Source organism: Streptosporangium nondiastaticum (assembly GCF_003011965.1).
Lineage (GTDB): Bacteria > Actinomycetota > Actinomycetes > Streptomycetales > Streptomycetaceae > Streptomyces > Streptomyces nondiastaticus.
In genome coordinates this window covers 1-56485 of record NZ_PXWG01000019.1, presented here as the reverse complement: position 1 = coordinate 56485, position 56485 = coordinate 1, and the positions used below count along the sequence as shown (strand labels likewise).

The 56485-nt window shown below is 71.8% G+C and carries 53 protein-coding genes and 3 tRNA genes (1 of these 56 cut by a window edge); 34 read left to right on the top strand and 22 right to left on the bottom strand.

All coding sequences use genetic code 11. The features are described 5' to 3' along the window. Both rnpA and rpmH read right to left on the bottom strand, forming a co-directional pair. Window positions 1–15 carry the start of a ribonuclease P protein component gene (gene rnpA / locus B7P34_RS11140; RefSeq protein ID WP_106675690.1) on the bottom strand. The gene continues 420 nt to the left of window position 1, outside the view, so the window shows 15 of its 435 coding nt (coding positions 1–15); its start codon is at window positions 13–15; its stop codon lies beyond the left edge, outside the window. Between the two features lie 28 nt (window positions 16–43). Continuing rightward, on the bottom strand, window positions 44–181 hold the full coding sequence (gene rpmH / locus B7P34_RS11135; protein ID WP_003949374.1) for a 50S ribosomal protein L34: 138 nt from the start codon (window positions 179–181) through the stop codon (window positions 44–46). 400 nt (window positions 182–581) lie between these two features. Here rpmH and dnaA point away from each other — a divergent pair, with 400 nt between their 5' ends. The 10 genes from dnaA (at window position 582) to B7P34_RS11080 (ending at window position 14115) form a co-directional block, all read left to right on the top strand. Further along, window positions 582–2564, top strand: coding sequence for a chromosomal replication initiator protein DnaA (dnaA, locus tag B7P34_RS11130; protein ID WP_435693957.1), 1983 nt, complete (start codon window positions 582–584; stop codon window positions 2562–2564). Window positions 2565–3520: 956 nt separating this feature from the next. Then, entirely contained in the window at window positions 3521–4651 is a 1131-nt protein-coding gene (gene dnaN / locus B7P34_RS11120; RefSeq protein WP_106675688.1) for a DNA polymerase III subunit beta, read from the top strand. A gap of 253 nt (window positions 4652–4904) precedes the next feature. Further along, a complete protein-coding gene (gene gnd / locus B7P34_RS11115) occupies window positions 4905–5780 on the top strand; it encodes a phosphogluconate dehydrogenase (NAD(+)-dependent, decarboxylating) (protein ID WP_106675687.1) in 876 nt (291 codons plus the stop codon). A gap of 98 nt (window positions 5781–5878) precedes the next feature. After that, entirely contained in the window at window positions 5879–7003 is a 1125-nt protein-coding gene (gene recF / locus B7P34_RS11110) for a DNA replication/repair protein RecF (RefSeq protein WP_106675686.1), read from the top strand. Then, window positions 7000–7533 (top strand): DUF721 domain-containing protein, encoded by a 534-nt coding sequence (locus B7P34_RS11105; protein WP_106675685.1) that lies wholly within the window; start codon window positions 7000–7002, stop codon window positions 7531–7533. The genes recF and B7P34_RS11105 overlap by 4 nt, the downstream gene beginning before the upstream one ends. 365 nt (window positions 7534–7898) lie before the next feature. Next, window positions 7899–9926 carry a DNA topoisomerase (ATP-hydrolyzing) subunit B gene (gene gyrB / locus B7P34_RS11100; RefSeq protein ID WP_286157468.1) on the top strand — a complete coding sequence of 676 codons (2028 nt, stop codon included), beginning with the start codon at window positions 7899–7901 and terminating at the stop codon, window positions 9924–9926. Window positions 9927–9978: 52 nt separating this feature from the next. Beyond that, on the top strand, window positions 9979–12609 hold the full coding sequence (gyrA, locus tag B7P34_RS11095) for a DNA gyrase subunit A (protein ID WP_106675683.1): 2631 nt from the start codon (window positions 9979–9981) through the stop codon (window positions 12607–12609). Between the two features lie 129 nt (window positions 12610–12738). Beyond that, window positions 12739–13653 (top strand): DUF3566 domain-containing protein, encoded by a 915-nt coding sequence (locus tag B7P34_RS11090; protein ID WP_223267733.1) that lies wholly within the window; start codon window positions 12739–12741, stop codon window positions 13651–13653. Window positions 13654–13725: 72 nt separating this feature from the next. Beyond that, window positions 13726–13799, top strand: a tRNA-Ile gene (locus B7P34_RS11085). A gap of 181 nt (window positions 13800–13980) precedes the next feature. Beyond that, window positions 13981–14115: a DLW-39 family protein gene (locus tag B7P34_RS11080; RefSeq protein ID WP_003958712.1), complete on the top strand. Its 135-nt coding sequence runs from the start codon at window positions 13981–13983 to the stop codon at window positions 14113–14115. A gap of 86 nt (window positions 14116–14201) precedes the next feature. Here B7P34_RS11080 and B7P34_RS11075 read toward each other — a convergent pair whose 3' ends face one another. Further along, the gene (locus tag B7P34_RS11075; RefSeq protein ID WP_106675682.1) at window positions 14202–15317 is read right to left on the bottom strand and encodes a serine/threonine-protein kinase; all 1116 of its coding nucleotides are present in this window, start codon (window positions 15315–15317) and stop codon (window positions 14202–14204) included. 13 nt (window positions 15318–15330) lie between these two features. After that, entirely contained in the window at window positions 15331–15876 is a 546-nt protein-coding gene (locus tag B7P34_RS11070; RefSeq protein ID WP_030366854.1) for a helix-turn-helix domain-containing protein, read from the bottom strand. A 118-nt stretch (window positions 15877–15994) separates the two neighbouring features. Here B7P34_RS11070 and B7P34_RS11065 point away from each other — a divergent pair. Next, window positions 15995–16067 (top strand) — tRNA-Ala (locus B7P34_RS11065). Window positions 16068–16159: 92 nt separating this feature from the next. Here B7P34_RS11065 and B7P34_RS11060 read toward each other — a convergent pair. Together B7P34_RS11060 and B7P34_RS11055 are read right to left on the bottom strand one after the other, a co-directional pair. Further along, the gene (locus B7P34_RS11060) at window positions 16160–17221 is read right to left on the bottom strand and encodes a helix-turn-helix transcriptional regulator (protein WP_146166797.1); all 1062 of its coding nucleotides are present in this window, start codon (window positions 17219–17221) and stop codon (window positions 16160–16162) included. Between the two features lie 397 nt (window positions 17222–17618). Next, window positions 17619–18293 (bottom strand): DUF5324 family protein, encoded by a 675-nt coding sequence (locus B7P34_RS11055; protein ID WP_106675680.1) that lies wholly within the window; start codon window positions 18291–18293, stop codon window positions 17619–17621. A 254-nt stretch (window positions 18294–18547) separates the two neighbouring features. On the opposite strand from B7P34_RS11055, the gene B7P34_RS11050 reads away from it, so the two are divergent. Together B7P34_RS11050 and B7P34_RS11045 are read left to right on the top strand one after the other, a co-directional pair. Continuing rightward, entirely contained in the window at window positions 18548–19075 is a 528-nt protein-coding gene (locus B7P34_RS11050; RefSeq protein WP_106675679.1) for a peptidylprolyl isomerase, read from the top strand. A 148-nt stretch (window positions 19076–19223) separates the two neighbouring features. Continuing rightward, window positions 19224–20099 carry a rhomboid family intramembrane serine protease gene (locus B7P34_RS11045; RefSeq protein ID WP_106675678.1) on the top strand — a complete coding sequence of 292 codons (876 nt, stop codon included), beginning with the start codon at window positions 19224–19226 and terminating at the stop codon, window positions 20097–20099. 257 nt (window positions 20100–20356) lie between these two features. Here the strand turns inward: B7P34_RS11045 and crgA are convergent, their stop codons facing one another. Continuing rightward, on the bottom strand, window positions 20357–20611 hold the full coding sequence (crgA, locus tag B7P34_RS11040) for a cell division protein CrgA (protein ID WP_106675677.1): 255 nt from the start codon (window positions 20609–20611) through the stop codon (window positions 20357–20359). Window positions 20612–20767: 156 nt separating this feature from the next. Between crgA and B7P34_RS11035 the strand changes: the two genes are divergently transcribed. From B7P34_RS11035 to B7P34_RS11015, 6 genes are all read left to right on the top strand, one after another. Beyond that, window positions 20768–21532: a DUF881 domain-containing protein gene (locus B7P34_RS11035; protein WP_189382677.1), complete on the top strand. Its 765-nt coding sequence runs from the start codon at window positions 20768–20770 to the stop codon at window positions 21530–21532. Window positions 21533–21570: 38 nt separating this feature from the next. After that, a complete protein-coding gene (locus B7P34_RS11030) occupies window positions 21571–22410 on the top strand; it encodes a class E sortase (protein WP_106675676.1) in 840 nt (279 codons plus the stop codon). Between the two features lie 72 nt (window positions 22411–22482). After that, the gene (locus B7P34_RS37440; protein WP_189382675.1) at window positions 22483–22659 is read left to right on the top strand and encodes a hypothetical protein; all 177 of its coding nucleotides are present in this window, start codon (window positions 22483–22485) and stop codon (window positions 22657–22659) included. Continuing rightward, complete coding sequence (locus B7P34_RS11025; RefSeq protein WP_106675675.1) at window positions 22656–23294, top strand: aminodeoxychorismate/anthranilate synthase component II; 639 nt, start codon at window positions 22656–22658, stop codon at window positions 23292–23294. Before B7P34_RS37440 ends, B7P34_RS11025 begins: the two co-directional genes overlap by 4 nt. Window positions 23295–23347: 53 nt before the next feature. Continuing rightward, window positions 23348–24142, top strand: coding sequence for a class E sortase (locus B7P34_RS11020; protein ID WP_106675674.1), 795 nt, complete (start codon window positions 23348–23350; stop codon window positions 24140–24142). 36 nt (window positions 24143–24178) lie between these two features. Next, window positions 24179–24871, top strand: coding sequence for a class E sortase (locus tag B7P34_RS11015; protein ID WP_223267732.1), 693 nt, complete (start codon window positions 24179–24181; stop codon window positions 24869–24871). 124 nt (window positions 24872–24995) lie between these two features. Here B7P34_RS11015 and pknB read toward each other — a convergent pair whose 3' ends face one another. The 6 genes from pknB to B7P34_RS10985 all read right to left on the bottom strand — a co-directional run bounded on the left by pknB (window position 24996) and on the right by B7P34_RS10985 (window position 33150). Next, window positions 24996–27026, bottom strand: a complete 2031-nt coding sequence (gene pknB / locus B7P34_RS11010) for a Stk1 family PASTA domain-containing Ser/Thr kinase (protein ID WP_106675672.1) — start codon at window positions 27024–27026, stop codon at window positions 24996–24998. A 162-nt stretch (window positions 27027–27188) separates the two neighbouring features. Next, window positions 27189–28643, bottom strand: a complete 1455-nt coding sequence (locus tag B7P34_RS11005; RefSeq protein ID WP_106675671.1) for a peptidoglycan D,D-transpeptidase FtsI family protein — start codon at window positions 28641–28643, stop codon at window positions 27189–27191. Beyond that, complete coding sequence (locus tag B7P34_RS11000) at window positions 28640–30082, bottom strand: FtsW/RodA/SpoVE family cell cycle protein (RefSeq protein WP_106675670.1); 1443 nt, start codon at window positions 30080–30082, stop codon at window positions 28640–28642. Before B7P34_RS11000 ends, B7P34_RS11005 begins: the two co-directional genes overlap by 4 nt. A gap of 40 nt (window positions 30083–30122) precedes the next feature. Then, complete coding sequence (locus B7P34_RS39350) at window positions 30123–31709, bottom strand: Stp1/IreP family PP2C-type Ser/Thr phosphatase (RefSeq protein ID WP_106675706.1); 1587 nt, start codon at window positions 31707–31709, stop codon at window positions 30123–30125. Window positions 31710–31739: 30 nt separating this feature from the next. Continuing rightward, window positions 31740–32282, bottom strand: coding sequence for an FHA domain-containing protein FhaB/FipA (locus B7P34_RS10990; protein WP_106675669.1), 543 nt, complete (start codon window positions 32280–32282; stop codon window positions 31740–31742). A gap of 10 nt (window positions 32283–32292) precedes the next feature. Then, window positions 32293–33150 carry an FhaA domain-containing protein gene (locus B7P34_RS10985; RefSeq protein ID WP_106675668.1) on the bottom strand — a complete coding sequence of 286 codons (858 nt, stop codon included), beginning with the start codon at window positions 33148–33150 and terminating at the stop codon, window positions 32293–32295. Window positions 33151–33570: 420 nt separating this feature from the next. On the opposite strand from B7P34_RS10985, the gene B7P34_RS10980 reads away from it, so the two are divergent. Both B7P34_RS10980 and B7P34_RS10975 read left to right on the top strand, forming a co-directional pair. Continuing rightward, window positions 33571–33654, top strand: a tRNA-Leu gene (locus tag B7P34_RS10980). A gap of 199 nt (window positions 33655–33853) precedes the next feature. Then, a complete protein-coding gene (locus B7P34_RS10975) occupies window positions 33854–34630 on the top strand; it encodes a hypothetical protein (RefSeq protein ID WP_146166796.1) in 777 nt (258 codons plus the stop codon). Window positions 34631–34636: 6 nt separating this feature from the next. On the opposite strand, the gene B7P34_RS10970 is transcribed toward B7P34_RS10975, so the two are convergent. Continuing rightward, a complete protein-coding gene (locus B7P34_RS10970; protein ID WP_106675705.1) occupies window positions 34637–34954 on the bottom strand; it encodes a helix-turn-helix domain-containing protein in 318 nt (105 codons plus the stop codon). A 326-nt stretch (window positions 34955–35280) separates the two neighbouring features. Between B7P34_RS10970 and B7P34_RS10965 the strand changes: the two genes are divergently transcribed. From B7P34_RS10965 to B7P34_RS10950, 4 genes are all read left to right on the top strand, one after another. After that, window positions 35281–36522 carry an IS701 family transposase gene (locus B7P34_RS10965; protein WP_106675666.1) on the top strand — a complete coding sequence of 414 codons (1242 nt, stop codon included), beginning with the start codon at window positions 35281–35283 and terminating at the stop codon, window positions 36520–36522. Between the two features lie 155 nt (window positions 36523–36677). Further along, window positions 36678–38072 carry a DUF2252 domain-containing protein gene (locus B7P34_RS10960; protein WP_223267731.1) on the top strand — a complete coding sequence of 465 codons (1395 nt, stop codon included), beginning with the start codon at window positions 36678–36680 and terminating at the stop codon, window positions 38070–38072. A gap of 149 nt (window positions 38073–38221) precedes the next feature. Beyond that, the gene (locus tag B7P34_RS39345; protein ID WP_106675664.1) at window positions 38222–39004 is read left to right on the top strand and encodes a hypothetical protein; all 783 of its coding nucleotides are present in this window, start codon (window positions 38222–38224) and stop codon (window positions 39002–39004) included. Window positions 39005–39014: 10 nt separating this feature from the next. Beyond that, window positions 39015–39362, top strand: coding sequence for a rhodanese-like domain-containing protein (locus B7P34_RS10950; protein WP_030366876.1), 348 nt, complete (start codon window positions 39015–39017; stop codon window positions 39360–39362). 92 nt (window positions 39363–39454) lie between these two features. On the opposite strand, the gene B7P34_RS10945 is transcribed toward B7P34_RS10950, so the two are convergent. The 6 genes from B7P34_RS10945 to paaA form a co-directional block, all read right to left on the bottom strand. Next, window positions 39455–40591, bottom strand: a complete 1137-nt coding sequence (locus B7P34_RS10945; protein ID WP_106675663.1) for an acyl-CoA dehydrogenase family protein — start codon at window positions 40589–40591, stop codon at window positions 39455–39457. Between the two features lie 95 nt (window positions 40592–40686). After that, window positions 40687–41778: a 2Fe-2S iron-sulfur cluster-binding protein gene (locus B7P34_RS10940; RefSeq protein WP_106675662.1), complete on the bottom strand. Its 1092-nt coding sequence runs from the start codon at window positions 41776–41778 to the stop codon at window positions 40687–40689. Continuing rightward, a complete protein-coding gene (paaD, locus tag B7P34_RS10935) occupies window positions 41779–42336 on the bottom strand; it encodes a 1,2-phenylacetyl-CoA epoxidase subunit PaaD (protein ID WP_106675661.1) in 558 nt (185 codons plus the stop codon). Continuing rightward, window positions 42330–43070 carry a 1,2-phenylacetyl-CoA epoxidase subunit PaaC gene (gene paaC, locus B7P34_RS10930; protein ID WP_223267730.1) on the bottom strand — a complete coding sequence of 247 codons (741 nt, stop codon included), beginning with the start codon at window positions 43068–43070 and terminating at the stop codon, window positions 42330–42332. Before paaC ends, paaD begins: the two co-directional genes overlap by 7 nt. Window positions 43071–43081: 11 nt before the next feature. Next, window positions 43082–43369 carry a 1,2-phenylacetyl-CoA epoxidase subunit PaaB gene (paaB, locus tag B7P34_RS10925; protein WP_106675660.1) on the bottom strand — a complete coding sequence of 96 codons (288 nt, stop codon included), beginning with the start codon at window positions 43367–43369 and terminating at the stop codon, window positions 43082–43084. Beyond that, the gene (paaA, locus tag B7P34_RS10920; RefSeq protein WP_106675659.1) at window positions 43366–44331 is read right to left on the bottom strand and encodes a 1,2-phenylacetyl-CoA epoxidase subunit PaaA; all 966 of its coding nucleotides are present in this window, start codon (window positions 44329–44331) and stop codon (window positions 43366–43368) included. Before paaA ends, paaB begins: the two co-directional genes overlap by 4 nt. A 185-nt stretch (window positions 44332–44516) precedes the next feature. Here paaA and B7P34_RS10915 point away from each other — a divergent pair, with 185 nt between their 5' ends. The 3 genes from B7P34_RS10915 to B7P34_RS10905 are packed head-to-tail and all read left to right on the top strand — an operon-like array spanning window position 44517 to window position 47174. Continuing rightward, entirely contained in the window at window positions 44517–45185 is a 669-nt protein-coding gene (locus tag B7P34_RS10915) for a DUF5819 family protein (RefSeq protein ID WP_106675658.1), read from the top strand. Beyond that, window positions 45182–46405 (top strand): HTTM domain-containing protein, encoded by a 1224-nt coding sequence (locus B7P34_RS10910; protein WP_106675657.1) that lies wholly within the window; start codon window positions 45182–45184, stop codon window positions 46403–46405. Before B7P34_RS10915 ends, B7P34_RS10910 begins: the two co-directional genes overlap by 4 nt. A 4-nt stretch (window positions 46406–46409) precedes the next feature. Continuing rightward, window positions 46410–47174 (top strand): TrmH family RNA methyltransferase, encoded by a 765-nt coding sequence (locus B7P34_RS10905; RefSeq protein ID WP_106675656.1) that lies wholly within the window; start codon window positions 46410–46412, stop codon window positions 47172–47174. Between the two features lie 12 nt (window positions 47175–47186). Here the strand turns inward: B7P34_RS10905 and paaN are convergent, their stop codons facing one another. Beyond that, on the bottom strand, window positions 47187–48890 hold the full coding sequence (paaN, locus tag B7P34_RS10900; protein ID WP_106675655.1) for a phenylacetic acid degradation protein PaaN: 1704 nt from the start codon (window positions 48888–48890) through the stop codon (window positions 47187–47189). 138 nt (window positions 48891–49028) lie between these two features. Between paaN and B7P34_RS10895 the strand changes: the two genes are divergently transcribed. Both B7P34_RS10895 and B7P34_RS10890 read left to right on the top strand, forming a co-directional pair. Then, on the top strand, window positions 49029–50549 hold the full coding sequence (locus B7P34_RS10895) for a 3-hydroxyacyl-CoA dehydrogenase (RefSeq protein ID WP_106675654.1): 1521 nt from the start codon (window positions 49029–49031) through the stop codon (window positions 50547–50549). A gap of 8 nt (window positions 50550–50557) precedes the next feature. Further along, complete coding sequence (locus tag B7P34_RS10890; protein ID WP_223267729.1) at window positions 50558–51145, top strand: TetR/AcrR family transcriptional regulator; 588 nt, start codon at window positions 50558–50560, stop codon at window positions 51143–51145. Window positions 51146–51159: 14 nt separating this feature from the next. Here B7P34_RS10890 and B7P34_RS10885 read toward each other — a convergent pair whose 3' ends face one another. Continuing rightward, window positions 51160–51651, bottom strand: a complete 492-nt coding sequence (locus B7P34_RS10885; RefSeq protein ID WP_106675652.1) for an Lrp/AsnC family transcriptional regulator — start codon at window positions 51649–51651, stop codon at window positions 51160–51162. Window positions 51652–51834: 183 nt separating this feature from the next. Between B7P34_RS10885 and pdhA the strand changes: the two genes are divergently transcribed. Genes pdhA through B7P34_RS39695 form a run of 4 tightly spaced genes read left to right on the top strand, consistent with a single transcriptional unit; the run spans window position 51835 to window position 56358 of the window. Next, window positions 51835–52992: a pyruvate dehydrogenase (acetyl-transferring) E1 component subunit alpha gene (pdhA, locus tag B7P34_RS10880; RefSeq protein ID WP_106675651.1), complete on the top strand. Its 1158-nt coding sequence runs from the start codon at window positions 51835–51837 to the stop codon at window positions 52990–52992. After that, entirely contained in the window at window positions 52989–54005 is a 1017-nt protein-coding gene (locus B7P34_RS10875) for an alpha-ketoacid dehydrogenase subunit beta (protein ID WP_106675650.1), read from the top strand. The genes pdhA and B7P34_RS10875 overlap by 4 nt, the downstream gene beginning before the upstream one ends. Next, on the top strand, window positions 54005–55417 hold the full coding sequence (locus B7P34_RS10870; protein ID WP_106675649.1) for a dihydrolipoamide acetyltransferase family protein: 1413 nt from the start codon (window positions 54005–54007) through the stop codon (window positions 55415–55417). The genes B7P34_RS10875 and B7P34_RS10870 overlap by 1 nt, the downstream gene beginning before the upstream one ends. Window positions 55418–55452: 35 nt before the next feature. Continuing rightward, entirely contained in the window at window positions 55453–56358 is a 906-nt protein-coding gene (locus B7P34_RS39695; RefSeq protein ID WP_106675648.1) for an NTP transferase domain-containing protein, read from the top strand. Window positions 56359–56485 lie beyond the last annotated feature (127 nt).

Below are 56485 nucleotides of genomic sequence, written 5' to 3'. Positions count from 1 at the left end.
GTCGTTGGGCAGCACGGCATGGACCTATTGGTCGTCAGGCTGCTCAGGCCGACAGGCGGGCGCGACCCTTGCCACGGCGGGACGCGAGAATCGCGCGGCCGGCACGGGTGCGCATGCGCAGGCGGAAGCCGTGGGTCTTCGCGCGACGGCGGTTGTTCGGCTGGAAGGTGCGCTTGCTCACTCGGGGGCTCCAGAAATGAATCGGTGGTGGCGGGACATCGCCTGGCTGTCACCGTGCGCCCACGAGAAGCTCGCAACGCCCGAGTGCACCGCTTCTTGACCGTGTACTGATTCGACGCGATCTTTGCCCATCGGAGGCAGGCGGCAGCAGCCATCGACAACTCGACCTGGTCACGGTACGCGCGGCTACGCCATTCGGTCAAACCGGCAGCGCACCAGGGATACACCGTAGCCCGCCGCGGGCCGGTGGGACGACACGGCTCGCCCCATGGCACATTTGTACACACCCTGTGGACAACGACTTGAACCGCGCACCGCGGGCGGCCTACCGTGGCTGAACTCCGAATCCTTCCCGCCCGTCCCGAGAACCACACATTCGTGGGACTCACGGGGCGCCCCCAGTGACTGAGAGAGCGTGCCCTGTGGCTGACCTGCCCGCCGATCTTGCCGCAGTGTGGCCGCGCGTGCTCGACCAGCTCCTGGGCGAGGGCCGCGACAAGCGCGGCCAGGGCGTCGAGACCAAGGACGAGCACTGGATCAAGCGGTGCCAGCCGCTGGCCCTCGTCGCCGACACCGCCCTGCTGGCCGTGCCCAACGAATTCGCCAAGGGCGTACTCGAGGGCCGGCTCGCGCCGCTGGTCAGCGACGCGCTGAGCCGTGAGTGCGGCCGCCCGATCCGGATCGCGATCACCGTCGACGACTCCGCGGGCGAGCCCCCGGCCGAGCGCCCCCAGGCCGCGCAGCAGTCCCGCTACGAGGAGCCCGCGGGCCGGGGCGGCGGCCAGGGCCGCGACGCCTACGAGTCCCGGGACGGCTACGAGAGCTTCGACAACGGCGCCTACGAGGGCCGCGAGAGCTACGGCCGCCAGGCCCCGGCCGACGACCTGCCGTCCGTGCGCCCCGCCTATCCGGACTACCAGCAGCAGCGCCCCGAGCCCGGTGCGTGGCCGCGCCACTCGGCCCCCTCGGGGCCCCCGGTGCCGCCGCCCGGTGACAGGGGTGACAGGAGTGACTACGGCTGGCAGCAGCCGCGCCTCGGCGGCTTCGCTGAGAGCGAACGCGATCCGTACGCCTCGCAGCAGCACTCCGGCGGCTACGAGCCGCAAGGTTCCGATTACCGGACGCAGCCGTCCGAGCGCATGCCGTACGAGCAGCAGCGCCACGACATGCCGGGCCGCGACATGCCCGGTCGTGACATGGGCGGCCGTGACATGGCCGGCCGGGACGTCACGGGCCGGGAGCTGCCGGAGAGCGGCCCGCGCGGCGGCGACCGCTCCGACCGGGCCCCGTCCGGCGGCGCCCCCGGCCCGCTCGCGGCGAAGCCGTCCCCGGCCCCCGGCCCCGGCGAGCCGACCGCCCGCCTGAACCCGAAGTACCTCTTCGACACGTTCGTGATCGGTGCGTCCAACCGCTTCGCGCACGCCGCCGCGGTCGCGGTGGCCGAGGCGCCGGCGAAGGCGTACAACCCCCTCTTCATCTACGGCGAGTCGGGCCTGGGGAAGACCCACCTCCTGCACGCCATCGGGCACTACGCGCGCAGCCTCTACCCGGGCACGCGCGTGCGCTACGTGAGCTCCGAGGAGTTCACCAACGAGTTCATCAACTCCATCCGCGACGGCAAGGCGGACGCGTTCCGCAAGCGCTACCGCGACATGGACATCCTCCTGGTCGACGACATCCAGTTCCTCGCGAGCAAGGAGTCGACGCAGGAGGAGTTCTTCCACACCTTCAACACCCTCCACAACGCGAACAAGCAGATCGTGCTGTCCTCGGACCGGCCGCCCAAGCAGCTGGTGACGCTGGAGGACCGGCTGCGCAACCGCTTCGAGTGGGGCCTCATCACGGACGTCCAGCCGCCCGAGCTGGAGACCCGCATCGCGATCCTGCGCAAGAAGGCCGTGCAGGAGCAGCTGAACGCCCCGCCGGAGGTCCTGGAGTTCATCGCCTCCCGCATCTCGCGCAACATCCGCGAGCTGGAGGGCGCGCTGATCCGGGTGACGGCCTTCGCGAGCCTGAACCGGCAGCCGGTCGACCTGGGCCTGACCGAGATCGTCCTCAAGGACCTGATCCCGGGCGGCGAGGACGCCTCTCCGGAGATCACGGCGCCGGCCATCATGGCCGCGACCGCGGACTACTTCGGGCACACCGTCGAGGACCTGTGCGGGGCCTCGCGCAGCCGCGTGCTGGTGACGGCCCGGCAGATCGCCATGTACCTCTGCCGCGAGCTCACGGACCTGTCGCTGCCGAAGATCGGTGCGCAGTTCGGCGGGCGGGACCACACGACCGTCATGCACGCGGACCGGAAGATCCGTGCGCTGATGGCCGAACGGCGCTCCATCTACAACCAGGTGACCGAACTGACCAACCGCATCAAGAACGGCTGAGGACACCGCGCAGGACGCCCATGGGGCGCTCCGGGAGGCTTCCCGGGGCGCCCTTTCGCGGTCCTGAGGTCGTCCTGAGGTCGTCCTGAGGACGTCCTGAGGACGTCCGAGTGCGTTCTGAGTGCGCCCTGAGGGGAGTCACGGGGGAGGCTCGGAGCGTTCCGGGGCCGGCTCGGAGGCGTTCCGGGGCCGCCGGGCATCCACAGCAGTGGACGGCTCTGTTCGATTTCGTGCGCCGTACCCGGGGTTCTCCACAGTTTCCTTGCCGACCGGCTGTCCACACCCTGTGGGCTGCGAAGTTGTCCATACGCCGTCCACAGCGCAGGCTGTTGATAGCCCATCAGGCGAGGTCACGGGCGTGTGGATTTGTGGCCGACGCTCTTCCACAGCCTGTGGACAGACTAATCACCCACAAGGCCCCCTCGGCGTTGTCCACCGGCCGCCCACAGGGGAGTGGATGTTGTACACAGTCTTTCCACACCCCTGTCCACTGTTCGGCAACGAAACGCCCGGTCTCACCGCACCGAGTGAAAGGCGTCACACCAAGGTGCCGGATTGGGCTGTGGGGAACCTGGGTAAAACTGGGGACAGGCCTGGGGAGAAGTGCGCCCCGCCTGTGCACCGGCTGTGCAGAACTTTCCGCGGTCCACAGCACACCCCGCTTATCCACTGCCCCCGCCCACAGGCCCGGTGGACAAAAAAGCGGCACTGACCTGCGCAAAGAGGGTTGTCCACCGTTTCCACAGGCCCTACTACTACGACCACAGAGATCAAGCGGGGAACTCGTTTCGAAGTGGGTCCTGTGCACAACTCGGCCGCGGGCCGCGCCACGCCCTCCGACCCGACTTGACCCCGAGTCGCACCAGCTGTCAGCGGCGTACGTCAGACTGGTCTCCGGCAAGCAGCCGACGAAGAAGCCAGCAGGGCGAGCCAGCAACAAGCAGGAGGCGGTTCCGGTGAAGATCCGGGTGGAGCGCGATGTACTCGCGGAGGCAGTGGCCTGGGCGGCCCGCAGCCTCCCGGCCCGTCCGCCGGTGCCCGTCCTCGCGGGCCTGCTGCTGAAGGCCGAGGACGGCTCCCTGAGCCTCTCCGGCTTCGACTACGAGGTCTCCGCCCGCGTCTCGGTCGACGCCGATGTGGAGGAGGACGGCACCGTCCTCGTCTCCGGCCGCCTCCTCGCCGACATCTGCCGCGCACTTCCCAACAGGCCTGTGGAAATCTCCACCGACGGTGTGCGCGTCACCGTGGTCTGCGGCTCCTCGCGATTCACACTCCACACCCTGCCTGTGGAGGAGTACCCGGCCCTGCCGCAGATGCCCACCGCCACCGGCACCGTCCCGGCCGAGGTCTTCGCCGCCGCCGCCGCCCAGGTCGCCATCGCCGCCGGCCGTGACGACACGCTGCCCGTGCTCACCGGTGTGCGCATCGAGATCGAGGGCGACACCGTCACCCTGGCCTCCACCGACCGCTACCGCTTCGCGGTCCGCGAGTTCATGTGGAAGCCCGAGACCCCGGACATCTCCGCGGTCGCCCTGGTCCCCGCCAAGACCCTGCTGGACACCGCCAAGTCCCTCAGCGGCGGCGACTCGGTCTCGATCGCCCTGGCCGGCTCCGGCGCGGGCGAGGGCCTGATCGGCTTCGAGGGCGCCGGCCGCCGCACCACCACGCGGCTGCTCGAGGGCGACCTGCCGAAGTACCGCACGCTCTTCCCCACCGAGTTCAACTCGGTCGCCGTCATCGAGACCGCGCCGTTCGTCGAGGCCGTCAAGCGCGTGGCCCTCGTCGCCGAGCGGAACACCCCGGTGCGGCTGAGCTTCGAGCAGGGCGTGCTGATCCTGGAGGCCGGCTCCAGCGACGACGCACAGGCTGTGGAGCGGGTCGACGCGCAGCTGGACGGCGACGACATCTCGATCGCCTTCAACCCCGGCTTCCTGCTGGAGGGCCTGTCGGCGATCGACTCGCCGGTCGCCCAGCTGTCCTTCACGACGTCGACGAAGCCGGCGCTGCTGAGCGGCAAGCCGGCGGTCGACGCCGAGGCGGACGACGCGTACAAGTACCTGATCATGCCGGTTCGCCTGTCCGGCTGAGCGAGGCTGTGAGGGCCCGCGGCGGCTTTTCGGCTGCGGGCCGTCCGTGGCTGGTCGCGCGGTTCCCCGCGCCCCTTACAGGGCGCGCCCGGTCGGCCGCGTCCGCTCGGCGGAGCCGCAGAGTGATGCCGCCCCGCGCCCCCTGGGGGCGCCGGCCCTCCTTTTGAGCGCCGTCACCCCACAGGTGTGCAGCGCCTGCCCGGCGTAGGCTCGGAGCCAGGTACGCACCCAATCAAGGCATAGAGGATCACCCATGGAGCTCGGTCTCGTCGGTCTCGGCAAGATGGGCGGCAACATGCGCGAGCGCATCCGCCGCGCAGGCCACACCGTCATCGGATACGACCGCAACCCTGACCTCGCGGATGTCAGCAGCCTCAAGGAGCTGGTCGACTCCCTCCAGGGCCCGCGCGTCGTGTGGGTCATGGTCCCGGCCGGTGCCGCCACCCAGTCCACGATCGACGAGCTCGGAGAGCTGCTCTCCCCGGGCGACATCGTCGTCGACGGCGGCAACTCCCGCTGGACCGACGACGAGAAGCACGCCGAGGAGCTGGGCGCCAAGGGCATCGGCTTCGTCGACTGCGGCGTCTCCGGCGGTGTCTGGGGCCTGGAGAACGGCTACGCGCTGATGTACGGCGGCGACGCGGCGAACGTCGCGCGCGTGCAGCCGGTCTTCGACGCGCTCAAGCCCGAGGGTGACTTCGGTGCGGTGCACGCGGGCAAGGTCGGTGCCGGCCACTTCGCCAAGATGGTCCACAACGGCATCGAGTACGCCATGATGCAGGCCTACGCCGAGGGCTGGGAGCTGCTGGAGAAGGTCGACTCCGTCACCGACGTGCGCGAGGTCTTCCGCTCCTGGCAGGAGGGCACGGTCATCCGCTCCTGGCTGCTCGACCTGGCCGTCAACGCGCTCGACGAGGACGAGCACCTCGACAAGCTGCGCGGTTACGCGGCCGACTCCGGCGAGGGCCGCTGGACGGTCGAGGCCGCGATCGACAACGCCGTGCCGCTGCCCGCGATCACCGCGTCGCTCTTCGCGCGCTTCGCCTCCCGTCAGGAGGACTCGCCGCAGATGAAGATGATCGCCGCGCTGCGCAACCAGTTCGGCGGCCACGCCGTCGAGAGCAAGTAGTACGTAGTACTCGGACAACAGTTCAACAGCAGCACCTGCCGCAGCACACAGCGGTATCAGCAGTAACAGCAGTACACAGCGGAAGAGGTCGGCGCACCATGCATGTCACGCATCTGTCGCTGGCCGACTTCCGCTCGTACGCCCGGGCCGAGGTCTCCCTCGACCCGGGCGTCACGGCGTTCGTGGGCCCGAACGGCCAGGGGAAGACCAACCTCGTCGAGGCGATCGGCTATCTGGCCACCCTCGGCAGCCACCGGGTCTCCTCCGACGCCCCGCTGGTCCGGATGGGCGCCGAGCGCGCCGTGATACGGGCCGCCGTGGTCCAGGGCGAGCGGCAGCAGCTGATCGAGCTGGAGCTCAACCCCGGCCGCGCAAACCGCGCCCGGATCAATAGATCGTCCCAGGTCAGACCGCGTGACGTGCTCGGCATCGTGCGCACCGTGCTGTTCGCCCCCGAGGACCTGGCCCTCGTCAAGGGCGACCCCGGAGAGCGCCGCCGCTTCCTGGACGAGCTGATCACCGCGCGCACCCCGCGCATGGCGGGCGTCCGCTCCGACTACGAGCGGGTCCTCAAGCAGCGCAACACCCTCCTCAAGAGCGCGGCGATGGCCCGCCGCCACGGCGGTCGCGGCCTGGACCTCTCCACGCTCGACATCTGGGACCAGCACCTGGCCCGCGCCGGCGCCGAGCTGCTGGCACAGCGGCTGGACCTGATCTCGGCGCTGCGCCCGCTGGCCGACAAGGCCTACGAGCAGCTGGCGCCCGGCGGCGGCCCGGTCGCCTTCGACTACCGCGGGCCCGCCGGCATCGAGGGCGCCCACACCCGCGAGGAGCTGTACGAGGCGCTGCTCGCGGCGCTCGCCGAGGCCCGCAAGCAGGAGATCGAGCGGGGCGTGACGCTGGTCGGCCCGCACCGCGACGACCTCCTGCTCCGGCTCGGGCAGCTGCCGGCCAAGGGGTACGCGAGCCACGGCGAGTCCTGGTCGTACGCGCTGGCGCTGCGCCTGGCCTCGTACGAGCTGTTGCGCTCCGAGGGCAACGAGCCGGTGCTCGTCCTGGACGACGTCTTCGCGGAGCTGGACGCCCGGCGCCGGGAGCGGCTGGCGGAGCTGGTGGCCCACGGCGAGCAGGTGCTGGTCACCGCGGCCGTGGACGACGACGTGCCGGAGGTCCTCACCGGGGCCCGGTACGCGGTCTCGGGCGGGCAGGTCGAGCGCGTATGAGCACGCCGTCCGAGCACCCGAAGCCGCCCGAGTCCTCCGGCGTGGACCTGGCGCGGGTCGCGCTGCGCGCGGCCAAGGAGCAGGCGCGGGCGCGGGGCGCCGCGGCCCAGCAGAAGAAGCAGGTGCGCCGCGGCGGCGGACTGCGCTCGGGCGCGCGCGCCGACGGCCGCGACCCGCTGCCGCTGGGCGCCGCCATCAACCGGCTGATCACCGAGCGGGGCTGGGAGAAGCCCGCGGCGGTGGGCGGGGTGATGGGCCGCTGGCCGCAGATCGTGGGCGACGCGCTGGCCCTGCACTGCACCCCGCAGAACTTCGACGAGGACTCCCACGTCCTGACGGTGCAGTGCGACTCGACGGCGTGGGCGACGCAGCTGCGCCTGCTGGCGCCCCAGCTCGTGGCCCGGCTCAACGACGACCTCGGGCACGGCACGGTACGGACGATCAAGGTGCTGGGCCCGGGCGGGCCGGGCCGCCGCTACGGCTCGCTGCGCGCCCCCGGCAGCACGGGCCCGGGTGACACGTACGGCTGATCGCGGAGCCGTCCGCGGAGGGGTGCGGGACACGGGTCGATCCGCGGGGCGGGTGGGCCGGCGCTGAGACCCCGCTCACGGTAGCGGGCGGTTGACAGCCCGAAGCGCTGAGTGCCGCTGTGAGCCTCTCGGAGCCCGGGGGCGCATATAGGGAGTCGGCTGATGCCGGTTCAGGGCGGCACGTGCAGGCTCAGGCACCGCCAAACCCCCATTCATGTCAGCGCTACCGGTAGACTGGTGGCAATCCCGCCGGCTCGCGGGACTCGTCGACCAACGCAGAACGACGCAGCCGCTCCTGCCTGCCTCGGGTGGGGTCTCCCCGCCGCAGTCGGGGATGGCCTGTGCTGTGCCAGAAAGGGCGCTTCGTGGCCGATTCCGGCAACCCCAACGAGAACACCACCCCTTCTACGGACGGAGCGGCGGAGACCGCACCCGCGGGCGCACCCGGCGCCGCGTCCTACGACGCCAGCGCGATCACCGTCCTGGAGGGTCTGGACGCCGTCCGCAAGCGGCCCGGCATGTACATCGGCTCGACCGGTGAGCGCGGCCTGCACCACCTCGTCTACGAGGTCGTGGACAACTCCGTCGACGAGGCCCTCGCGGGCCACGCGGACACCATCGACGTCACGATCCTCTCCGACGGCGGCGTCCGCGTCGTCGACAACGGCCGTGGCATCCCGGTCGGCATCGTGCCCTCCGAGGGCAAGCCCGCCGTCGAGGTCGTCCTGACCGTCCTGCACGCGGGCGGCAAGTTCGGCGGCGGCGGCTACGCCGTCTCCGGCGGTCTGCACGGCGTCGGCGTCTCCGTCGTCAACGCCCTGTCCACGCGCGTCGCGGTCGAGGTGAAGACCGACGGCTACCGCTGGACGCAGGACTACAAGCTCGGCGTCCCGACCGCCCCGCTGCAGCAGAACGAGGCGACCGACGAGCACGGCACCTCGGTCACCTTCTGGGCCGACGGCGACATCTTCGAGACCACCGAGTACTCCTTCGAGACGCTCTCGCGGCGCTTCCAGGAGATGGCCTTCCTCAACAAGGGCCTGACCATCTCGCTGACGGACGAGCGCCCGGCGCACGTGGACGAGGAGGGCAAGCCCCTCACCGTCCGCTACCACTACGAGGGCGGCATCTCCGACTTCGTCCGCTACCTCAACTCGCGCAAGGGCGAGGTCATCCACCCCACGGTGATCGACTTCGACGCCGAGGACAAGGAGCGGATGCTCTCGGTCGAGATCGCGATGCAGTGGAACACCCAGTACACCGAGGGCGTCTACAGCTTCGCGAACACGATCCACACCCACGAGGGCGGTACGCACGAGGAGGGCTTCCGCGCGGCGCTGACCGGTCTGATCAACCGCTACGCGCGCGACAAGAAGCTGCTCCGCGAGAAGGACGACAACCTCACGGGCGACGACATCCGCGAGGGTCTGACGGCGATCATCTCCGTCAAGCTGGGCGAGCCGCAGTTCGAGGGCCAGACCAAGACCAAGCTGGGCAACACCGAGGCCAAGACCTTCGTGCAGAAGGTCGTCCACGAGCAGCTGACGGACTGGCTGGACCGCAATCCGAACGAGGCCGCGGACATCATCCGCAAGTCCATCCAGGCCGCCACCGCGCGCGTCGCGGCCCGCAAGGCGCGTGACCTCACCCGCCGCAAGGGCCTGCTGGAGACGGCGTCGCTGCCGGGCAAGCTCTCCGACTGCCAGTCGAACGAGCCGGCCAAGTGCGAGATCTTCATCGTCGAGGGTGACTCCGCCGGCGGCTCGGCCAAGTCCGGCCGGAACCCGCAGTACCAGGCGATCCTCCCGATCCGCGGCAAGATCCTCAACGTGGAGAAGGCCCGGATCGACAAGATCCTGCAGAACCAGGAGATCCAGGCGCTGATCTCCGCCTTCGGCACCGGTGTGCACGAGGACTTCGACATCGCGAAGCTCCGCTATCACAAGATCATCCTGATGGCGGACGCCGACGTCGACGGTCAGCACATCAACACCCTGCTGCTCACCTTCCTCTTCCGCTTTATGCGCCCCCTGGTCGAGGCCGGTCACGTCTACCTCTCCCGTCCCCCGCTCTACAAGATCAAGTGGGGCCGGGACGACTTCGAGTACGCCTACTCCGACCGCGAGCGCGACGCCCTGATCCAGCTCGGCCGGGAGAACGGCAAGCGGATCAAGGACGACTCGGTCCAGCGCTTCAAGGGTCTCGGCGAGATGAACGCCGAGGAGCTGCGCGTGACCACCATGGACGTCGACCACCGCGTCCTCGGCCAGGTCACCCTGGACGACGCCGCGCAGGCGGACGACCTGTTCTCGGTGCTCATGGGCGAGGACGTCGAGGCCCGGCGCTCCTTCATCCAGCGCAACGCCAAGGACGTCCGCTTCCTCGACATCTGAGCCTGTCGGCCCACCCCGAGACAGCCGCAGCGCGAAAGGACTTTGAACACCCATGGCCGACGAGACCCCTGAGACCCCCACCGCCCCCGTGCCCGAGGTGACCCCCGAGGGCGCGCCCGCCCCGCTGGAGGGCGTGGGCATGCGCGTCGAGCCCGTCGGGCTCGAGACGGAGATGCAGCGCTCCTACCTCGACTACGCGATGAGCGTGATCGTCTCGCGTGCGCTGCCCGACGTGCGCGACGGCCTCAAGCCGGTGCACCGCCGCGTGCTCTACGCGATGTACGACGGCGGCTACCGCCCCGAGAAGGGCTTCTACAAGTGCGCCCGTGTCGTCGGTGACGTCATGGGTACGTACCACCCGCACGGCGACGCCTCCATCTACGACGCGCTCGTCCGCCTCGCCCAGCCCTGGGCCATGCGGATGCCGCTGGTGGACTCCAACGGCAACTTCGGCTCCCCGGGCAACGACCCGGCCGCCGCCATGCGCTACACCGAGTGCAAGATGGCGCCGCTGTCGATGGAGATGGTCCGGGACATCGACGAGGAGACCGTCGACTTCCAGGACAACTACGACGGCCGCAACCAGGAGCCGACGGTCCTGCCGTCGCGCATCCCCAACCTGCTGGTGAACGGCTCCGCGGGCATCGCGGTCGGCATGGCCACCAACATCCCGCCGCACAACCTGCGCGAGGTGGCCGAGGGCGCCCAGTGGTTCCTGGCCAACCCGGAGGCGAGCTCCGAGGAGCTCCTCGACGCGCTCATCGAGCGCATCAAGGGCCCCGACTTCCCGACCGGCGCCCTCGTGGTGGGCCGCAAGGGCATCGAGGAGGCCTACCGCACCGGCCGCGGCTCGATCACCATGCGCGCCGTCGTCGAGGTCGAGGAGATCCAGAACCGCCAGTGCCTGGTGGTCACCGAGCTGCCCTACCAGGTCAACCCGGACAACCTCGCGCAGAAGATCGCCGACCTGGTGAAGGACGGCAAGATCGGCGGCATCGCCGACGTCCGCGACGAGACCTCCTCCCGCACCGGCCAGCGCCTGGTGATCGTCCTCAAGCGGGACGCGGTCGCCAAGGTCGTGCTGAACAACCTCTACAAGCACACCGACCTGCAGACCAACTTCGGCGCCAACATGCTGGCCCTGGTCGACGGCGTGCCGCGCACCCTCTCCCTGGACGCGTTCATCCGCAACTGGGTGACGCACCAGATCGAGGTCATCGTCCGGCGCACCCGCTTCCGGCTGCGCAAGGCCGAGGAGCGCGCCCACATCCTGCGCGGCCTGCTCAAGGCCCTGGACGCCATCGACGAGGTCATCGCGCTGATCCGGCGCAGCGACACCGTCGACGTCGCCCGCGAGGGCCTGATGGGCCTGCTGCAGATCGACGAGATCCAGGCCAACGCGATCCTGGAGATGCAGCTGCGCCGGCTGGCCGCCCTGGAGCGGCAGAAGATCGTGGCGGAGCACGACGAGCTCCAGGCGAAGATCAACGAGTACAACGCGATCCTCGCCTCGCCCGAGCGCCAGCGCCAGATCATCAGCGAGGAACTCACGGCGATCGTCGAGAAGTTCGGCGAGGACCGGCGCTCGGCGCTGGTGCCCTTCGACGGCGACATGTCCATCGAGGACCTGATCGCCGAGGAGGACATCGTCGTCACGATCACCCGTGGCGGCTACGTCAAGCGCACCAAGACCGACGACTACCGCTCGCAGAAGCGCGGCGGCAAGGGCGTGCGGGGCACGAAGCTCAAGGAAGACGACATCGTCGACCACTTCTTCGTCTCCACCACCCACCACTGGCTGCTGTTCTTCACCAACAAGGGCCGGGTCTACCGCGCCAAGGCCTACGAGCTGCCGGACGCCGGGCGCGACGCCCGCGGCCAGCACGTGGCCAACCTGCTGGCCTTCCAGCCGGACGAGAAGATCGCCCAGATCCTCGCCGTCCGCGACTACGAGGCCGCGCCGTACCTGGTGCTCGCCACCAAGTCCGGCCTGGTGAAGAAGACCCCGCTGAAGGACTACGACTCCCCGCGCTCCGGCGGCGTCATCGCCATCAACCTGCGCGAGACCGAGAGCGGTGCCGAGGACGAGCTGATCGGTGCCGAGCTGGTCTCCGCCGCGGACGACCTGCTGCTGATCAGCAAGAAGGCGCAGTCCATCCGGTTCACCGCTACGGATGAAGCCCTCCGCCCGATGGGCCGGGCCACGTCCGGTGTGAAGGGCATGAGCTTCCGCGAGGGCGACGAGCTGCTCTCCATGAGCGTCGTGCGCCCGGGGACGTACGTCTTCACCGCGACCGACGGCGGCTACGCGAAGCGGTCGAACGTGGACGAGTACCGCGTTCAGGGCCGCGGCGGCCTCGGTATCAAGGCGGCCAAGATCGTGGAGGATCGGGGCTCGCTGGTCGGTGCGCTGGTGGTCGAGGAGACCGACGAGATCCTTGCCATTACGCTCAGCGGCGGCGTGATCCGCACACGGGTCAACGAGGTCAGGGAGACCGGCCGTGACACCATGGGCGTCCAGCTGATCAACTTGGGCAAGCGCGATGCCGTTGTGGGCATCGCACGGAACGCCGAAGCGGGTCGCGAGGCTGAAGAGGTCGATGAGCCGGCCGATGCAGTCGAGGGCGACGGAGCTGAGGGTGCCGAGGGCGCATCCGCCCCGGCAGGGAACATCGAGGAGTAAGTCGTGAGTCGAGCCACGGGCGCCGCGGCAAGCGGTGCAGGTGCCGAGCGCAGCACTACCGCCGCACCTGCTACCGATGAGGCCGGCGCCCGTGGCTCCGCCGCGGACGCCGGCTCCCAGGGGGGGACGTTGACGGACACGCGCAAGCCGGAGCCGTACCACCCGCCGCAGGCGTACGAGCCTCCGGCCGGTTCGGCCGGCGCCAAGTCGGCCGGGTCGGGTGACCCGGCCCCGGCCGGATCGGCTGCCGGGTCCGGCGGTGCCGGCAAGCCGGCCAAGGCTGCCAAGACGGCCAAGGCCGAGAAGGCCGCGGATTCCAAGACGGCGCAGTCCGAAGACGTGAAGGCCGCCGGGGCCGGGAAGGCTGCATCCGTGGCAGACGAGGCTGAGAGCGGGAACGCCGGGAGCAACGGCGGCAAGCCCGCCGCGAAGAGCGCGGCGAAGGCCCCTGCGGCCGACCCGCGGAACGCCGTCAAGGCTCCGCCGCGCATCCCCGGCCAGGGCGGTTCCAAGCCCGCTGCAGGCGCTCTCAAGAAGGGTGCCCCCAAGGGCCCCCAGGCGGCCCAGGCGGCCCCGCAGGAGGCCGGGAAGCCCGCGGGGGCGGCCGGCCCCGTGCCGGGCCCCGTGGCCCCGCAGGGCGCCGCGCCCCGCCCGGCAGGGCGCCCCGCGCCCCGTACGCGCACCGCGCGCCTGCGGGTGTCCAAGGCCGACCCGTGGTCGGTGATGAAGGTCAGCTTCCTGCTGTCGATCGCGCTGGGCATCTGCACGATCGTCGCGGCGGGCGTGCTGTGGGGCGTCATGGACGCCATGGGCGTCTTCTCGACCGTCGGCGGGACGATCAGCGACGCCACGACCTCCAGCGACGGCGGCGGCTTCGACCTGGAGTCGTTCCTGTCGCTGCCCCGGGTGCTCCTCTTCACCTCGGTCATCGCGGTGATCAACGTGGTCCTGGCGACCGCGCTGGCCACCCTGGGGGCCTTCGTCTACAACCTCTCGGCGGGCTTCGTGGGCGGCGTGGAGCTGACCCTCGCCGAGGACGAATAGCCGTGCGCGGGGGCCCGGCCGGACAGGATTTTGGGACTGGGCCCCAAGTGCGCTAATCTTTCGGTGTCGCGCGGGGCTATAGCTCAGACGGTTAGAGCGCTTCCCTGATAAGGAAGAGGCCACAGGTTCAAGTCCTGTTAGCCCCACCGCACGATCGGCCCGGACGGAGATTTCTCCGCCCGGGCCGATCTGTTTTCCCCAGGTGGGGAGTTGGGCCCGCGACCGGACGGCGGACCGGGTGCCGCACAGGTCACCGATCGGTATCGGCCGGTGTGTATCATCGGCCACCAGAGGTCCCCTTACGTCAAGGAAAGACGAGGTCGCGCGGTGAAGAAGCTCCTCCTGGTCGCACTGGCCGCCATCGGCGGGCTCCTCGTGTACCGCCAGATCCAGGCGGATCGCGCCGAGCAGGACCTGTGGACGGAGGCGACCGACTCCGTGCCCGCAGGTTCGGGTGTGTGAGACAAACGAGTCCTGAGCAGGGCCCCGGCCGACATGGCCGGGGCCCTGCTGTTTTCATATGCAAATGATTTATTTGCGGGCGCAATCTAGCTGATGCTGAGCGCCCAGAAGCCGATGCCCAGGCAGAGCAGCGCGACGATCAGCACGGGCACGGCCACCTTCGTGGGCGGGCCGGGCTGCCGCGCGGGCTGTGGTGCCGGCGGCTCCGCGGGCCGTGGCGGGACGGGCTGCGGCGGTACGGGCTGCGGCGCCGTGTACGCGCGCGTGGGCGGCGGATAGGCCGGCAGGGGCGGCGCCACCGGTCCCGCCGGTGCGGCCGGCCGCTGCGGTCCGTCCGGGCCGAACCCCGCGGGCAACGGCCCGAGCTGGTCGAAGACCTCGATGGGCTCCTCGCCCGCGCCGGGTGCCCCCAGCATCTCCACGGCCTCGGCGAGGGCCTTGCGCGCGCCCGTGGCGGTACGGAAGCGCAGCCCCGGATCCGGCTGCAGGAGGCCCGCGATCACGTGCCAGAGGGGCTCGGGGACCTCTTCCGGGGCGCCGGGCGTCCCGTGCTCGGTGAAGCGCTCCACGAGCGCCTCGGCGTCGGGCTTGCGGCCGGTGAGGAGGTACAGCGCGGTGAGGCCGACGGCGTAGAGGTCGGCGGGGAAATCGGGCTCGTCGCCCAGCATTTGCTCCGGCGCGAAATAACCGGGGGTGCCCATCACGTAGTTGGCGTCCGTCAGCCGGGGCTCCCCCTTCCGCATGGCGATGCCGAAGTCGGAGAGCCGGACGTGGGGCCGGCCGGTGCCGGTCGCCTCCAGGAGGACGTTCGCGGGCTTGATGTCCCGGTGCACCACGCCTTCGGCGTGCACCGCCGCGAGGCCGGACAGCAGCTGGTCCAGCAGGACGCACACGTAGTGCGGCGGCAAGGGCCCGTAGTCGCCGATGAGATGGGCGAGGGAGCCGCCGCTCACCACGTCCATGGTGAACAGCACCTTGTCGTCGTCGGCGGCCCAGCTCATCGGCGCGACCACGTGCGGGTGGTCGATCCGTAAGCCCTGCTCGCGGACGAACCTCAGCAGGGTGTGGGCGTCGCTCTGCTGGAGGACCTTGGCCGCCACGTAGCGGCGCCGGCGCCGGTCCCAGGCGCGCCAGACCGCCCCCACCCCGCCCCGGCCGATCGGGTCCACCAGCTCGTAGCGCCCGGCGAAGAGCTCACCCATCGCGTGCGCGCGGTCAGCTCTGGTGGGCCTCGTAGTGCGCGACCGCCTCGGCGGTCCGCCCGGCGCCGTACACCCGCAGGAACTCGGCGAGTTCGGGGTGGGTGGGGGCGAGGCTCTGCGCGGCCTCGATGATGTCGCCCGCGCCGGCGACGGAGCGCAGCAGGGACTGGATCTCGCGGACCACCCGGCGCACGGTCGGCGCGCCGCTGCTGGCCGTCGTCTGCGTGGAGTTGAGGACGGAGCCGCCCGAGCTCTTCTTGACCTCCTCCATCCGGTCGGCGGCCTCGGCGGCGCTCACGGTGCCGTCGGCGACCTGGCGGGAGAGCTCCTGGAGCGCCTGGACCCGCTGGACCACGGCCGGATTGCCGATCTTCGCGCGCTGGCCGCTCATCAGCTGGGAGAGCATGGGGGCCGACAGACCGAGCACGGAGGCGAGCCGGGCCTGGTTGAGACCGAGGTCGTCGATGAGACGGCGGAAGAGCGCTCCCAGCGGCTCTCCGTACCAGCTCCGCTGCAGCTCCCGTGCGCGGGCGGTGGCTTCCTGCTGTGCTGCGTCCATCTCGCTCTCCCCTTCGCTTCGCTGCAGCGAATCTTGCGGTGCATCCTACGGAGAGTGCTGGGCCCCGGCGATACCCGGTCGGAAAACACCGCGGGCACCGGGTAGTCTGGTCGGCGACGGGGCCTTAGCTCAGTTGGTAGAGCGCTGTCTTTGCATGGCAGATGTCAGGGGTTCGACTCCCCTAGGCTCCACAAGAAATCCCCTCCGACCTGCGGAAACGTAGACCGGAGGGGATTTTTGCGTTGTGCTGTGCCCAGGCCGTGCGGCCGGGACGCGCCGCGCCTCAGCCGTCCAGCAGGCCCGCGCGACGGGCGTAGCTTCCCGCCTGGAAACGGCTCTGGGCGCCGAGCTCGGCGAGCAGTTCGGTGACGTGGCGCCGGTAGGTGGTGACGGACATCGCGAGCCGGCGGGCCGCCATGCCGTCCTTCATGCCGGACTCCAGGAGTTCGAGGACGGACCGGCGCAGTTCGTCCTTGGCGCCGCCGTCGCCGGGCGCTCCGGTGAAGGGCCGCGCGGACTCCCAGGCGCTCTCCCAGGACCGGTAGAGGAAGCGCACGAGCGAGGGGTCACGGACGGAGAGGGCGCCCTTGCCGTCGCCGGAGGAGCTGCCGTGGTCGGCGAGGACGGCGGTGCCGGCGTCGAAGAAGAGGACCCGGTCGGGCACGTGGGCGGTGGTGCGGACCTGGGCGCCGAGCGCCACCACCCGGCCCAGGTGCCGCTGCACGTGGGCGTGGGTGAGGACGGAGTGGGGATAGAGGGTCCGGACGAGCACGCCACGGCCGATCACTTCGGTGGTGCGCTGCAGCCCTTCTTCCAGGGTCGCGGGGTCCGGCACGTCGGGGTGGGCGCCGGCGACCTCCGTGCGGGCGGCGGCGTAGAGGCGTTCGAGGGCGGAGCGGACGGCGTCGGGGAGGGTCAGGTACTCGATGGGGGTCCGGGTGAAGTGGCCGTGCCAGGACTCCTCGAAGACCGGCTTCATGGCCAGCACATGACTGCTCATCCGCTCGGACTCGCGGTGCAGCTGCTGGATCCGCGCCTCGATGGGGCCGGTCACGTGGGTGACGGCGACGTCGGGGCTGCGGGCCGCGTACTCGGTGCCGCGGCGGGCGCCGGCGGCGGGCTCCCCGGGCGGGCGGGCGGTGCCGGGCCCCTCTTCGGCGGGGTGCAGCAGGTGCAGCCGGTGGAGGTCGTCCACGGCGGCGCTGACGTCGGCGCCCGGCACGTCCAGGCGGCGCGCGGCCGCCTCCGGCCGGAGTCTGCCCTGTTCGAGCGCCATGCGGTAGAGCAGCACATGGAGGTCACCGAGAGGCGAGAGCGTCGGCGCCTCCGTAGCGATTTTATCCATTTTCTTCTCATTCGTCGGCCTGGTCGGGGTGCCTGGCTCGTCGCCGCGATAACCGGGGAGGATTTCACATGAATTTCAAGTCGCTATTTCTTTCCTCGTCGTCCCGCGCGGCATTGCGCGGGCAGGCGGTCCTGGTGCTCGGGCCGGGCGGCCGCCCATGGAAACGAAGGCGAGGCCGCGCCGTGACCCCGTCAATCAGCCTTCGCCGACTCTACCGGCGGTTTTTCCGAAAAGGAATGGGAATGTCCTGCGGGTAACCGCCGCCGCTCGTTGAGTAACAGGCTCCGCTTTTCGGCGTGAATTGCTATGGCCGAAAAAAATACGTCCGTGCCGGGGCCGGAAGGCCTCGGCACGGACGCGGGGGACGGGGCGCGCGGCCCCGCCCGGGGGCCGCTGGTTACGGACGGTCGCGGGGGCCGTCGTTGTTGTCGGGAGAGGACTCCGCCTCGGCCTGCTTGGCCTGGACCTCCGGGTCGAGCGGCGAGGACGCGCTCTCGGGGCCCGTGCCGTCGACCGACGTCAGCGGAGGCCGGTCCTGGACCTCCGTGGCCTCCGGCGGCTCGACCAGCCAGTCCGGATTCGCCTGCTTGTCCCACCACTTCCAGGCGGCGTACGCCCCGCCGGCGATCAGGCCGGCCACCGCCAGACGGCGGAACAGCCGGCCCGCGCGGCACCGCCGGTCGCGCCGGCTGATCAGCTTCTCGATCTCCTTCGGGCTCACCTGCCCGCGCAGCGCGGCGAGGGCGGCGGCGCTCCGGGCGACGGCCTCGTCCCGGACCGGCTCGACGGCCGTGCGGGCCCGCACGGCGGCCTGGTCGATCTTCGGGGGCAGGGCGTCGCGGGCGTGCTCGAGCCGGGGATGGAGATGTGCGTCGTACTGGGAGCGGGCCTGGTGCGCGGCCAGGTGCGCGGCTTCCGCGACCTTGGGAGCCAGCCGCGTCCGGGCCTCATGCGCGTAGTGCACGGCGGCGTCCTTCGCCGTGCCTGCGTACGGCGCCACCACTTCCGCGGCGTGCCGGACACTGTCCTTCGCCGAGCTGGTCGCGGCGCGCACGCTGTCCTTGCGGGTCACGAGATCCTCCTCCTCGGTGGCGTATGTTTTGTCGCCTTTCCACCCAGTGAAAAATCATGCCTGCGCACGGGCGGTCCGGCATGTGCGAGCGTGCATCCGGGTCATCGGGGAAGTGAGCGTGGGGTGAAGGGACGGTGAGCCCCGCTCGACCATGCCACGGTTTCGCGCGGCGCGCGGGCGTTTGTCCGCTACTCGCCGCCAACCCGTACGTGCGAGGATCGTTAGCCGTCAGAGCAGACTAGGGAAGGTAGACCGTGGCCGAGCAGCTTTACGCCACCCTGAAGACCAACCAGGGCGACATCGAGATCCGGCTCCTTCCGGACCACGCCCCGAAGACGGTGAAGAACTTCGTGGAGCTCGCGACGGGCGAGCGCGAGTGGATCAACCCGGAGACGGGCGAGAGGACCACGGACAAGCTGTACGACGGCACGGTCTTCCACCGCGTCATCGAGGGCTTCATGATCCAGGGCGGTGACCCGCTGGGCAACGGCACCGGCGGCCCCGGCTACAAGTTCGCCGACGAGTTCCACCCCGACCTGGCCTTCAACAAGCCCTACCTGCTGGCCATGGCCAACGCCGGCCCGGGCACCAACGGCTCGCAGTTCTTCATCACCGTCTCGCCGACCACGTGGCTGACCCGCAAGCACACGATCTTCGGCGAGGTCGCCGACGAGGCCTCGAAGAAGGTCGTGGACGCCATCGCCGCCACCGAGACCAACCCGCGCACCGACCGCCCGGTGAACGACGTGGTCATCAACTCGGTCGTCATCGAGACCCGCTGACGCCGGGACGCGACGCCGGGACGCGCTCTCTCCGCCTCCTTCACCCGCCCTCGTCCGCCCGAGGGAACCCGGCGCCCCGCTCGTCCGTATGACGGGCGGGGCCGCGCGTCCCGGACAGGCCCGCCCACCACCGGCGCAAGGGGAACGCATGAACGACCAGGCCGTCGGCTGCTACCGGCATCCCGACCGGGAGACCGGCATCCGCTGCACCCGCTGCGAGCGGCCGATCTGCCCGGAGTGCATGGTGAGCGCATCCGTCGGGTTCCAGTGCCCGGCCTGCGTCGCCGGCGACTCCGGCACGGGACACCGGCCGCAGGCCACCGCGCCGCGCACCATCGCGGGCGGCGTGCGGGCCGCCGACCCCCGGCTGGTGACCAAGGTCCTGCTCGCGGTCAACGTCGCCCTGTGGATCGCGGTCATGGCCACCGGCGACGGCCTGATCGACGAGATGGAGCTGTTCGGGCGCGCCGTGCTCGCCGGCGAGCCGCAGGGCGTCGCGGAGGGGCAGTGGTACCGCCTGGTGACCGCGGTGTTCCTGCACCAGGCGCCGATGCACATCGCCTTCAACATGCTGTCGCTGTGGTGGATCGGCCCGCCGCTGGAGGCGGCCCTGGGCCGGGCCCGCTACCTCGCGCTGTACCTGCTGTCCGGCCTCGGCGGCTCCGCGCTCACCTTCGTCGTCGCGGACCCGCGCCAGCCCTCGCTCGGCGCGTCCGGCGCGATCTTCGGGCTGCTGGGCGCCACGGCGGTGATCATGCGCCGTCTGAACTACGACATGCGCCCGGTCGCGGCCCTGCTCGTGCTCAACCTGATCTTCACGTTCACGTGGCACAACATCGCCTGGGAGGCCCACATCGGCGGGCTGGTCGTGGGCGCCGCCGTCGCGTACGGGATGGTGCACGCCCCGCGGGAGAAGCGGGCGCTCGTCCAGGGGCTCACCTGCGGCGTGGCGCTGGCGGTGATCGTCGCGGCCGTGGTCGTGCGGGCGGCGACGCTGCCGGAGCTCGTCGCGTTCTCCGGCTGACCCGGGCCGGACCCCCGACCGACCCGCAGGTTTGTCCACAGCGCGTACAGAATCTTGTGCACGCTGTGGGGAACGCGTGTCCGCACTCGCACAGAGCTGCGTTTTCGCTGGTGGGCGGGGCCGCCAAGCGGCCCACCGCGCTTGTGATCAGTCACACCGGCGTCAACGCCGGGGAAGTTATCCACAGATCTTCTGAGTTTTTCCCCACTGTGGACGAGGGTGTGGATAACTCCCCGGAAGGCTGTCCGGAAGACTTGCTACTTCCACTGTGTGGAGACTACGAACCCCGCCGCGATGAAGCCGAAACCGACCACGATGTTCCAGTTGTGGAGGGACTCGATGGGCATGTCGCCGCTGGTCACATAGAAGATGACGATCCAGGCCAGCCCGATCAGGAACATCGCCAGCATCAGCGGCGCCACCCAGCCCCGCCCACTGCTCAGCTTGATGTTCTGCTGCTTCGCCGGCGGCGGCGTGAAGTCGTCCTTCTTGCGGATCCGTGACTTCGGCACGAGGAACTCTCCTGTCGATGCGCTGCGTGACCGCGCTGGGGGCTGCATGGGGCGGGACAAAAGGCTGGTCCGGGGCGGTGGGCGGCGGGAACGCCACCTTGCCCCGGGCGTCCGTTAGCGTAGTGCTTCCGTGGCGCCGGAGAGGATAAGGGTACGTTGAGTAATTCTGCGGACTCCACCAGCAGGCCCTCCCGGCGCTTCAAGCCCGTCCGGCTGCTCACCGGAGGCGTGTTCGCGCTGGCCGGCCTCATCTTCTGGATGAGCTTCAACACCGCCCACGGCACCAACATCCGCACCGACGACTCCATGCTGCGGCTCTCCGACCTCATCCGGGAACGCAGCCGGAAGAACGCCGACCTGGACGAGAGCGCCGCGGCCGTCCGCTCCAAGGTCGACACCCTCGCCGGGCGCGACAACGGCAACTCCGCCGCCCAGAAGAAGAAGATGGCCGACCTCGCGGCGGCCGCGGGCACCACACCGATCAGCGGCCCCGGCCTGACCGTCACCCTCAACGACGCCCCGCCGAACGCCACGGCCAGGATCCCCGGCGTCCCGCAGCCGCAGCCCAACGACCTGGTGATCCATCAGCAGGACCTGCAGGCCGTCGTGAACGCCCTCTGGCAGGGCGGCGCCAAGGGCATCCAGGTCATGGACCAGCGGCTCATCTCCACCAGCGCGGTCCGCTGCGTCGGCAACACCCTGCTCCTCCAGGGCCGCGTCTACTCCCCGCCGTACAAGGTGACGGCCGTCGGTGACCGCGGCGCGCTCCGCAAGGCCGTCGACGCCTCCCCGGCGATCCAGAACTACCTCCAGTACGTCAACGCGTACGGGCTCGGCTGGAAAGTCGACCAGCACGAGGCGGTGACTCTTCCGGGCTACTCGGGCACAGTGGACCTCCACTACGCCAAGCCCCTGACCTGAGGGCGCGACAGAGCAGCACGAGCGGGAGGAGGCCCGCGGTGAGGCCGAGGACCGTCGTCCGCACGCTCAGCGAACTGTGCGTCACCACCGGCACCCTGCTCGTCCTCTTCGTCGTCTACGTCCTCTACTGGACGGGCGTACGCGCCGACAGCGCCATGGACGAGGAGCTCGGCCGGCTCCAGGAACGCTGGTCGAGCGGGTCCGTGGGCGCGGCCGCCGCGCCGGGGGAGCCGGAGCCGGCCCCGGAACAGCAGCCCGGGCAGCAGCCGGAGGACGCGCCGCCCGATCCCGGCGCCCCGCCCGGCCGGCCGGGTGCCCCGTCCGCACCGGCACAGCCCGGAGCGCCCACCCGCACCCAGCCCCGCGCGGGCACCCCCGGCCAGGCGCCCCCCGCGGGGACGGACCTGCGGGCCGGCCGGGCCTTCGCCGTCATGTACGTCCCCCGCTTCGGCGCCGGCTGGGCCAAGCCCGTCCTGGAGGGAACCGGCACCGAGCTCCTCAAGCGGGGCCTCGGCCACTACGAGCGGACGGCCCGCCCCGGCGCGCCGGGCAACTTCGCGGTCGCCGGCCACCGCCGCACCTACGGCGACCCCTTCAAGGACCTCGACGAGCTGCGCGCGGGCGACGCGGTGGTGATCAACGACGGCACCACCTGGTTCACGTACCGCGTGGACGGCCGCCCGTACCGCACCCGCCCCGACGACACGGGCGTCATCGACCCCGTGCCCGCCGCCTCCGGCTACCGCACCCCCGGCCGCTACCTGACCCTCACCACCTGCGAGCCGGAGTGGGGCCACAGCCACCGGCTGATCGTGTGGGCGCACCTGGACGCCGCCTCGCCCGTCGCACAGGGCCGCCCCGGGGCTTTGTCCGCCTGACCCCCTCGGCACGCGCCCGACCCTTAGTCTGGTGCTGCAATTTCGACTACGTCATCGGCAAGTGGGGACAGCATGTACGGCTGGATCTGGCGGCATCTGCCGGGCAACGCATGGGTGCGGGCACTGACCTCGCTGGTGCTCGTACTGGCGGTCGTGTACGTCCTCTTCCAGTACGTCTTCCCCTGGGCGGAACCACTGCTGCCGTTCAACGACGTGACGGTCGACAACGGAATGGCGGTCAACCAGTGAGTGCGCGCATCCTCGTCGTGGACAACTACGACAGCTTCGTCTTCAACCTCGTCCAGTACCTCTACCAGCTCGGCGCCGAGTGCGAAGTGCGGCGCAACGACGAGGTCGAGCCCCGCCACGCGGAGGACGGCTTCGACGGCGTCCTGCTGTCCCCCGGCCCGGGCGCGCCCGAGCAGGCCGGCGTGTGCATCGACATGGTGCGGCACTGCGCCCAGCAGGGCATCCCCGTCTTCGGCGTCTGCCTGGGCATGCAGTCGATGGCCGTCGCGTACGGCGGCGTGGTCGGCCGGGCGCCCGAGCTGCTGCACGGCAAGACCTCGCTGGTGACGCACGAGGGCGCGGGCGTCTTCCAGGGCCTCCCGTCGCCCTTCACCGCCACCCGCTATCACTCGCTGGCCGTCGAGCGGGAGAACTGGCCGGACGAGCTGGAGATCACCGCCTGGACGGAGTCGGGCATCGCGATGGGCCTGCGCCACCGGGACCTGCCGGTCGAGGGCGTGCAGTTCCACCCCGAGTCCGTGCTCACCGAGTGGGGCCACCGCATGCTCGCCAACTGGCTGGTCGCCTGCGGCGACACCACGGCGGTGGAGCGATCGGCGGGCCTGGCCCCGGTGGTGGGCAAGGCCGGGGCGTGACCACGTCCCCGCGGGTCGTATCGCAGCCGCTGCCGCCCGAGGATCGGGCGACGATGCAGCTGCGCAGGGTGGAGGTGCCGGCCCAGGCCGCACACCGGCCCGTACGGACCGGGGGGCGCGCCGCGCGGCGGCACGCGGCCCGCAGGGCGCGCCGGGGCAGCGTGGGCGTGCTGCTGTGCCGGCTGACGGGCGAGCTGTTCATCACCGCCGGCGTGCTGATGCTGCTCTTCGTCGCCTACCAGCTGTGGTGGACGAACGTCCGCGCCCTGCAGCAGGCCGGCGGGGCCGCCCACCACCTGCAGAGCCGCTGGGACGAGGACGGCCAGGGCGCCGCCGACCGGGACGCGGGCGACTTCTCGCCCGGCGAGGGCTTCGCGATCCTCTACATCCCCTCGCTGGACGTGAAGGCGCCCATCGCCGAGGGCGTCGGCAAGCAGAAGGTCCTCGACCGCGGCATGGTGGGCCACTACGGCGAGCCGTCCGGCGCGCTCAAGACCGCGATGCCGTGGGACAAGCAGGGCAACTTCGCCCTCGCCGGCCACCGCAACACCCATGGCGAACCGTTCCGCTACGTCAACCGGCTGAAGCCCGGCGACAAGATCGTCGTGGAGACGCGGAGCGCGTTCTACACGTATGAGATGACGAGCCGTCTGGACCAGACGTCACCCGCGAATGTCACGGTCATCGCCCCGGTGCCGGCCGGATCGGGCTTCCGCGGCCCCGGCCGCTACATCACCCTCACCACCTGCACCCCCGAGTTCACCAGTACCTACCGCCTGATCGTGTGGGGCAAGATGGTCGACGAGCGGCCCCGGAGCAAGGGAAAGCCGGACGCGCTCGTCAACTGAGACACGCGGGGAACAGTGAGCGGGGTACGAACGTCAGTGGCACGGACTGACCGGGGACGGGGGCGCCTCGCCGTCGCCGTGGGCGTCATCGGCGAACTGCTGATCACAGCGGGCCTGATCCTGGCCCTCTTCGTCGTCTACTCCCTGTGGTGGACGAACGTCCTCGCCGACCGCGAGGCGAAGCGGCAGGGCCATCAGGTGCGCGACCGCTGGGCGAAGGCCCCGGCCGGCCCCGGCGCCCTCGACACCAAGGACGGCATCGGCTTCCTGCACGTCCCCGCCATGAAGAACGGCGAGGTCCTGGTCAAGCGCGGCACCGGCACGGACGTCCTCAACGAGGGCGTCGCCGGCTTCTACACCTCCCCCGCGAAGTCCGCGATGCCGTGGGACCAGCAGGGCAACTTCACTCTGGCGGCCCACCGCGACGGCCACGGCGCGAAGTTCCACAACATCGACAAAATCAAGACCGGTGACCGGGTCGTCTTCGAGACCCGCGACGTCTGGTACGTCTACAAGGTCTACGCCGAGCTGAAGCAGACCTCGAAGTACAACGTCGACGTCATCGACCCCGTCCCGAAGGAGTCCGGCAAGACGCAGCCGGGCCGCTACCTGACCCTGACGACCTGCACGCCCGTCTACACCTCCGACTACCGGTACATCGTCTGGGCGGAGCTGGAGCGCACGGAGAAGGTCGACGCGCAGCGCACGCCTCCGGCGGAGCTGCGGTAGCCCTCCGGGCGGGGCTGCGGTAGAGCGCTTTTCTTCCGCCGAGACGGCGAGTCGCCACAACGACGAGGGTCCGGCGGCATCGAAGCCACCGGACCCTGCGCGTTCGTGCCCCTCGCCGGAGGCGCTAGTGGCGGCGGCCCCCTATGAAACCGCCCCCGATGAAACCCGTGTTGCCCGTCGCGCCCTGGTCACCGCCAGGGGTGCCGGGGTTGCCCGTGTCGGAGCCCGGGACGCCCGCCGTGGTGGTCACGTCGACCGCGGAGCCCTTGGCGACCTGGGTGCCCGGCAGCGGGTTGGTGGTCTGCACGACGGCGTTGTCGTCCTGCGGGCCGATGACGTTGCCGACCTTCAGGCCCGCGGCCTCGATCTCCTTCTTGGCGTCCTTGAACTTGTGCGTCAGCACCGGCGGCACGCCGACGTTCTGGGCGCCCTTGGCCACGGTCAGGGTGACCATGGAGCCCTGGGCGGCCTGGGTGTTGCCGTCGGGGCTCTGCTTGGTGACCGTGCCGGCCGGCTGCCCGGGGGCGTCCTCCTCCGTCACCGACACCTGGAAGCCGTTGTCGGACAGCTGCTTCTTCGCGGCGTCCACGTTCTGGCCCACCACGGACGGCACCGTCTTGGTCGGCTTGGCCGTGGCGACGGTCAGGGTGACCTCGGAGCCCTTCTCGGCCTTCGAGCCGCCCTTGGGGTCCTGGTCGAGGACCGTGTCGGCCGCGACGCCGTCGACCTGCTTGCTCTTGGTGTTGACCTGGAAGCCCTTGCCCTCAAGGATCTTCCGGGCGCTCTCCAGCTGCTTCTCGGTGACGTCCGGCACCTCGACCTTGGCCGCGCCCGCGGACACCTTGACCTTGACCTCGCCGCCGCGGTCGATCTTGCCGCCGCCCGCCGGGTCCTGGCTGCAGATCTTGCCCTTGGCCTGCTCGCAGGTCTCGGTGCCGTTCTCCACGACCTTGAAGTCGCCGTTGACGCCCTGCTGCTGAGCGTCCTTCAGCGTCTGCCCGACCAGGTTCGGCACGGACACCTTGGAGGCGTTGTTGCTGCCGCTGAACAGCGACTTCCCGATGAAGATCGCACCGACCAGCACCAGGACGCCCGCGACGATCAGCAGGATCGTCGACAGGTTGCTCTTCTTGCCGCCCCCGCCGCGCCGCCGGCCGTGGCCGTCGTCGTAGCCCCCGTACCCGCCGTCGTCGTCCCGCACGGGCGGCAGCATGGAGGTCTGTCCCGGGCCCTGGGGGGCCTGGGGGCGGAGCATGGCGGTCGGGGCGTCCGCGCCGTAGCCCACGGCGTTCAGGGAGGCCGTGGCGGCGACGGGCTGGCCCTCCAGGGCCGCCTCGATGTCGGCGCGCATCTCGTCGGCCGACTGGTAGCGGTAGTCCGGGTCCTTGGCCAGCGCCTTGAGGACGATGGCGTCCATCTCGGGCGTGATCTCGGGGTCGTGGACGCTCGGCGGGTTCGGGTCCTCCCGCACGTGCTGGTAGGCGACGGCCACCGGCGAGTCACCGATGAACGGGGGCCGGACCGCCAGCAGCTCGTACAGCAGGCAGCCGGTCGAGTAGAGGTCCGAGCGCGCGTCGACCTGCTCGCCCTTGGCCTGCTCCGGGGAGAGGTACTGGGCGGTGCCGATGACGGCCGCGGTCTGCGTCATCGTCATGCCGGAGTCGCCCATCGCGCGGGCGATGCCGAAGTCCATGACCTTGACCTGGCCGGTGCGCGTCAGCATGACGTTGGCCGGCTTGATGTCGCGGTGGACGATGCCGGCCCGGTGGGAGTACTCCAGCGCCTGCAGGACGCCGATGGTCATCTCCAGCGACCGCTCGGGCAGCAGCTTGCGGCCGGAGTGCAGCAGCTCGCGCAGCGTCGACCCGTCCACGTACTCCATGACGATGTACGGGATCGACACGCCGTCGACGTAGTCCTCGCCGGTGTCGTAGACGGCGACGATCGACGGGTGGTTGAGCGAGGCGGCCGACTGGGCCTCGCGGCGGAACCGGGCCTGGAAGGACGGGTCGCGGGCGAGGTCCACCCGCAGCGTCTTCACGGCGACGGTGCGGCCGAGCCGGGTGTCGTGGGCGAGGTAGACCTCGGCCATGCCACCGCGGCCGAGCACCGAGCCCAGTTCGTACCGGCCGCCGAGGCGACGCGGCTCTTCCATAGCTCCAGCCCTTCCGTTTTCCTGACCGCACCTTCACTACGTCCGGCGGTGTGCTGTCCGGCATACGGTACCCGGCAGGTCACGCCCGTTCCGGCCGTGACGGCCACCTGATACACGACCGGTACCGTCGCGGGCAGCACCGGACGGCGGAGGTGAGGCCCGTCACTTCGACGTGCTGAGCACCGCCTCCATGACCTTCTTCGCCACAGGCGCGGCGAGGGCACCACCGGCGATGTCGTCGCGGAGCGTGTCCGAGCTCTCGATCACCACGGCAACGGCGACGGGGGAGCCGTCGGCGCCCTTGGCGTAGGAGATGAACCACGCGTACGGGTTGCCGCTGTTGTCGACGCCGTGCTGGGCCGTACCGGTCTTGCCGCCGACCGTGACGCCCTTGATCTGGCCGTTCTTGCCGGTGCCCTCGTTGACCACCGTCTCCATCATCGACTGCAGCTTGCGGGCGGTGTCCCGCGACATGGGCTGGGACATCTCCTTCGGCTGGTGCGTCTCGATCACGTTGAGGTTGGGGGCGCGCACCTTGTCGACCATGTACGGCTCCATGAGCTTGCCGTCGTTGGCGACCGCGGCGGCGACCATGGCCATCTGCAGCGGCGTGGCGCGGTTGGAGGCCTGGCCGATGCCGTCCATGGCGTTCTGCGGACGGTTGTCCTTGGGGTAGATGCTCTGGGCGGCGCGCACGGGCGTGTCGAGCTTGTCGTTGTTGAAGCCGAACTTCTGCGCCTGCTCCATCATCTTCTTGTTGCCGAGGTCAGCGCTGACCTTGCCGAAGACGCTGTTGCAGGAGACCCGCAGCGCCTCGCGCAGCGAGGCGTCCTTGCACTGGATGCTGCCCTCGTTCTTCAGCTCCGTGACCGTGTCCGGCAGGGTCCACGGCACCGGCGAGTCGGTCTTGGAGTCGACGTCCTTGTACAGGCCGTTCTCCAGGGCGGCGGCGGCCGTCACGACCTTGAACGTGGAGCCCGGGGGGTACGTCTGGCGCAGCGCCCGGTTGAGCATCGGCTGGTTCTTGTCCTTGTCCAGCGACGTCCACTCCTTGCCGTCGTTGGCGCCCGCGATCTTCGACGGGTCGTACGACGGGGTGGACGCCAGGGCGAGGATCTTGCCGGTGCGCGGGTCGATGGCCGCGACCGCGCCCTTCTTGTCGCCGAGGCCCTCGAAGGCGGCCTTCTGGGCCTTGCTGTTCAGGGTGGTGATCACGTCACCGCCCTTCTTCCCCTTGCCCGTGATCATGTCGACGGTGCGGTTGAAGAACAGGCGGTCGTCGTCGCCGATGAGGACGCGGTCGTAGAGCTTCTCCAGCTGGGTGGCGCCGTAGACCTGCGAGGAGCGGCCGGTGACGGGCGCCCACATGGCGCCGTCCGTGTACGTCCGCTTGTACTTGAAGTCCACGCCGCCGGTCTCGACCGAGCCGGTGATGGCCTGGCCGTCCACGATGATGTTGCCGCGGGGCTGGCTGTAGCGGGCGATGTCGACGCGGCGGTTGTTCTTGTGCGTCTTCAGCTCGTCCGCCTGGACGAACTGCAGCCAGTTGTCCCGCAGGAGCAGGGCCAGGACGAGGAGGCCGCAGAAGATCGCGATCCTGCGTACGGGCTTGTTCACGGGCGGACCACCTGGGTCATCTCGGCGTCTGGGGACGGGGCGGGGGCCGGGGCCGGGCGCCGTGCGGTGTCGCTGATCTTGATCAGGATGGCGAGCAGCGCCCAGTTCGCGATGACGGACGAGCCACCCGCCGCGAGGAACGGCATGGTCATACCGGTCAGCGGGATGAGGCCCATGACGCCGCCCGCCACGACGAAGACCTGGATGCCGAAGGCGGCGGAGAGACCGGTCGCGAGCAGCTTGCCGAAGGGGTCGCGGGCGGCGAGGGCCGTGCGCACGCCGCGCTCGACGATCAGCCCGTAGATCAGCAGGATCGCCATGGCGCCGGCCAGGCCGAGCTCCTCGCCGTAGGAGGCGAAGATGAAGTCGGAGTTGGCGGCGAACTGGATCAGGTCGGAGGCGCCCTGGCCCCAGCCGGTGCCGAAGACGCCGCCGGAGCCGAAGGCGAAGAGGGCCTGGGCGATCTGCTCGGTCGTGGCCCAGGACGGGCGCGGGTTGTCGTAGACCGCGAAGGGGTGCAGCCAGGCCATCACACGGACCTTGACGTGCGGCTCGACGGAGCCGACGACGGCAGCGCCGCCCGCCGACATCAGCAGACCGAAGACGATCCAGCTGGTGCGCTCGGTGGCGACGTACAGCATGACGACGAACATGCCGAAGAACAGCAGCGACGAGCCGAGGTCGGTCTCGAAGACGAGGATGACGAGGCTCAGCGCCCAGACGGCCACGATCGGGCCGAGGTCGCGGCCGCGCGGCAGGTACAGCCCCATGAAGCGGCGGCTGGCCAGCGCCAGGGCGTCGCGCTTCACCATCAGGTAACCGGCGAAGAAGATCGCCAGGATGATCTTCGCGAACTCACCGGGCTGGATCGAGCCGAGGCCGGGGATGACGATCCAGATCTTGGCGCCGAACTTGCCGGGGAAGAACACCGGGGCCACGAGCAGGACCAGCGCGACCACCATGGAGATGTAGGTGTAGCGCTGCAGGATGCGGTGGTCCTTGAGGAAGATCACCACGGCGACGAACAGCGCGATGCCCAGGGCGGAGAACATCAGCTGGTTGGGGGCCGAGGGCTGGAACGTGAAGCCCTGGGCCTTGGCCAGCCGCGCCAGCCGCTCCGACTGGTCGAGCCGCCAGATCATCACCAGGCCGAGGCCGTTGAGCAGGGTGGCCAGCGGCAGCAGCAGCGGGTCGGCGTACTTGGCGAACTTGCGCACCACCAGGTGCCCGACGCCGCCGAGCAGGCCGAGGCCGAGCCCGTAGCCGAGCATGCCGGAAGGCATCTCGCCGTTGAGCGCGAGGCCGACGTTGGCGTACGCGAAGCAGGGCAGGATCACCGCGAACGCGAGCAGCGCCAGCTCGGTGTTGCGCCGGCTGGGCGGGCCCACGGTGCTGATCGTGGTCGTCGCGGTCGTGTTGCTGCCCGCGCTGGATGGCATGGATGGCATGGCTGACATGAGTTGATGGCCCCCTACGGCTTTACTGCTGAGCGCTGCACTGCGGGACCAACTTCTGCTCTTCCTCGGTGAGGGTGGGGCCCGGGCTCGGCACCGGGGTGGCTTGGGCGGAGAGGCCGGCGCCCCCCGGCTTGGCGTCCTTGGGGTCCTTGGGGTCCTTGGGGAGGTCGCCGACGGAGCCGACCCGGTCGCCGTTCTGCTTCTCCCGATCCCGCTGCGCCTGCTCGGCCTTGCGCCGCTCGTCCTCCTTCTTGCAGGCGCCGGCGAGGAGGCCGAGGTCCTTGGCCTTCTGCTCCGCCTTCTCGCGGCTGTCGAGGGCGATGGTGTCCTCGACGCGGCTGCGCTGGTCGACGGGCAGGTACTTGAGTTCGATCTCGGGGTGGTCCTGGTAGAGCTTGCTGAGGCTCACCCACGCCAGGTCCTGGTTGATGCCCTGGTAGACCGCCACGTGGTTGTTGTCCTTGGCGCCCACGTAGTACTGCGTCTGGGTCCAGCTGTAGCCGCCGTAGAGGCCGCCCGCGACGACGCCGAGGACGACGCCCAGGATGAGCGTCCGCTTGAGCCACCGGCCGCGCCGGGGCTCCTTGACGAAGTCCTCGTCCATGAAGGCGCCGAACGAGCCGTCCGGGGCGCCGCCCATGCCGCCGTCGCCGCTGCCGGGCGGGCCGAAGGCGCCGCCGGGCTGCTGGGAGGGCACGGGCCGGTTGGCGCGGGCGTGCTCGGCGGCACGGCCGGCCGGGGTCTGCATGGCGCCGTCGACGCCCAGCTGCAGCTGGTTCTCGGCGACCGCGCCGACGATCACCGGCGTGTCGTTGAGCTGCTGGGCGAGGGTGTCCCCGCCGTCCACGTCGAGGACGTCGGCGACGATGCAGGTGATGTTGTCGGGGCCGCCGCCGCGCAGGGCGAGCTGGATCAGCTCCTGGATCGTCTCGTGCGGGCCCTGGTAGCTGGCGAGGGTCTCCTCCATCGTCTGGTGGCTGACCACGCCGGAGAGGCCGTCGGAGCAGATCAGATAGCGGTCGCCCGCCCGGACTTCGCGGATCGAGAGGTCGGGCTCGACGTGGTCGCCACTGCCCAGCGCGCGCATCAGCAGGGAGCGCTGCGGGTGGGTGGTGGCCTCCTCCTCGGTGATCCGGCCCTCGTCCACCAGCCGCTGCACCCAGGTGTGGTCCTGGGTGATCTGGGTGAGGACGCCGTCGCGCAGCAGGTACGCGCGGGAGTCGCCGACGTGCACGAGGCCGAGCCGCTGGCCCGTCCACAGCAGGGCGGTGAGCGTCGTGCCCATGCCCTCCAGCTGCGGGTCCTGCTCGACCATCACGCGCAGCTGGTCGTTGGCGCGCTGCACGGCGGTGCCGAGGGAGGTGAGGATGTCCGAGCCGGGGACGTCGTCGTCGAGCTGGACGAGGGTGGAGATCACCTCGGAGCTGGCGACCTCGCCCGCGGCCTGGCCGCCCATGCCGTCGGCGATGGCGAGCAGGCGCGGGCCGGCGTAACCGGAGTCCTCGTTGCCCTCCCGGATCATGCCCTTGTGCGATCCGGCGGCGAAGCGCAGAGACAGACTCATGCGCACCTCGCCCGTCGGCTCCGGGTACAGCCCCTTCCCAGCCACGCTGCCCACCCTCCGGTCGTCATGGTCCTACTACTTCCGCAGCTCGATGACGGTCTTGCCGATGCGGATCGGCGCGCCGAGCGGGATCGGGGTCGGGGTGGTCAGCCGGGTGCGGTCGAGATACGTGCCGTTGGTCGAGCCGAGGTCCTCGACGATCCACTGGCCGTCGCGGTCCGGGTAGATCCTGGCATGCCGGCTGGAGGCGTAGTCGTCGTCCAGCACGATCGTGGAGTCGTGGGCGCGGCCCAGCGAGATGGTCTGGCCCTGCAGGGCCACCGTGGTGCCCGCGAGGGAGCCCTCGGAGACCACGAGCTTGGTGGGGGCGCCGCGGCGGCCCCGGTCCGCGCGCCGGTCGGCCCTGCGGCCGCCCGTCTGCTGCTGGCGCTGCTGCGGGGGCGCGGCCTGGGCCTGCGCGCGCTGCGGCCGGCTCTCGCCACCGCCCCGGCGGGAGCCACGCTGGGTGACCCTGGTGCCGAAGAGATCACTGCGGATGACCTGAACGGCCACGATCACGAACAGCCACAGTACGGCGAGGAAACCCAACCGCATGACCGTGAGGGTCAGCTCTGACATTGCCCCCGCTTCACCCTTCGGCTTGCCGATAAACGATGGTGGTGCTGCCCACGACGATCCGTGAGCCGTCGCGGAGCGTAGCGCGAGTGGTGTGCTGTCCGTCCACCACGATGCCGTTGGTCGACCCCAGGTCCTGGATGGTGGCGGGGGTGCCGACCCGGATTTCGCAGTGCCGGCGGGAGACGCCGGGGTCGTCGATCCGTACGTCCGCCTCGGTGCTGCGGCCCAGCACGAGGGTGGGCCGGGAGATCTGGTGGCGGGTGCCGTTGATCTCGATCCAGCGCCGTGTCTGGGCGCCGGGCACGCCGGCCGCGGGACCGCTCCCGCCCGCGCGCGGCGCGGACCGCCCCGGGGGCGCGGAGGGCGGCGGCGACGCGGGCATGGGCGGCAGCCCCGACGGGGGCGCCGGATAGCCCGCACCGTGCGTGACGGGGCCGCCCTGGCGCGGGCTGCCGGGGCGCTGGCTCGGCTGGCCTTGGTGGTCCTGCGACTCGCTGGCGGCGAGGGTGCGGCTGCGCACCCGGTACAGGCCGGTGTCGAGGTCGTCCGCCTTCTCCAGGTGGACCTTGATGGTCCCCATGAAGGTGTACCGCTGCTGCTTGGCGTAGTCGCGGACCATGCCGGACAGCTCGTCGCCGAGCTGACCGGAGTACGGGCTGAGCCGCTCGAAGTCCGGGGTGCTCAGCTCCACGATGAAGTCGTTCGGGACGACGGTGCGGTCACGGTTCCAGATGGTGGCGTTGTTGTCGCACTCGCGCTGGAGCGCGCCCGCGATCTCGACCGGCTGCACCTCGGACTTGAACACCTTGGCGAAGGTGCCGTTCACGAGACCCTCGAGACGCTGCTCGAAGCGCTTCAGTACTCCCACGGGGCACCTCCTTCCCTCAGTGACGTTCCTGATGCTCGGTGTCGTTCCTGATACTGCTTACTGATCGTATCCACGCGTTCGGGAAACGGCCGGTTCCCCTTCGGGGCCAGGAGTGACGAGTGTCGCCCCGGCCCGCCGGCGCGACCTCCCTGTCCCCTTCATAGAGATCCCTTCATGGGGACCCCTTCATAGGGATCGTAGAGGCGGCCGGGAGCCAGTGTCCCGCAACCGGCGGGGTCCCCACCGGTCCCGGCGGCCCGGGAGGGCCCCGCGGCCCCCGCCGGGGCCGGTCCGGGGAGAACGAGTGTGAAGGCACCCGCGAAGGCGTGCTAATGTTCTCGATGTCGGAAGGCGAACGGCGCAGAAACCGGAAGGGCAAGTCCCCCGGAAGAAGCCCGGAAACCCGAGGACGACACCCATGCGCGGGTGGCGGAATAGGCAGACGCGCTGGATTCAGGTTCCAGTGCCCGCAAGGGCGTGGGGGTTCAACTCCCCCCTCGCGCACAGTGAGGACAGACCCCTCGAAGTGACTTCGGTCACTCCGGGGGGTCTGTCTCGTTTTGTTCTGACGTCCTTCTGTGCCCCGAGGGGCCCTTGTGATCCTGGAGCTTGGCCGGAACCTGGCACGCCGTAGTGGCTGGAGTGGGAACATCATTCCGTAGTCGTACCGGGGCGCTGTGTGATCCGGAATGGGGGGCCCGGGGTGGCTGGTGACCAGACGTCCGTATTTTCCGAGTGGATCCTGCCTGCCGTCGTCTGCGCGCCCGTGACCTGGGTGTGCCTGGTGCACCGCTTCCGTGGACAGGGGAGGCTGCTGGGGACGGTGCGTTCCGCCGCCTCGGCGCTGGCCGTGGTGGTGTGGACGTCCGGGATGGCGGCGCTCGCGAGCGGCCTGCTGTTACCGCACGCCGACGCCGTGCCGCCGGCGGCGGTCGGCATCGTCGCGGGAGCGGGCCTGGTGCCCAAGCGGCGGAGCGAGCAGGCGGAGCACCCCGTCATGGCGATTCTCACACTGGGCCATTCCCTGCTGATCAACAGTCTGATGGACCGGCTGCAGACGGATCGGGCCGAGTGGTGCGCCCGGCTGGCCGAGGGCTTCGACAACTGCTGGGAGCTGGACGTCTTCGCCGACCGGGTCGCGCGGCACCTGAAGTCGCGCGTCGAGGTGCCCGGGCGCTCGTCCAGGGGCAAGAACGGCCCGGGGGCCTCGATCGACGCGCGGTACGAGGACGTACGGGCCGCCGTGCAGCGGGCGGACACGCTGGAGACCGAGATCGAGAAGGCCTGTTCGGACGAGCAGCGCGAGCGGACCCGCGAGGAGATCGGGCGGACGCTGCGGGCCTTCGGCGAGGCCGAGCACCTGTGCGCGCGCCTGCTGGAGCTGGCCCACGCGCACGGCAAGCGCAGCGACGACGAGAAGATCCTCGAACTGCGGCGGCAGCCTCTGTATGTGGCCGCCGCCGGGCCTTCGGCCGGCTGAGCAGTCTCAGTGGTACGTCTTGGCCAACGCTCTGTGCGCGGGCTGTTCCTGGCAGCCGGCGGCGGAAGCGTCGACGAAGGAGATCTCCATCTTCACGTCGAGCGCGTCGGCCACGGCGGCGAGCGAACGCATGGTCAGATTCTCGTCGCCGGAGAGGATTTGGCTCACTCTGCCCGGCGAGACGCCCATGCTCTCCGCCAAGTCCTTACGGGTCATGCCGCGTTCGGCGAGGAGGCCCGCAAGGGATGCCGTCGCGTGGCGTGCCAGCCGGCCTCCGGCCTCGTCGGCCGCCCGTCCATGATCACGTCTGTCGCGCCACGTCATCCCTACCCCCTGGAACCAAGAACTCACGGCGCCCTTAGGCGCCTTCCTCTTAGAGGATGCCACCTTTAGGGCTAACTAAAAGCCCGCATTCGGCTAAAGGTTGCCGCATCGGGGGCGAGTTCACTTTTTGATCAATCTGTGACCAGGGGTGATGCAGCAATCGGTCGAATTCGGCCAAGGTGCGGGCCGCCCGTCGCGGCCCGTCCTCCGGGGGCGGCTCGCGCGAGGCCGGGTGTTGCAAGGTTCAAGCATCAATAGAAACCACGCGGTCGGTTTGGTACGGTCGGGCGCCAGTCCCGGTAGCCACACCCACGTGGGGAGATCCGATGGAAGTCAGATCCGCGCAACCCGGCCCTGTGCCCAGCGGGACGGCAGCCCTCGCCGACCACTGGGACGTGGAGCCGGAACTGTTCGCTTCCCTCGCGCGGAACGACCAGCGCCGGATGGCCGAGCAGTACGTACGCGGCCTGCTGGCGGCGGAGGGCCGCAAGACCCTGCGCAACGTCGCGGAACAGATCGGCGGAAAGGCGCTCCAGCAGAGCGTCCACCACTTCATCACCGCGTCGTCCTGGAACTGGGCGCCCGTCCGGGGCGCGCTGGCCCGGCTCGCGGACGAGGCCGTGCGCCCCCAGGCGTGGGTGGTCAACTCCACGGTCATCCCCAAGGCGGGGATCCACTCGGTCGGCGTCGACCAGCAGTTCCTCCCCCACCTCGGCCAGACCGTCAACGGGCAGCGGGCCTTCAGCGCGTGGAGCGCCTCGGAGCGGATCAGCGTGCCCTTCAACTGGAGCCTGGTGCTCTCCCGGAACTGGCTGGAGGACCCGGCCCGGCGCAGCCGCGCCCACATACCCGACGCCAGCCGCGTCGTCTCCCTGGAGGAGCACGCCGGATCCGTCGCCCTGGAGGCCGCCGAGGCCTGGGGCCTGCGCCGGCGCCCCGTCGTCGTGGACGTGGACGGGCTCGACGCCGGGGCGACCGTGGGGCGCTTCGCCCGCGCGGGCGCCTCCCTGATCCTGCGCATCGACGGCGCGACGCCGCTGCGGGTCGACGGCTCCCTGCTGCAGGGATACAGCGACAAGGAGGTGCCCGCCCTGAGCCTGATCTCCTCGATGAAGCGGATGCGCCGCCAGGTGGAGTGGTCGGACGCGGCGGGCGGCGGCATGCACTTCGGGGTGGTGAGCGCCATTCCCGTGCTGCTGGCGTGCCAGGCGCCCGGCGGCGGGCCCGGGGGCGGCCCCGGCCCCGTCCATCACCGGCCGATGCTGCTCATCGGCGACTGGCGCTCCTCCGGCCGGTGGCCGTCCCGGCTGTGGCTCACCGACTCCCGGCGGCTGCCGCTCATCACCCTGCTGCGGCTGACCCGGCTCACGGACGTCGTCGAGCGCGACTTCGCGGAGATCTCCGAGCACACCGGCGTCCGGGACTTCGCGGGCCGCTCGTTCCAGGGCTGGCACCGCCACATCACGCTGGCCTCGGTCGCCCACCTCGTCGCCGCGCGGGCGGGGACGCGGCGGTTCCCGGCGCGGCGGCGGCGCGTGACGGGGTCCGTCACGCCCCTGTGCGCCTGAACCGGCTGCCCCGCCCGGCCTCCCCCTCCCTGTCTCCTGCGGGTGCTCCGCCGGTAGGTTCTCGGCAACCGATCGCAGCGCGGCGCGCGCCGTAAGGGACGTATGCCGTAAGAGACGTGTGCCGTAAGAGACGTATGAAGGGGGAGGTGGGCGCGATGCCGCGACTGCCGTACGTTCCGGGGTTCGCCCGTTCCGCCGGTCCCAAGGGGGCGGCGGGGTCACCGAAGGCGGAGGGCAAGGCGCTGCGGGAGCGGGTGCCGCGGTCCGCGCACGCGCGGTGGTCCCCCGCGGCGGACCGGCCGGACGCGGTCGCCGAGGTCGAGGCCTCGAACGCGGGCCGGCTGCCCGAGCTCACGCCGATACGCGTCGGCCGGATGGCCGCCTCGCCGTTCGCCTTCCTGCGCGGGTCCGCCGGGCTCATGGCGTACGACCTGATGGACACCGCCGTGACCGGGGCCGGCGCCCAGATCTGCGGCGACGCCCACGCCGCCAACTTCGGGCTCTACGGCGACGCGCGCGGCGAACTCGTCATCGACCTCAACGACTTCGACGAGACCCTGCACGGGCCCTGGGAGTGGGACGTGAAGCGGCTCGCCGCCTCGCTGGTGCTGGCCGGACGGGAGGCGGGCGCGGACGAGGCCACCTGCCGGGCCGCGGCGAAGGACGCGGCCGGCTCGTACCGGCACACGATGCGGCTGCTCGCCGGCATGCCCGTCGCGGACGCCTGGAACGCCATCGCCGACGAGCGGCTCGTCTCCCACGCGGACGCCCGCGACCTCACCGGCACGCTGGAGCGCGTCGCCGGGAAGGCCCGGCGGAACACGAGCGCCCGCTTCGCCGCCAAGGCCACGGAGAAGGCGGGCGGCGGGCGGCGCTTCGTGGACGCCCCGCCGGTGCTGCGCCGCCTGCCGGACGCCGAGGCGGGCGCGGTCGCCTCGGCGCTGGGCGGCTACCTCGGCACCCTCCCGGAGGAGCTGCTGCCGCTGCTCGCCCGGTACGAGGTGCAGGACGTGGCGTTCCGCGTCGTCGGCACCGGGAGCGTGGGCCTGCGCTCGTACGTGGTGCTGCTCCTGGACCACCGCGGGGAGCCGCTGGTCCTCCAGGTGAAGGAGGCCCGCCCCTCGGTCCTGCTGCCCTACGCGGAGAAGGCCGGGTTCGCCCTGCCGCCGGACGGGCACGAGGGGCGGCGGGTCGTGCTGGGGCAGAAGCGGATGCAGGTCGTGAGCGACGTGTTGCTCGGCTGGGCCACGGTCGAGGGGCGCCCGTACCAGGTGCGGCAGTTCCGCAACCGCAAGGGCAGCGTCGACCCGGCCGCCCTCGCCCCCGCCGAACTGGACGACTACGCTCGCATCACCGGCGCGCTCCTCGCCCGCGCCCACTCCCACACCACGGACCCGCGCCTGATAGCCGCCTACTGCGGCAAGTCCGAGGCCCTGGACGAGGCGCTGGCCGAGTTCGCCCGGGTCTACGCGGACCGGATGGAAGCGGATCACGAGGCCCTGACCCGCGCGATCCGCGCGGGGCGCGTGGCCGCGGAAACGGGCGTCTAGCGGGCGACGCGGCCGGCCGGTGGGCGGTTCGGGGCGGTGCCTGCCCCGGCCTCTTCGCCGCAGGCGAGAGGGAGGCTGCGGCGGCGGCTGCGGGGGCGGGCCGCCGCGGTCCGGGTAACCCTCCGGGAGGGAACTACGCTGGTCGGGTGATGAATCCGGAAGCAGACACTTCCCGCCTGGAGCAAGCCGTCCGCACGGCCGAAACCGCGCTGATCGAGTTCGAGATCGCCGTGGAGACGTTCCGCGTGGAGGTGGAGAACTTCTCCCGCCTGCACCACCAGCGCCTCGGCCCGGTCTACGCCCGCCTCGAAGAGCTGGACGCACAGATCGCCGAGGCCGTCGCCGCCCGCAGCGGCGATCCGGAGGACCTGCGCAAGGCCCGCGAGGCCCGTGCGCTGGTGCAGCCGCTGCCCGGGGTGGAGGAGCTGTTCGGCGGCTGGCTGGACTCGGACGGGCTGTCCCCGGAGGGCACGGCGATGCTCACGGAGAAGCCGGTCCGCCCGCCCCGCCGGGTGCGCCCGAGCGACGAGGCCCGCCGGGCCTTCCGGGAGCTGGTCCGCGAGGCCCACCCGGACCTGGCGCGGGACGAGGCCGAGCGGCTGCGCCGCGAGGAGTTCATCGTGCGCGTCAACGCCGCGTACGCGGACGGTGACGAGGACCTCCTGGGCGCCCTGGCCGCGGAGTGGGCCGCGGGCCCGGCGCCGGAGCCGCGCCCCCTGGACCGCGCCGAGGAGCTCTACGCCCGCCTGGAGTGGCTGGCGCAGCGCAAGGAGATGCTGTCGGCCCTGGCCGCCGAGCTGGAGGGGTCGGCGATCGGCTCGATGCTGCGGATGGCGCCGGAGGACCCGGACGGCCTGCTGGAGGAGATCGGCGAGGGCCTGCGCGCCCAGGTCGCCGAGCGCGAGGCGCAGCTGCGGGAACTGGTCGGGTAGCGTCGTGGGCATGAGCTTTGGTTCCGGAATCCCCACGGTCGGCGTCGACGCCCTCTCGTCCGACGACTTTCTGCTGGATGTGCGCGAGGCCGACGAGTGGGCGGCCGGCCACGCCGAGGGCGCCCTGCACATCCCGATGAGCGACTTCGTGGCCCGCTTCGGCGAGTTGACGGAGAAGGCGCCGGACGGCGGCCGGATCAACGTCATCTGCCGCTCGGGCGGGCGGTCTGCGCAGGTCACCGCCTACCTGGTGCAGCAGGGCCTGGACGCGGTGAACGTCGACGGCGGCATGCAGGTCTGGGAGGCCGCCGGCCGCCCGGTCGTGGACGGCAACGGCGCTCCCGGGACCGTGATCTAGCCGCATCCCGTGATCCAGCCGCATTCCGTGATCTAGCCGCAGCCTGCTCCGGACCCGCTCCGGACCCGCTCGGGCTCCGGCTCGGGCGGGTGCTACCCCTCGGGCGCGTGGGCGGCCAGCAGGTCGCCCAGCGCCTCCTCGTGCGCCGCGGCCGGGCCCAGCGACAGCTCCAGCTGCTTGGCCCACGCGTGGTACCGGTGCAGGGCGTAGCCGGTGTCGGCGCCGAAGCCGCCGTGCAGGTGCTGCGCGGTCTGCACGGCGCGCCGTACGCCTTCGGAGGCCCAGACCTTCGCGACGGCGAGGTCCGCCTCGGCGGGCAGGGCCCCGCCCGCACCGGTCTCCAGCCGCCACGCGGCCTGCCAGAGCGTGGCCTCCATGGCCCGCAGGTCGACATAGCGGTCCGCGGCCTGGACGGCCACCGCCTGGAACGTGGCCAACGGGAAGCCGAACTGCTCCCGCTTGCTGGTGTACGCGCTGGTCATACGGCATGCCGCCGTCCCCACCCCGAGCGCGAGCGCGCACGTCCCGGCGGTGAGCAGCGCGCGCAGCCGCGGCCAGGCCCCTTCGTCCGTGATCACCTGCATGCCGTCGAGCCGTACGGAGTCGAGCCGCACTTCGGCGTACTGCTCGCCGTTCGTGGACACCTGCCGGGCCAGGGCGACCCCGGGGTGGTCGCGGGGGACGATCCCGAGCACGGCACGGCCGTCCGCGTCGCACGCGGGCACGATGATCAGGTCGACGGACCGCGCCCACGGCACGGCCGTCTGCAGGCCGTCGAACACCCAGCCCTCTCCGGCCGCCGGCCGGGCGGCGACCGAGAGCTCCGCCGCATCGTGCCCCGTCCGGCCGTTGGAGGCGACCGTGACGACCGGCTCGCCGCGCCCGAGCGCCGGCAGGATCCGTGCCCCAGCCGCGCCGCCGTGCGTGCTCAGCGCGAGCGCCGTGGCTCCGGCCTCCAGCAGCGGCACCCGGGCGAGCACCTGGCCGGCCTCGCGCAGCACCAGGCACAGGGCGATCGGCCCGAGCCCCCCTCCGCCGTGCCGGGTGCCGACGGTCAGGCTCAGCAGGTCCGCCGCGGCCAGCCTGCGCCACAGCGCGCGGTCGAAGTCCTCCGCGACCGGGCCCCGGGACAGCACGGGGCTGGGCACGCCGTCGGGGGAGACCCCGGAGAACACGGCCCGCGCCGCCTCGGCGGCCGCCTGCTGCTCCTCGCTGAAGGTGAAGTCCACTGCCGCCGCCTTCCCGTACCCGCTGCCCGTCCGCCGGCTCCGCCCAGTATCTGACGGACCGTCAATGTAGGCGGGGCGAGGGCATTTGGGAATGCTCAGCGATCGAAGTCGAGCTCCACCTCCGCCGTCACCGGGTGTGACTGGCACGCCAGCACATGGCCGCTCTCGATCTCCTCCGGCTCCAGGGCGAAGTTCCGGTCCATGCGCACCTCGCCCTTCACCAGGAACGCCCGGCATGTCCCGCACACCCCGCCCTTGCAGGCGTAGGGCGCATCGGGCCGGTTCCGCAGGACCGCCTCCAGCAGCGTCTCCCCCTCCCGCACCGGCCAGCTGCCGCCGCGCCCGTCGAGCTTCGCCGTCACCGTGCTGCGCGCGGGCGCGCCGGCGGGGGCCGGCCGGCGGGCCTCCGCACCGGAGCCCTCCACGTGGAAGATCTCCTGGTGGATGCGGTCCCGCCCGATTCCCAGGGCGCGCAGCGCCCGCTCCGCCCCCCGCACCAGCCCGAAGGGCCCGCACAGGAACCAGCCGCGTATCTCCTCCACCGGCACCAGGGCGGGCAGCAGCCGGGTCAGCCGCTCCTCGTCCAGCCGCCCGGACGGCAGCCCGGCCTGCTGCTCCTCGCGGGAGAGGGTCTGCACCAGCTGGAAGCGGTCGGGGAAGCGGTCCTTGAGGTCCGCGACCTCCTCCAGGAACATCGTGGAGGCCGTGGTCCGGTCGCTGCGTATGAGGCAGAACCGGGCGCCGGGCTCCCGCGCCAGCAGCGTCGAGGCGATGGACAGCACGGGCGTGATGCCGCTGCCGCCGACGATCGCGGCGAAGTGCCCGGCCCGCGGCTCCAGGACGAACCGCCCGGCCGGCGCCATCACCTCCACCGTGTCTCCGGCGGCCAGCTCCTTGAGGGCGTACGTCGAGAACTCGCCGCCGTCCACCAGCCGGACCCCCACCCTCAGCTCGGCGGGGCCGGGCGCCTCCGGGGCGGGCGCGGGGATGCACACCGAGTACGTGCGGCGGATCTCGGTGCCGTCCCGGGCGGTGCGGCGGACGGCGATGTGCTGGCCCGGTGCCCAGCGGTAGGTCTCGCGCAGCTCGGGCGGCACGGCGAAGGTCACGGCGACCGAGTCGTCGGTGAGGGGGTCGACCGCCGCCACCCGCAGGGGGTGGAAGGCGCCGTGGCGGGCCGCGGCCATCTACAACTCCTTGAAGTGGTCGAAGGGTTCGCGGCAGGCCTCGCAGCGGCGCAGGGCCTTGCAAGCGGTGGAGGAGAAGCGACTGATCAGCGTCGTCTCCGTGGATCCGCAGTGGGGGCAGCGGATGGCCAGGCCTACCATGACCGGCCCGGCCGGGCCCGTGGGGCGCGGCGGCGCTATGCCGAACTCCTGCAGCTTGCGGCGGCCTTCGGCCGTGATGTCGTCGGTGGACCAGGCGGGGGAGAGCACCGTGCGGACGGACACCTCGGCCTGCCCGTGCTCGTGCAGGACGCGCTCGATGTCCGCGGACATCGCCTCGACCGCGGGGCAGCCGGTGTACGTGGGGGTCAGCTCGACCTCGACCCGGCCGGGGCCGGTGACGTGCAGGCCGCGCAGCACGCCCAGCTCGGCCAGGGTGAGCACGGGCAGCTCGGGGTCGGGGACGGCCCCGGCCAGCGCCCGGAGCTCCTCTTCCAGGCGGGTGGCCCCGCGGGGGGCCGATTCGTGGCCGGCGGATTCGCGGCTGGTGGTTTCACGAGGGGCTGAGGTGGTCACCATGACGCCCCCGGGTGGCTGCGGTGCAGGTGCTGCATCTCGGCGAGCATGCGCCCGAACGGCTCGGTGTGGATGCCCTGCCGGCCCGCGCCGGCCGTCCACGCGCCGGTCTGCGGGCCGTCCGGCAGCTTCAGCGTGGCGCGCTCGACGACCTCGGTCACCGCGGCCAGCCAGCCCTCGCGCAGGGCCGTCCGGTCGACGGACAGACCCTCGACGGGCTCGAAGAGCTCGCCCGTGTACCGCCAGAGGTCGTCCAGGGCGCGCTGCATCCGGGCGTGGCTCTCCTCCGTGCCGTCGCCGAGCCGCAGCGTCCAGTGCTCGGCGTGGTCGCGGTGGTAGGCGACCTCCTTGACGGCCTTGCCCGCCAGGGGCGCGAAGGGGCCGTCGCCCGCGGCCAGCTGCCCGTACAGCAGGTGCTGGTGGACGGAGAAGTAGAGCTGGCGGGCGATCGTGCGGGCGAAGTCGCCGTTGGGCTGCTCGACGAGCTGGGCGTTGCGGAAGGAGCGCTCCTCCCGCAGATAGGCCAGCTCGTCCTCGTCGCCGACGAGGGAGAGCAGGGAGCGGGCCTGGCCGAGCAGGTCGAGGGCGATGTTGGCGAGGGCGACCTCCTCCTCCAGCACGGGTGCGTGCCCGGCCCACTCCCCCAGCCGGTGGGAGAGCACCAGGGCGTCGTCGCCGAGGGCCAGGGCGGCCGTGGCCAGTGGGGTCTCCCCGAGGGTCACAGGTGCTCCGGTCACTGGTGCTCCGGTCACAGGTGCTTCACCCCTTCCGGGATCTCGTAGAAGGTCGGGTGGCGGTAGGGCTTGTCGGCGGCGGGCTCGAAGAACGGGTCCTTCTCGTCGGGCGAGGAGGCGGTGACCTCGGCGGAGGGCACGACCCAGATCGAGACGCCCTCGGAACGGCGGGTGTAGAGGTCGCGCGCATTGCGCAGGGCCATCTCCGCGTCCGGGGCGTGGAGGCTGCCCGCATGGGTGTGGGCGAGCCCGCGCCTGCTGCGCACGAAGACCTCCCACAGCGGCCAGTCAGCGTTCGTCATGCCGTCGCCTTTCCGTGCTTGGCCGCATACGCGGCGGCTGCTTCGCGCACCCACGCGCCCTCTTCATGGGCGCGCCGGCGCTGACCGATCCGCTGGTCGTTGCAGGGGCCGTTGCCGCGGAGGACCTCCTGGAACTCGGTCCAGTCGATCGCGCCGAAGTCGTGGTGGCCGCGCTCCTCGTTCCACCGCAGGTCGGGGTCCGGGAGCGTCAGGCCGAGGGAGGCGGCCTGGGGGACGCAGATGTCCACGAACCGCTGGCGCAGCTCGTCGTTGGAGTGCCGCTTGATCTTCCAGGCCATGGACTGCGCCGAGTGGGAGGACTCCGCGTCCGGCGGGCCGAACATCATCAGGGAGGGCCACCACCAGCGGTCCACGGCGTCCTGCGCCATCGCGTGCTGGGCCTCGGTGCCGCGGCTCAGGGCCAGCAGCAGCTCGTAGCCCTGGCGCTGGTGGAAGGACTCCTCCTTGCAGATGCGGACCATGGCGCGGGCGTAGGGCCCGTAGGAGCAGCGGCACAGCGGGACCTGGTTGGTGATCGCGGCGCCGTCCACCAGCCAGCCGATGGCGCCGACGTCGGCCCAGGTCAGGGTGGGGTAGTTGAAGATCGAGGAGTACTTCTGGCGGCCCGAGTGGAGCTTGTCGAGCAGCTCGTCGCGCCCGGTGCCCAGCGTTTCGGCGGCGCTGTAGAGGTAGAGGCCGTGGCCGGCCTCGTCCTGCACCTTGGCCATGAGGATCGCCTTGCGGCGCAGGGAGGGCGCGCGGGTGATCCAGTTGGCCTCGGGCTGCATGCCGATGATCTCGGAGTGGGCGTGCTGCGCTATCTGGCGGACGAGGGTGGCGCGGTAGGCGTCGGGCATCCAGTCCCGCGGCTCGATGCGCTCGTCCGCGGCCACGGCGGCGTCGAAGACCGCCTCCTGGGCCATGGTGTCCTGGGCTCCTGCGTCCGGCGCCATCGTCGTCATGGCATTGCCCCCTGCCTCTCCCGCCCGCTGCGCGAACGGCCCGACCGACCGATCGTTCGGTTCAATGGTGGGGCGGCCGCCGGGGGGTGTCAAGCCTGTGGATAACCCCGGGCGCTGTGCCCCGCGAGGCGACCTCGGTACCGTTCGGGTGCACAGCAGACGGCGGACGCAGGAACGGGGCGGGTATGGAGTCGGATGACGGGCACGAGCGGGCCGGCGGTCTCGCGGGGCTGTCCCTGCCCGCGCGCCTCGTCGTCGCGGCGGGCGCGGCGGTGATCGCGGTGACGGCGGCCGTTCACCTGGGAATGGTGTTCCTGCACGTGGCGCCGTCGAACACGGTCACCAAGCAGAACGCCGCGGCGATAGACGACTACATCTATCCGGAGTACGAGCAGAACTGGAAGTTCTTCGCTCCCAACCCGCTCCAGCAGAACGTCGCCGTCCAGGCCCGCGCCGAGCTCCGCGGCCCCGACGGCCGGACCACGGTCACGGGCTGGACCGACCTCACCGCACGGGACGGCGCCGAGATCCGCCACAACCTCCTCCCCAGCCACACGCAGCAGAACGAGCTGCGCCGCGCCTGGGACTTCTACACCAACTCCCACGACGTCAAGGAACAGCCCAACGGGCTGCGCGGCGCCCTCTCCGAGCAGTACGTCCGGCGCATCGTCGTCGGCCGGCTCGGCGACGGGCAGGGCGGCCGCACCGTCCAGCGCGTCCAGGTGCGCGCCGTGACCACCCTGGTCGCGCCGCCGTCCTGGAGCGACGAGAAGACCGAACCCAAGCCCGCCTACCGGGTGCTGGGCTGGTGGCCGGTCACCGCCGCCGACCGTACGGAGGCGAAGAACCGATGAGCACGTCCCTTCCGCTCGGCGCCCGCCTCTCGCGCGGGATCGACCGCGTCACCGGCACCGCGCTCGGCGCCCACCAGACGGCCGTGATCCGGATAGGCCTCTCCTTCACGTGGCTGGTCTTCCTGCTGCGCGAGTGGCCGAACCGGCACGAGATGTACGGCCCCGACGGGCCGTGGAGCTGGGAGATGGCCCGCCGGCTGACGGCCGACAACCACGCCTTCACCGCCCTGCTCTGGTCCGACGGCGGCCTGTGGTTCGAGGCGGTCTACGCCTTCGCCGTCGTCACCGCGGCCCTGCTCGCCCTCGGGTGGCGCACCCGGACCATGACCGTGCTCTCCATGGTCGGCGTGCTGTCGCTGCAGAACCGCAGCGTCTTCCTCGGCGACGGCGGCGACAACGTCATCCACCTGATGGCGCTCTACCTGATCCTCACGCGCTGCGGCCGCGTCTGGTCCCTCGACGCCCGCCGGGCGGCGAAGCGGGCCGGGCGGCCCGCGGGCCTCGACCTGACGGGCGTCGTGCTGTGGGCCTGCTGCGGCCTGGCCCTGGCCGCGGCGATGCTCCTCGGCGACACCCGGATGTCGTGGACCGACCACGGTCCGCTCCCCGGCGTCGGCTGGGCCGGCGCCCTGTGGGCCCTCTGGCTGGTCCAGGGCCTGTGGTGGCTCGCGGAGCGGTACGGCCCGGGCGAGCCCCGCGCCGTGCTCGACGTCCTGGCGAACCTGCTGCACAACGCCGGCCTGCTGGTGATCATGGCGGAGGTCTGCCTGATCTACGCCACGGCCGGCTGGTACAAGATCCAGGGCTCCCGCTGGCAGGACGGCACCGCGCTCTACTACCCGCTGCACCTCGACTACTTCTCGCCCTGGCCCGAGCTCTCCCACGCCCTCGCCGGCAGCGGGCTGCTCGTCCTGCTGCTCAGCTACGGCACCGTGGCCGTGCAGGTGGCCTTCCCCTTCACCCTGCTCAACCGGCGCGTGAAGAACGTCCTGCTCGGGGTGATGATGCTGGAGCACCTCGGCATCGCCCTCCTGCTCGGGCTGCCGTTCTTCTCCCTGGCGATGATCGTCGCCGACGCGGTCTTCCTGCCCACCCCCTTCCTGCGCCGTCTGGGCGCCGCCGCCGGCCGCGCCCGCGACCGGCTGCTCCCCGCCCGGCCACAGCAGGTCCCGGCGCAGCGCGAGGGCGACGAGGCGGTGACCAGGACTCTCGTAGGCTGAGGGCATGACCGAGGACGAAGCAGCTGCCGCAGTCCGGCAGTGGGGCGAGCGCGCCCCCGACGCCGTACTGCTCGACGGCTTCCACGCCCTGAAGCACGCGCTGCGCTTCGGCGCGGACGTGCCGCTGGCGGTCACCAGCGACAAAGAGGCGGCGCTGGCGCTCGCCGAAGCCCTGGCCGAAGACCTCACCGGGACGCTCGCCGAGCGCCTGATCGAGATCCCCGCCAAGGCCCTGCGCGAGCTGGTGCCCAGGATCCACCCCACGGGCGTGGCCGCCCTCGCCGTGCGGCCGGAGCGCAGGGCCAACCTCGACGCACTCTCGCGGGCGCCACGCGAGGCCCCCGTCGTCGTCCTCGACAACCCGCGCAACCTCGGCAACGTGGGCGCCGTGATCCGGCTCGCCGCCGGCTTCGGCGCCACGGGCGTCGTCACCACCGGGGACATGGACCCCTGGCACCCCAACGCCGTACGGGCCGGGGCGGGCCTGCACTACGCCACCGCCGTCGAGCGGCTGCCGCTGACGGAGCTCCCGCCCGGGCCGCTCTACGCCCTGGACCCGGAGGGCGACGACATCCGCTCCCTCACCCTGCCCGACGACGCGCTGATCGCCTTCGGCTCGGAGCGCCACGGCATCTCGCCCGAGCTGCGCGAGAGGGCGACCCGGCTGGTCGCCCTCCCCATGCGCCCCCAGGTCTCCAGCTACAACCTCGCCACGAGCGTCGCCATGGCGCTGTTCCACTGGGGCGGCCCGGGCCCGGGCCGGGACTAGACCGGACCGGGACTAGGCCGGGCGGCGCACCTCGACCGTGCGGAAGCGGTTCGCGACGAACGCGCCGTCGCACAGGGCCGCGTTCGCGGCGGGGTTGCCGCCGGAGCCGTGGAAGTCGGAGAACGCGGCCGTCTGGTTCACGAAGACCCCGCCGGTCAGGTTGAGGGAGAGCTGGGCGCACTCCTCCAGGCAGGCCTCCTCCACCAGCCGCTCGACCTCGGGCGACGTGGTGTACGCCCCGACGGTCATCGCGCCCTTCTCGCGCACCGTGCGGCGCAGCAGCTCCACGGCGTCCGCCGCGGAGTCGACGGCGACGGCGAAGGACACCGGCCCGAAGCACTCCGAGAAGTAGGCCGCCTCGGCATCGGGCTTGGCGCCGTCCAGCTTCACGATGACCGGGGTGCGGACGGTGGCGCCGGGGAAGTCGGGGTTCTCCACCGCGCGGGAGGCGAGGGCGACCTCGCCGAGCCGGCCCGCGGCGTCGATCCGCTCCTTGACCTGGTCGTTGACGATGGCGCCGAGCAGGCCGTTCGCCCGGGCGTCGTCGCTCAGCAGGCCCTGGACCGCGGCGGCCAGGTCCGCCACCACCTCGTCGTAGGACTTGGGCCCGGCGTCGGTCGCGATGCCGCCGCGGGGGATCAGGAAGTTCTGCGGGGTGGTGCACATCTGGCCGCTGTAGAGGGACAGCGAGAAGGCCAGGTTGCCGAGGAGGCCCTTGTAGTCGTCCGTGGAGTCGATGACGACCGTGTTGACGCCGGCCTTCTCCGTGAAGACCTGCGCCTGGCGGGCGTTGGCCTCCAGCCAGTCGCCGAAGGCGGTGGAGCCGGTGTAGTCGATGATGCGGATCTCGGGGCGCACGGCCAGGGTCTTGGCGATGCCCTCGCCGTCCCGCTCGGCGGCCAGGGCCACCAGGTCGGGCGAGAAGCCCGCCTCGCGCAGCACCTCGCGCGCGATCCGCACGGTCAGGGCCAGCGGCAGCACCGCGCGCGGGTGCGGCTTGACCAGGACGGCGTTGCCCGTGGCGAGGGAGGCGAAGAGGCCCGGGAAGCCGTTCCACGTGGGGAAGGTGTTGCAGCCGATGAGCAGGGAGACGCCCCGCGGCACGGCCGTGAACTCCTTGCGCAGCTCCAGCGGATCCCGCTTGCCCTGCGGCTTGGACCAGTCGGCGGAGCCCGGCGTGCGGACCTGCTCCGCATACGCGTAGGCGACGGCTTCCAGGCCACGGTCCTGGGCGTGCGGGCCGCCGGCCTGGAAGGCCATCATGAAGGCCTGGCCGCTGGTGTGCATGACGGCGTGCGCGAACTCGTGCGAGCGGGCGTTGATCCGGGTGAGGATCTCCAGACAGACCGCGGCCCGCGCCTCCGGGCCCGCCTCGCGCCACTGCGGCATCGCCGCGCGCAGCGCCGGCAGCAGCTCATCGACGGCCGGGTGGGGATACTCGATGCCGAGCTCGATCCCGAACGGCGACACCTCGGCGCCCGCCCAGCCGTCGGTGCCCGGCTGGTCCAGCTCGAAGCGCCCGCCCCGGAGCGCCTCGAAGGCGGCCCGGCCCTCGGCGGCGCTGAGGCTGCCGGGCACGGCGCCCTCCGCGCCGTACGCCTTCGGGTGCTCGGGGAACGGGGACCAGTAGGCACGCGTGCGGATGGCATCCAGCGCCTGATCCAGGGTGGGGCGGTGCTTCTCGGTCAACTGAGCGGTGGTGAGTCCGGCGGTCACGGCTGACCAACTCCTTGTCGAGCGGGGCTCCGATACGGGGGACCAGACGCACCCCCGGTGGATACAGTAACCGAACGATCGGTCGGGACAAGGGGGCCCGGCGAACCTGTGGACAACTCTTCGGGGAGGATCACTGCCATGACCCCAATCGACCCCGCCGGGACCGTCGCCGTCGTCGGCGCCGGCACCATGGGCCAGGGCATCGCCCAGGTCGCCCTGGCAGCGGGCCACGCCGTGCGGCTGTACGACGCCGCGCCCGGCCGTGCGGAGGAGGCCGCGCGGGCGATCGCCGCCCGGCTCGGCCGCCTCGTGGACAAGGGCAGGCTCGACGCGGCCGGCCGGGACGAGGCCCTCGCCCGTCTGCAGCCCGCCGCGCGGCTCGCCGAACTCGCCGACTCCGCCCTCGTCATCGAGGCGATTGTCGAGCAACTGGACACCAAACAGAAGCTGTTCGCCGAGCTGGAACCGGTCGTCCCCGACGACTGCCTGCTGGCCACCAACACCTCGTCCCTGTCGGTGACCGCGGTCGCCGGCGGCCTGCGGCTCCCCGGCCGCTTCGTCGGCCTGCACTTCTTCAACCCCGCCCCGCTGCTGCCGCTGGTCGAGGTGGTCCGGGGCTTTGCCACGGACCCGGAAGCGGCCGACCGCGCCCGGGCCACCGTGGCCGCCTGGGGCAAGACCCCGGTGGCCTGCGCCGACACGCCCGGCTTCATCGTCAACCGGCTCGCCCGGCCCTTCTACGCGGAGGCCTTCCGCGTCCACGAGGAAGGCGGCGCCGACCCGGCCACCATCGACGCCGTGCTGCGGGAGTGCGGCGGCTTCCGCATGGGCCCCTTCGAGCTGACCGACCTCATCGGCCAGGATGTGAACAACGCCGTCACCCGTTCGGTCTACGAGGCGTTCTTCCACGACCCCCGGTTCACGCCCTCCCTCGCCCAGCAGCGGCTCGTGGAGGCCGGGCTGCTCGGCCGGAAGTCCGGCCGCGGATGGTTCCCGTACGAGGAGGGCGCCGACCGGCCCGAACCGGCCACGGCGGCGCCGTGCGAGCCGCCCGCGGAGATCGGCTGGCACGCCCGGCCCCCGCGCGTCTGCGCCCCCCTGCGGGAGATGATCGAGGAAGCCGGGATCAAGGTCGTGCGCGACCGCGCGCCGTACGAGTCCGAGTGGTACATCACCCTCCCCGACGGCGCGGCGCTCACCCTCACCGGCGGCGAGGCGGCCACGCCCGGTAACGGCGGGCCGCACATCTACTTCGACCTGGCCCTCGACTACCGCACCTGCACCCGGATCGCCCTCGCCCCCTCGGAGACGGCCTCGGCGCGGGACGTGCAGGCCGCCGTGGGCCTCTTCCAGGTGCTCGGCAAGAGCGTCAGCGTCATCGGGGACGTCCCCGGCCTCATCGTCGCCCGTACGGTCGCCATGCTCGTCGACTTCGCCGAGGACGCGGCCGGGCGCGGCGTGGCGAGCCGCGAGGACATCGACACCGCCATGCGGCTGGGCGTGAACTACCCGCGCGGCCCGCTGGAGTGGGGCCGCGAGATCGGCCTGACGCACGTGCGCAGCATGCTGTGGGGCCTCGCCCAGGAGTACCCCGGCGGCCGCTACGACCCCTCCCTGTCCCTCCGCCGCCGTGCGGCCGTCGAAGAGAGCCTGCTGTAATCATGACCATGGCCAAGCGCGACACCTACACGCCCGAATCGCTGCTCGCGGTCGCCGTCGGGGTGTTCAACGAGCGGGGCTACGACGGCACGTCCATGGAGCACCTCTCCAAGGCGGCCGGCATCTCCAAGTCCTCCATCTACCACCACGTGAAGGGCAAGGAGGAGCTGCTCCGGCTCGCGATAAGCCGTGCCCTGGACGAGCTCTTCGCCGTGCTGGACGAGCCCGGGGCGACCGGCGGCCCGGCCGTGGACCGGCTGCAGTACGTGACCCGCCGCACCGTCGAGGTGCTCATGGCCGAGCTGCCGTACGTGACGCTGCTGCTGCGCGTGCGCGGCAACACCGGCACCGAGCGCTGGGCCATGGAGCGCCGCCGCGAGTTCGACCACCGCGTCGCCGAGCTGCTCAAGCAGGCGGCGGCCGACGGCGACCTGCGGGCGGACGTGGACGCCCGGCTGGCCACCCGGCTCCTCTTCGGGATGATCAACTCCGTGGTGGAGTGGTACCGCCCCGATCACGGCGGGGCGGCGACCAGCGAAGAAGTCGCCGACGCGGTGGTGCGCACGGCGTTCGACGGGCTCCGGACCGACCGCTAGGTCCCTCCGGCCCCCTAGAGGCCTCCTTCGTGGAGGTCCGTCTCCTCGAAGATCAGCAGCGTGCGGGTGCTGAGCACCTCGTCCATGGCCTGGATGCGGGTCAGCACCAGCTCGCGCAGTGCGCGGTTGTCCTTGGTGTGCACCAGCAGGAGCACGTCGAAGTCACCGCTCACCAGGGCGATGTGCGCGGCCCCCGGCAGCTCCAGGAGCTTGTCGCGGACCGCGCGCCAGGAGTTCTGCACGATCTTCAGCGTGATGTACGCCGACGCGCTCTGCCCGGCCCGCTCCTGGTCGACGCGGGCGCTGAAGCCCCGGATGACCCCGTCGTCGATCAGCCGGTTGATCCGCGCGTAGGCGTTGGCGCGCGAGACATGCACCCGCTCGGCCACGGACCGTATCGACGCGCGCCCGTCCGTCTGCAGCATGCGCAGGATGGCGCGGTCTATCTCGTCCAGCGGCCGCGCGGGTGCCCTGCTCCCGGTGAGAGCCATCTGTTCGTCCGGCATGGCGTCCCGCCTCCCCCTCTTGGACGTCCTGGCCATATCTCAGGCTGTGGAGAACCGTTTGTCCACAGGCTCGGGCCGCCTGTAGCCAAAATGTGCCGACGACCGAACAATCGGTAGGGAGGGCGTCCGGCGCATCCGGCCGCGCGTCCGGTCAAGCCCGTCCCCACGAAGGAGGTGCTCGTCATGACGGTTCTGGAGCAGCCCGGCTCGTACCGGCCCACACCACCGCCCGCCTGGCGGCCCCGCACCGACCCCGCACCCCTGCTTCCCGACGCGGAGCCGTATCGCGTGCTGGGCACCGAGGCGGCGGGCGGGCTCGACGCCGGGCTGCTGCTGCGGCTGTACGGGCACCTCGTCCGCGGCCGGCGCTACAACGGCCAGGCCACGGCGCTGACCCGGCAGGGCCGGCTCGCCGTCTACCCCTCCTCCGCCGGGCAGGAGGCGTGCGAGGTCGCCGCCGCGCTCGCCCTGCAGGAACAGGACTGGCTCTTCCCGAGCTACCGCGACACCCTCGCCGCGGTCGCCCGCGGCCTCGACCCCGTCCAGGCGCTCACGCTCCTGCGCGGCGACTGGCACACCGGATACGACCCCCACGAGCACAGGATCGCACCGCTGTGCACCCCCTTGGCCACCCAACTGCCGCATGCGGTGGGCCTCGCACACGCGGCCCGCCTCAAAGGCGACGACGTGGTCGCGCTCGCCATGGTCGGCGACGGCGGCACCAGCGAGGGCGACTTCCACGAGGCGCTGAACTTCGCCGCCGTGTGGCGGGCCCCCGTCGTCTTCCTCGTGCAGAACAACGGCTTCGCCATCTCCGTGCCGCTCGCCAAGCAGACCGCGGCCCCCTCCCTCGCCCACAAGGCCGTCGGCTACGGCATGCCCGGCCGGCTCGTCGACGGCAACGACGTCGCCGCCGTCCACGAGGTGCTCACCGACGCCGTGCGGCGCGCCCGCGAAGGCGGCGGCCCCACCCTGGTCGAAGCCGTCACCTACCGCATGGACGCCCACACCAACGCCGACGACGCCACCCGCTACCGCAGCGAGGCCGAGGTCGACACCTGGCGCGGCCACGACCCCATCGCCCTGCTGGAGCAGGAGCTGACGGAGCGCAAGCTGCTCGACGCGTCCGTCGTCGCCGCCGAGCGGGAAGCCGCCGAGCGCATGGCCGCCGACCTGCGCGACCGCATGAACCAGGACCCCCCGCTCGACCCCATGGACCTCTTCACCCACGTGTACGCCCAGCAGACCGCCCAACTGCGGGAGCAGGCCGAGATGCTGCGCGCCGAGCTCGCGGCAGCGGCCGAGGCCGCCCCCGCGACCCCGGAAGGGGCACAGCGATGACCACCGCCCCCGTCCGGGCGGAAGCCCGGTCCGCCTCCATGGCCCAAGCCCTCAACCGGGCCCTGCGCGACGCCATGGCCGAGGACCCGTCCGTCCACGTCCTCGGAGAGGACGTCGGCGCGCTGGGCGGCGTCTTCCGCGTCACCGACGGCCTGGTGAAGGAGTTCGGCGAGGACCGCTGCACCGACACCCCGCTCGCCGAGGCCGGCATCCTCGGCACGGCGGTCGGCATGGCCATGTACGGGCTGCGGCCCGTCGTCGAGATGCAGTTCGACGCCTTCGCCTACCCCTCGTTCGAGCAGCTCATCAGCCACGTCGCCCGGATGCGCAACCGCACCCGCGGGGCGATGCCCATGCCGCTGACCATCCGGGTGCCCTACGGCGGCGGCATCGGCGGCGTCGAGCACCACAGCGACTCCTCCGAGGCGTACTACATGGCGACGCCCGGCCTCCACGTCGTCACGCCCGCCACCGTCGCCGACGCCTACGGGCTGCTGCGCGCGGCCATCGCCTCCGACGACCCCGTCGTCTTCCTGGAGCCCAAGCGGCTCTACTGGTCCAAGGCCGAGTGGGACCCCGGGACGCCCGAAGCGGTGCCCGGCATAGGCCGCGCCGCCGTCCGCCGCCGGGGCACCTCCGCCACGCTCATCACCTACGGGCCCTCCCTGCCTGTCTGCATGGAAGCGGCCGAAGCGGCCACCGACGAGGGGTGGGACCTCGAAGTGGTCGACCTGCGCTCGCTCGTGCCCTTCGACGAGGAGACGGTCTGCGCCTCCGTCCGGCGCACCGGGCGCGCCGTGATCGTCCACGAGTCCACCGGATTCGGCGGCCCCGGCGGGGAGATCGCGGCCCGCATCACCGAGCGCTGCTTCCACCACCTGGAGGCGCCGGTGCTGCGCGTCGCCGGATTCGACATCCCGTACCCGCCGCCCATGCTGGAGCGGCACCACCTGCCCGGCGTCGACCGGGTGCTCGACGCGGTCGCACGGCTGCAGTGGGAGGCGGAGAGCTGATGCCCGAGGTCAAGGAATTCCGGCTGCCGGACCTCGGCGAGGGCCTCACCGAGGCGGAGATCGTCCGCTGGCTGGTGGAGGTCGGCGAGGTCGTGGAGATCGACCAGCCCGTCGTGGAGGTCGAGACGGCCAAGGCGATGGTCGAAGTCCCCTGCCCCTACGGGGGCGTGGTGACGGCCCGCTTCGGCGCGGAGGGCACGGAGCTTCCCGTCGGTGCGCCGCTTCTGACGGTCGCCGTCGGCGCGCCCTCAAAGGCGAGCGCCGCCCCCGAGGCGGAGGGCTCCGGCAATGTGCTCGTGGGCTACGGCACGGGGGCGCCTGCGGCGCGGCGGCGCCGTGTCCGGCCGGAGGCCGGTCCTTCCGGGGCGTCCGGGAGCCCGGCCGGTGCCGGTCCGGCGGGTGGCCCGACGGATCCGGGCGGCCCGGAGGCGGGTGGGCACCGCCGGTCACGTCTGCGTGGGCTGAGCGCCGTCGCGGCGGAAGGCGTGGCCGGGGCCGGCGTGGCTTCCGGCGCCGGGCCACAGGCTCCTGTGTCGACCGGACCCGTTCCCGTTGTTTCTCCGCTCGTGCGGAAGCTTGCCCGTGAACACGGGCTCGACCTGCGGACATTGACCGGCACCGGCCGTGACGGGCTCATTCTGCGCGCCGATGTCGAGCGCGCCGTGCACGCCGCCGCGGCCGCGGACAGGGCGCCCGCCCCCTCCCCGGCCGCCGGAGTCGCCGGCGCCGAGCGCATCCCCCTGCGGGGGCTGCGCGGTGCCGTCGCCGAGAAGCTCAGCCGGAGCCGCCGGGAGGTTCCCGACGCCACCTGCTGGGTGGACGCCGACGCGACCGAGCTGCTGGCGGCCCGCAAGGCCATGAACGCCGCCGGCGGCGCGAAGATCTCCCTCCTGGCCCTGCTCGCCCGCATCTGCACGGCCGCCCTGACCCGGTATCCCGACCTCAACTCCACCGTCGACACCGAGGCCCGGGAGATCGTCCGGCTGCCCGGCGTCCACCTCGGGTTCGCCGCGCAGACGGAGCGCGGGCTGGTCGTCCCCGTCGTCCGGGACGCCCACCTGCGCAACGCCGCCGGCCTCTCCGCGGAGATCGCCCGGCTGACCGAGGCCGCGCGCACGGGCACCCTGACCCCCGCCGAGCTCACGGGAGGCACGTTCACGCTGAACAACTACGGCGTGTTCGGCGTCGACGGCTCCACGCCGATCATCAACCACCCCGAGGCGGCCATGCTCGGCGTCGGCCGGATAGCCCCCAAGCCCTGGGTGCACGAGGGCGAGCTGGCCGTACGGCACGTGGTGCAGCTGTCGTTCACCTTCGACCACCGGGTCTGCGACGGCGGCACGGCGGGCGGCTTCCTGCGCTACGTGGCCGACTGCGTCGAGCAGCCCGCCGTACTGTTGCGCTCCCTCTGAGCCTTCGCCGCAAGGCGAACGGCCATACTCGTCGGGTGACTGGTTACGACGCCGTAGTGCTCGCCGGTGGCGCCGCCCGCAGGCTGGGCGGCACCGACAAGCCCACCCTGCGCGTGGGCGGGCGCACACTGCTGGACCGGGTGCTGGAGGCGTGCGCGGACGCCGAGGAGACCGTCGTCGTGGGCCCCCGGCGCCCCACCGCACGCCCCGTGCGGTGGGCGCGGGAGGAGCCGCCCGGCGGCGGCCCCCTCGCCGGGCTCGCCGCCGGCCTGCGGCACACGGCCGCCCGCACCACCCTCGTGCTCTCCGCCGACCTGCCGTTCCTGCGCCCCGAGACCGTACGGGCCCTGCTCGCCGCAGCCGCCACCGGCGGCCCGTACGTCGAAGGGGTGCTCCTCACCGACCTGGACGGCCGTGACCAGCCGCTGGTCGCCGCCTACCGCACCGAGCCGCTGCGCCGCGAGCTGGCGCTGCTCGCCGCCGAGCACGGCAGCCTCGCGGGGCTGCCGCTGCGGCTCCTCACCGACGAGCTGACCCTCGGCAGGTTCCCCCACCCCACGGCCTCCTTCGACTGCGACACCTGGGAGGACGTCGCCACCGCCCGCGCGCGCATCAGGGACGATGGGAGCGTGCTGGATGAATGGATCTCCGCGGCCAAGGCCGAGCTGGGCATCGACCTCGACGTCGACACCACCGCCCTCCTGGACCTCGCGCGCGACGCCGCGCACGGCGTGGCCAGGCCCGCCGCGCCCCTGACCACCTTCCTCGTCGGCTACGCCGCAGGGCGCCTGGGCGGTGGCCCCGAAGCGGTGGCCGAGGCGACCCGCAAGGCCGTCGCCCTGGCCCAGCAGTGGGCGGCGGAGGCCGCCGCAGCCGAGGACCACGCCGCGGGCAAGCCCGGCGACGACGGCGCCGCCGGGAAGGCCGACGGCCCGCGATGAAGGAAGTGGACGGGGACTCCGCGCTCGACCGGGCGACGGAGGACGCACTGGCGCTCTTCGCGGACCAGCGGCGCGGGGCGCGCTCCCGCGGCGGCGACCGGCTTCCGGACGGCGGCGCGGAGGCGGC

Excerpts from the sequence above, each read along its gene's own strand:
- gnd (WP_106675687.1), top strand. The coding sequence starts at position 4,905 with ATGGAGCTCGGTCTCGTCGGTCTCGGCAAGATGGGCGGCAACATGCGC.
- recF (WP_106675686.1), top strand. The coding sequence starts at position 5,879 with ATGCATGTCACGCATCTGTCGCTGGCCGACTTCCGCTCGTACGCCCGG.
- B7P34_RS11105 (WP_106675685.1), top strand. The coding sequence starts at position 7,000 with ATGAGCACGCCGTCCGAGCACCCGAAGCCGCCCGAGTCCTCCGGCGTG.
- gyrA (WP_106675683.1), top strand. The coding sequence starts at position 9,979 with ATGGCCGACGAGACCCCTGAGACCCCCACCGCCCCCGTGCCCGAGGTG.
- B7P34_RS11075 (WP_106675682.1), bottom strand. The coding sequence starts at position 15,317 with ATGGGTGAGCTCTTCGCCGGGCGCTACGAGCTGGTGGACCCGATCGGC.
- B7P34_RS11070 (WP_030366854.1), bottom strand. The coding sequence starts at position 15,876 with ATGGACGCAGCACAGCAGGAAGCCACCGCCCGCGCACGGGAGCTGCAG.
- B7P34_RS11060 (WP_146166797.1), bottom strand. The coding sequence starts at position 17,221 with ATGGATAAAATCGCTACGGAGGCGCCGACGCTCTCGCCTCTCGGTGAC.
- B7P34_RS11045 (WP_106675678.1), top strand. The coding sequence starts at position 19,224 with ATGAACGACCAGGCCGTCGGCTGCTACCGGCATCCCGACCGGGAGACC.
- B7P34_RS37440 (WP_189382675.1), top strand. The coding sequence starts at position 22,483 with ATGTACGGCTGGATCTGGCGGCATCTGCCGGGCAACGCATGGGTGCGG.
- B7P34_RS11020 (WP_106675674.1), top strand. The coding sequence starts at position 23,348 with ATGCAGCTGCGCAGGGTGGAGGTGCCGGCCCAGGCCGCACACCGGCCC.
- pknB (WP_106675672.1), bottom strand. The coding sequence starts at position 27,026 with ATGGAAGAGCCGCGTCGCCTCGGCGGCCGGTACGAACTGGGCTCGGTG.
- B7P34_RS11000 (WP_106675670.1), bottom strand. The coding sequence starts at position 30,082 with ATGCCATCCAGCGCGGGCAGCAACACGACCGCGACGACCACGATCAGC.
- B7P34_RS10990 (WP_106675669.1), bottom strand. The coding sequence starts at position 32,282 with ATGTCAGAGCTGACCCTCACGGTCATGCGGTTGGGTTTCCTCGCCGTA.
- B7P34_RS10970 (WP_106675705.1), bottom strand. The coding sequence starts at position 34,954 with ATGACGTGGCGCGACAGACGTGATCATGGACGGGCGGCCGACGAGGCC.
- B7P34_RS10965 (WP_106675666.1), top strand. The coding sequence starts at position 35,281 with ATGGAAGTCAGATCCGCGCAACCCGGCCCTGTGCCCAGCGGGACGGCA.
- B7P34_RS10960 (WP_223267731.1), top strand. The coding sequence starts at position 36,678 with ATGCCGCGACTGCCGTACGTTCCGGGGTTCGCCCGTTCCGCCGGTCCC.
- B7P34_RS39345 (WP_106675664.1), top strand. The coding sequence starts at position 38,222 with ATGAATCCGGAAGCAGACACTTCCCGCCTGGAGCAAGCCGTCCGCACG.
- B7P34_RS10950 (WP_030366876.1), top strand. The coding sequence starts at position 39,015 with ATGAGCTTTGGTTCCGGAATCCCCACGGTCGGCGTCGACGCCCTCTCG.
- B7P34_RS10940 (WP_106675662.1), bottom strand. The coding sequence starts at position 41,778 with ATGGCCGCGGCCCGCCACGGCGCCTTCCACCCCCTGCGGGTGGCGGCG.
- paaD (WP_106675661.1), bottom strand. The coding sequence starts at position 42,336 with ATGGTGACCACCTCAGCCCCTCGTGAAACCACCAGCCGCGAATCCGCC.
- paaB (WP_106675660.1), bottom strand. The coding sequence starts at position 43,369 with ATGACGAACGCTGACTGGCCGCTGTGGGAGGTCTTCGTGCGCAGCAGG.
- paaA (WP_106675659.1), bottom strand. The coding sequence starts at position 44,331 with ATGACGACGATGGCGCCGGACGCAGGAGCCCAGGACACCATGGCCCAG.
- B7P34_RS10915 (WP_106675658.1), top strand. The coding sequence starts at position 44,517 with ATGGAGTCGGATGACGGGCACGAGCGGGCCGGCGGTCTCGCGGGGCTG.
- B7P34_RS10910 (WP_106675657.1), top strand. The coding sequence starts at position 45,182 with ATGAGCACGTCCCTTCCGCTCGGCGCCCGCCTCTCGCGCGGGATCGAC.
- B7P34_RS10905 (WP_106675656.1), top strand. The coding sequence starts at position 46,410 with ATGACCGAGGACGAAGCAGCTGCCGCAGTCCGGCAGTGGGGCGAGCGC.
- B7P34_RS10895 (WP_106675654.1), top strand. The coding sequence starts at position 49,029 with ATGACCCCAATCGACCCCGCCGGGACCGTCGCCGTCGTCGGCGCCGGC.
- B7P34_RS10890 (WP_223267729.1), top strand. The coding sequence starts at position 50,558 with ATGGCCAAGCGCGACACCTACACGCCCGAATCGCTGCTCGCGGTCGCC.
- B7P34_RS10885 (WP_106675652.1), bottom strand. The coding sequence starts at position 51,651 with ATGCCGGACGAACAGATGGCTCTCACCGGGAGCAGGGCACCCGCGCGG.
- pdhA (WP_106675651.1), top strand. The coding sequence starts at position 51,835 with ATGACGGTTCTGGAGCAGCCCGGCTCGTACCGGCCCACACCACCGCCC.
- B7P34_RS10875 (WP_106675650.1), top strand. The coding sequence starts at position 52,989 with ATGACCACCGCCCCCGTCCGGGCGGAAGCCCGGTCCGCCTCCATGGCC.
- B7P34_RS10870 (WP_106675649.1), top strand. The coding sequence starts at position 54,005 with ATGCCCGAGGTCAAGGAATTCCGGCTGCCGGACCTCGGCGAGGGCCTC.